This is a genomic window from Streptomyces sp. NPDC050617 (assembly GCF_040654795.1).
Taxonomy (GTDB): Bacteria; Actinomycetota; Actinomycetes; order Streptomycetales; family Streptomycetaceae; genus Streptomyces.
The window spans coordinates 115,018-168,799 of record NZ_JBFAIS010000020.1 but is presented as its reverse complement, the minus strand read 5'-3'; the positions used below and the strand labels follow the sequence as shown (position 1 = coordinate 168,799).

Below are 53,782 nucleotides of genomic sequence, written 5' to 3'. Positions count from 1 at the left end.
TCGCTACGACAAACTCTCCGTCCGCTACGGAGCGACAGTGCTGGTCGCAGCCCTCAACGAATGGCTATGACCAGCACTTTCACAACACGCCCTAGCGGGGGCAGGGCTTGTGGGCTCGTACGGGCGGGTCGGCTCGCGCCCGTACGGCCCCGGCAACTCGCGCTCTCACGGCCCCGGCAACTCGCGCCCGTACGGCGGGCCGTTCGGGTCAGAGCAGGTGGGCCGCGTCGGCCACGACCGGTATGACGGCGCGCGCCAGCCGACCCGCCGCGCCGTCCGGGGGCTCCAGGGCGAGGGCGGCGCGCGTCACGCGCGCCGTCTGCTCGTCGCTCGCCGACGTCGCCGTCAGCAGCGCGACGAAATGGTCCACGAGCCAGTCCCGCAACTCGCCCACCGGCGGCTGCTTCTCCTCGTCCAGCCAGATCAGGGAGGCCGCCTCGACGGCCGTTATCCACGTCCGCACCATCATCCGCAGCCGCGGGCCCGGCGCCGGGACCTGGAGGTGGGTGAGGATCTGGTCGGCGGCGGCCCGCCGCACCTCGTCGACGATCGCGCCCGTTCGGGACGTCTCCGCGACGCTCCCGCCCTGGAGCAGCGCGCTGAACCCCGCGTCGTGCTCGTCGACGAACGCGAGGTAGCGGTCCAGGGCGGCGGCCAGCCGGTGGGTGAGCGGGCCGGTCTGCGGTACGGCGAAGCACAGCTCCAGTTCGTCGGCCGCGCTGCGCAGCGCGGCCTCGTACAACTGCTGCTTGCCGCCCGGGAAGTAGCGGTAGACCAGCGGCCGGGAGACCTCGGCCGCGGCGGCGACGTCGTCCAACGAGATGTCCTCGGGGGCGCTGTGGGCGAAGAGCCCCAGCGCGGCCGTGATCAGCTGCGCGCGGCGCTCCTCGACGCTGAGCCTGCGGTACGAGCCGCGCGCGACCGTACCCCGCCGCGTACCGTCCGGTCTCGGGTCCAGTTCTTGGGAGGCGCGGCTGTTGCTCATACTCCGCAGCGTAACCGCCATGTCGGGAGGGCGGCCGGGGCGGTGGGGCCGCGGGTGCGGGCCGGGGTCCGGGTATGCGGGCGGGGCGGGACCCGGGGTCAGGCCAGCAGGCCCGAGCTGCGCCACAGCCGGCGGCCGAGGCCGCGCATGACGCCGATCTCGTCCAGGAAGTCGGTGAGCCGCTTCGCGCCCGCCTGCATCACGTCGCGGCGGTGGCCGCTCTCCTTCACCTGCCGGACGGCCTCGCGCCGGTCGAGCCCGACGTTGGTGTAGACCTCGGGGTTGACGAAGGCGATGGAGAAGATCCGGGCCGCCTCGCCGGAGCTGACGCGGGTCAAGTGGGCCTCCCAGCGCGGGCAGGAGACCATCTGGCGGCGCAGTTCCTCGCGCGCGTACCGGACGTGCCGGGCCTCCTCCACGACGTGGATGCGGGTGACGCCGCGGACGATGGTCTGCACGCGCTCGTCCGGGAACGTGAGCCGCTGCATGTAGTCGAGGATCTCCTCGCCGAGCAGCGTGCACGCGAACGAACCGGGCGTGGTGGAGACGGTCTTCAGGACGCGAGCCAGGTTGTGGTGGACGCGGGAGACCGGGTACGTGGGCGCGCCGCCCTTCTCGATCATGCGGGCGAACATCTTGGAGTGCCGGCACTCGTCGGCTATCTCGGTGAGCGCGTAGCGGACGTGGGCGCTGGTGACGGGCTTGTCGTAGATGTGCCGGACCAGCAGCTGCATCAGGATGATCTCGAACCAGATGCCGAGGGAGGCGAGCGACGCGGCCTCGTGGCGGGAGAGTTCGAGGCGCTGCTCCTGCGACATCCGGTGCCACATCGGGGTGTCGTAGAGGGAGAGCAGCTCCGGCGGCCAGTACCACTTGCCGTCCTCGACGGGGGCGTCCCAGTCGAGTTCGGTGTCCGGGTCGAAGGAGTGCTTGGCGGAGGAGGCGAGCAGCCGCTCGGCGACCTGCTCGCGGTCCTTGAGGAGGCCGAGCGCGTCCCGCAGGACGGCGACATCGTGCTCGGACGCCTCGGACGTCTCGGATGCGGTCTGTTGGGGAGCGGTGGTCATGGCTGAGGACACCTCATTGTCGGGTTACCCGCGGTCACCCTCTTATGAGACTGCTTGTCAGCAAGGCCGTCAATCCCTCTCGCGCAACTTGTTGACCCAGCGGTAACGGGCGTGTGAGCCTGCCAACGACCCTTGGTGCACGGGACGGGAGGCGTCGCATGCCGACACGGAAGCCGCTGCCACAGGAGTTCGGAGAGCGGAGCTGGGAGGTGCCCGCGAGCGGCGCGGCACGTTTCAGCTGGGAGGCGATGTACCCGGGGCAGCAGGACGGCGCCGGCCGCGAACGGCTCCTCGCCCTCTACCAGAAGGGCAAGGACAAGCAGTGGGACTCGGTCCGCCGCATCGACTGGGACCTGGAAGTGGACCCGTACGACCCGCTCGGCGTACCCGACGAGAACATGACCATCTACGGCAGCCCGTACTGGGACCGGATGAGCGAGGCCAACAGGGCTGACCTGCGACGCCACTTCGGCTCCTGGCAGTTCAGCCAGTTCCTCCACGGCGAGCAGGGCGCGATGGTGTGCGCGGCCCGCATCGTGGAGTCCGCCCCCGACCTGGACGCGAAGTTCTACTCCGCCACCCAGACCATGGACGAGGCGCGGCACGCGGAGGTCTACGGCCGGTTCCTGCACGACAAGGTCGGCATGGTCTACCCCATCAACGACAACCTCCAGGCGCTGCTGGGCGACACGCTGAAGGACTCCCGCTGGGACATGCCGTACCTGGGCATGCAGGTGCTGATCGAGGGGCTCGCGCTCGCCGCCTTCGGCATGCTCCGCGACACCACGGACAAGCCGCTGCCCCGGCAGATCCTCGCCTATGTGATGCAGGACGAGGCGCGGCACGTCGCCTTCGGGCGGATGGCGCTGCGCGACTACTACCGGCAGTTGACGGACGCCGAGCTGCGCGAGCGCGAGGAGTTCGTCATCGAGGGCTGCTATCTGATGCGCGACCGGCTGCGCGGGGAGGAGGTCCTCACCAACTTCGGAATCCCCGAGCGGGAGGCCGCCGAGCTGAGCGAGCAGTCGGAGTATCTCCAGCTCTTCCGGAAGCTCCTCTTCAGCCGCATCGTGCCGTGCGTCAAGGACATCGGCCTGTGGGGCGAGCGGCTCCAGCGCGCCTACGCCGACATGGGCGTCTTCGAGCTGGGCGACTCCAACCTGGACTTGCTGATGGCGCAGGACGAGGAGATCGCGGAGCAGCTGGACGCGCGGCGCTTCGAGGTGGAGGAGGCGGCGCGTACGGCGGAGGTGGCGGAGGCGATCGCGCGGGGCGCGGAAGGATAGAAGGAGAGGGAGGGAGAGGGGGATAGGGGGATAGGGGGCGGGGGATAGGGGGGCCGATCGGTGCGCAGAGGGTGACGTACCGTGCTCATGTACGGGGATGAGCACTGAGGGGGACGTACCGATGTCGACACCGCCGCCACCACCGCCGTCGTACGGGCCGGGGCCGCAGGAGCCGTACGGGCAGGGGCCATACGGGCCGGGGCAGCCAGGCCGGCAGCAGGGGCCGTACGGGCAGCAGCCGCCGCCTCCGCCGCCTGCGCCGGTGCCGCCGGTTCCGCCGGCGCCTCCGGTGGAGGGCGGGCCTGGGTACGGCCAGCCTGGGTACGGCCAGCCGCAGTACCCCCAATACCCGCAATCTCCCCAGTACCCGCAGCAGCCTCAACAGCCTCAACAGGCCCCGCAGTACGGGTATCCGCAGGGGTATCCCGGATACCCGGGCCAGCCGGGGCAACTCGGTCAACCCGGTCAGTTCGGCCAGCCCGGAGGCTGGGGGCAGCCGCCGATGCCGCCGCCGCGGCGCGGCATGGGACCGGGGAAGATCATCGCGATCGTCGCGGGGTCGCTGGTCGGGGTCACGGTCCTCGGCGGCGTGGCGACCGCGCTGATGTCGGGCGGCGGTTCGTCGTCCTCCGCTTCCTCCCCGACGGCGTCGTCCTCCCCGTCGTCCCCCTCGTCCTCGGAATCGCCGTCGGCACCGTCGGGGTCGGGGCCGGGCTCCGCCGAGTACCGGCTGACCGTCCCCAAGTCCCTGGCGGGCGGCGAGTACACCCTGGCCAAGGACCTGACCGGCTCGCTCGACGACAAGCTGGGCGACCGCAACTCCGGCCCCAACGAGCGCGGCATGCGCAACGCCGGGGGCCAGTACATGTCCGCGTCCGGCAAGACGCCGACCACCCTCGTCTTCTCGGGCATGTACGGGGACATCGCCGACCCGGACGTGGCCGTGGAGAGCATGCTCAAGGGGGTCGGCGAGGCGGACGGGACCGAGGTCACCACGCCCGCCCGGACCATCACCCCGCCCGGCGCGGACGAGCCGGTGCGCTGCCAGGTGATCAGCCTCAGCCGCGCCGGCGCGTCCGGGACCATGCCCGTCTGCGCGTGGAGCGACCACAGCACCGTGGCCACGGTCCTGGAGACGAGCGGGGCGGCGGACGGCGGCGCGCCGGACATGGAGACGCTGGCGAAGCGGGCGGCGGCCGTCCGGGACGAGGTCCGCGTCAAGGCGCCGTGAGCGCGTTGACGCGGCCCGCGCCCCGGTGGCCGTACGGGGCGGGCGAAGGGGCGGGTGTCAGGAGCCGAGCGGGAACCAGACGGCCCGTGACTTCTTCCACTCGGCGTGCGGCAGCTCCTTGGCCTCGGTGCCGTCGCCGTACAGGTCGGCGGAGCCGGCGTCCGTGATCACCTGTACCTTGGCGCCGGGTGCGGAGAGGTCGGGGACGTCGACCACGGCCTCCCAGCCGCCGGGGTCGGCGGTCGGCAGGTCGAGCCGCTTGACCGGCTGGTGCCCGGCGACGCCGTCCCAGGCGTAGAGCGCGTACGGCTCGCTGTTGTCCTCGGCGGCCCAGGAACCGGCGACGATCAGGTACTGACCGGCGGCGTTGCGGCGGATGTCGCGGACGCTCAGGCCGCCGAGGTCGAGGGTGACGGGTTCGCCGAAGGTCGCGTGCACGGCCTTCGCCCCCTTCTTGTCGGCCTTCGCGAGCTTGTCCATGTTGGTGACCGGTACGAGGAGCGCCTTGCCGCCCTTCTTCGGCGGCACCAGCGGGGCGCGGAAGCCGACGTAGGCGGTGCTGGAGCTGCCGGGCGCGAACTCCAGCCCCTCCACGTTGAAGCCGTCGATCTGCTTGGGCGCCTGGCCGTCGGCGGTGCCGTCGGCGAATCCGAAGCGGTCCCCGTGGTCCTGGTCCCACTTGACGAGGTCGTCGCGCAGCCCGTGGTACGAGCCGCCGAGCTTCAGCTCGGTGTCCGCGCCGGAGCCGGTGACGGTGGTGGTGAACAGCGTGGAGCGGTCCGGCTTCGGCTTGCCCTTCTTGCTGTTGCCCATGGACCCGGTCCAGTAGACGGTGTCGCCGACGCGGGTGGCGGCCTCGATGTCGATCTCCGATTCGACGCCGAGCTTCGAGCTGAAGTCCCAGGTCCTGACCGGCCCGCCGGAGGCGTCGCGGCGGTACAGCCGCAGGGTGTTGTTCTCGTCGTCCGCGACGACCATGTACCCGCCGCCGACGTCCACCGCGGCGGAGGAGTCGCTGGCCCCGGTGAGGTAGCGGGTGGTGGCGGCGTGGTCGTGCACCGCGCCGGAGGCGGCGTAGTGCAGGGTCGTGGTGGCGCTCTTCCCGCCCGCTCCCTCCACCTTCAGCGTGAGGTCGGCGTATCCCTGTCCGCGTGCTGTGACGGCCACCTGCCGGCTGCCGCCGCTGCCGGTGATCTGTACGTCCCCGGCCCTGGCGACCGAGTCGCGGGAACTGGCGGTGGCGCTGACCTTGAGCGCGTCGCTGCCGCTGCCGCTCTGGGCGACCGTGACCGTGACGGTGGGGTCGCCCGTGGCGCCGACCGCGCCGGACAGATAGCCGGTGGACAGCTTGATGCTCGGCTTTCCGGGCGCGGCCGCCGCGGAGGCGGGCAGCGTCAGGGCGGCGGACCCGGCGGCGAGCGCCAGGGCGATGCCGCAGCCGAGGAGCCGGTTGCGGCGCGGGGTGCGGGAGCGCTGGGCGGGGGAGTGCGGGGCGGGGGAGAGCACGGTGGGGGACTGCACGGTGGCGGACAACCTTTCACCTGAACGGACGCCGACACCGTGCCCGGCACCGGCTTGAGATCGAACCATGTGTCACGCGGATCTCAACTGGCAAGACCATCACGGGAATTGGTCATTGCGTAACCTGTGGTCCACCTCCGGGCCACCGCTGCGAGCGCCGCCGAATCCTCGGCGGTTCCGATGCCTCGCCTATTCGCTTCCGGGGGCGACGGCCACCGGAAAAGGCCGACGGATTTTGCGTACGGGGCCTGTTTCCCGGGACTGACGGCAGGTGCGTACGAACGGAACTCCGGGTTACCGTACAGGCGCGGCCGTCCGCCGGGCTCGTGGATGGTGAACGGCTGCTTGCGTAGCGTGATCTGAACGGGGGAATGATGTCTTTTGACGACGAATGGGCTCAACTCAAAGCCAATGCGCAGGCCGAGCAGGCCGTGGGTATGCGACTTGACGGCGCCGGAGGCGGTGGCGGCGGCGGAAAGGGAAAGCTCCATGTGACGCCGGCCCTGCTGCGCGGCCGTGCGGACAAGGCCGAGAACGAAGCGTCGAAGGAATTCAAGGACGCGCACAAGGACGTGCTGACCAAGACGGGGGAGATACCCGGATCCCTGAAGGGATTCTCCTGCGACGGTGCCTTCTCGGATTTCATCGACTCGTGGGAAAAGGGCGCGAAGTACGTGGCCGGGCAGATCGGCAAGGAGGGGCTGGGCGGGGCGCTGTGTTCGGCCGCGGACTCCTTCGAGACCGAGGACCACGAACGCAAGCGAAGTTTCGAGAAGAAGTACACGTACAAGCCCGGCGACGTCATCTAGGGGGCGGCATGTCAGTGAGTTATACGGACCTGAAGTCCGTGAACCTGGAGAAGCTCGCTTCGGCCGTCGAAGCCTGGTCGCACCTGCCCAAGCGCGTACACAAATCGGCGAGGACCTTCGACACGCAGGTGGCGAAGGGACTGGAGCAGTCGGACTGGGAGGGAGATACGGCGCAGGCCGCGTTCACCACCATCCGGGGGCTCGGGCACCAGCTCGACAACGCGGAGAACGAAGCCGGCAGCGTCCATAAATTCCTCGGCAACTGCCTCAAGTCGTTCCGCGCGGCGAAGAAAGGGCTGACCGACATCACGGAGGAGCTCGCGGGCCACGAGCACCTCTCGGTCAAGTCGAGCGACGGCGCCGTCTATGTGGACGCCGACAAGGTGAAACCGGACGAGCTCGCCGAACTCAAGAAGGCGTACCAGCCCACCATCGAGGCGTATAAGAACCGCACCCGGCAGGCTCTGGAGGACGCCGACAAGACCGATTCCACGCTGCGGTGGGCGCTGCGGGACATGAAGCACAGTTATGACATCGGGTTCCTCCCGACGGCCCCGGTCAGCCTCGCGGAGGCGCGGAGCATGCGGAAGGAGCGCGGGCAGCAGAGCGACAAGAAGATCTCGCTCAAGGAGCTGTCCGACAAAGAGATCCAGTCGAAGATCGACCACGCGGCGGACGGCAAGTTCGGCAATTCCACCATCAAGCCGGTCGCGGAATTCCTCAGCTACCGCGCGTGGCTCAACAGCGCCGACAGCGTCCAGAAGGGCGACTGGGCCGGCGCCAAGTCGTACTTCATCGACGGCACGCCGGCCTACGCGGCCGGCATGGAAGCCTCACTGATGGAGACTTCCGGCGGCGGCGGCCGACACCGCAAACCGACCCTCATGAACAAGGCGGGCTCGTTCGGCGGCAAGGTCTTCGGCGTCCCCGCCGGCATCGTCGCCACCGGCCTGGACTTCTACTACACCCCGGCCCAGCACGCCTCCGAACGCCCCGACGCCAAAATCATGGCCCCCAAGGACCCGGGCCGAGTCCACTGGAAGTAAGGCACACCCAATGGGACGACGAGGCGTACCGCGCCAAGGCCCGCACCCCGACCGACGCCCTGTCGCCAGGGCCCTGCTGGGCAATCACAGGACGCTCGTCGCGGGAGTGGCGGGAGCGGTCGGCGGTACCGCGGGCACCGTCAACGCCATCTCCGACGATGCCGGGGTCCTGAACATCCTGGCGCTCGCAGGAATCGGCGTACTGGGCTTGGCCCTCGCCATCGCGTACGTCATCGCCTACGCGCAACGCTCCCGCTGACGCTCGCCTCCCGCGCCACTCCCGTCCCACCCGCCGCCCGCCCGACTCCCGCGTCGGGCGGGCAGACGACCTGGTTGTGGCCGTCAGAACGCTTCAGGCGCATCCTGTTGAAGTGCGCAGAGTGGGAGCGCATGGGTTCTGGCCGGCGAGGAGGAACGCATGGAGAGCGCACCGAGCAGGACGGCGATGTTCGCGGCCGTGTCGCGTGGATTGTTCCGCCTGGAGACGGCTTCGCCGTGGGTACTGGACGATGTGCTGGCCCTGGTGCTTGTCGGCCCGGTATGGCGGGAACTGCGAGACCGGTTCGATCCGCTGTTCCCCGGCCCCGTCCGTCGCGAGTCCCGCGCGGCTGTCTGCACCCGCAGCCGGTACGCCGAGGACCGGCTGGCTGCCGGCGCCTTCACGCAGTACGTGATTCTCGGCGCGGGGCTCGACTCGTTCGCGTGGCGGCGACCGGATCTGCTCGGCTCGCTGACGGTATTCGAGGTTGACCATCCTGCTTCCCAGGCATGGAAGCTTGAGCGCGTCAGGGCGCTCGGCCTGCCGCTCAGCGACGCGCAGGTTTTCGTACCGGTCGATTTCGAGGCCGAACCGGTTCAGGATGCCCTGGGCGCGGCCGGGTTCGACTGGGCGCGGCCGGCGATGTTCTGCTGGACGGGCGTCGCTCCCTATCTGACGGCGCAGGCGATCGAGTCGACGTTGCGCACGATCGCGGCGGCCGCTCCCGGGTCCGAGGTGGTGTTCTCCTACCGGGCCGAGGACTGTGTGCTGGACGACATGGGGACGGAATTCGCCCGGATCTACACGCCGATCGCGGCTTCCGCCGGCGAGCCTCTTCAGCCCGGCTGGCCGGCGATCGAGGTCGAGAGGCTGATCAGCCGGTGCGGGCTGAAGGTCGTGGACCACCCCGCACACGCAGACCTCCACCAGCGGTACTTCGCCGGCCGTACCGATGGGCTGCGGCCCTATACCTTCGAGACCCTGGTGACCGCGCGGGTCACCTGAGCGAACACAGCCACGTTCGGGGTGACTGGACTCCCATATACAGTCTCCGCGCCAACTGCTGAGCCCCGGCGCACCAACCCCGAAGCCTCCACCCGCGATCCAGCGGATGGAGGCTCCGCGTTCGGCCAGAGCCGATGAGCGCTCGGCGCGGCCTGACACGGCTGTTCCTCAGCCCCTTACCCCCAGTTCGAACCAGGTCGCCTTTCCCCTGCCCGGACCGTGGTTACACACGCCCCACGCGTCAGCGCCCCGCGAGATCAGCATCATGCCGCGACCGTGCTCGGTCTCCACGGACGGCAACTGACAGACGGGCAGCCCCGGCGCTCCGTCGTGCACGAGGACGCGGAGGCGGTGCGGGTTGTTCCACTCCGCGAAGAGCGTCACGGGGATGGTGCAGCCGTTGGCCAGGCATGCGTTGACGGCGTTGGTGACGGCCTCGGACGTGAGAAGCAGTGCGGCGTCGGCGAGTGCGTCGAGGTCGCCGCCTGCCCCGGCGGCCCGGTGCTCCTGCGGGAGAGCGACCGTCCCGCCGATGTCGTGAGCGTCCGTCCCGCGGCGATGCGAATGCTGGTGGCGCGGATCAAGGCCGGGGCATTCCGCGGAGGCCGGGTGGGCTGAGGGTTCGTCGAGTTCGTTGCCCGTGAGGCAAGGTGATGTGGAGGCCGCCAATTGGCGGCCTCTTCGTATGTGGGAGGCAACCTCCGTCAGGTGACTCGTCACACACGCGAATCATTGGAACCAAGGTCACCGCCCCAGGCATCTTGGGGAGAAGTAAAGGGGAGCCGTACCGCGTTCAGTCCTGCCGTACTGAGACGCACAGAGGGAGTGGGACGTTCTCATGGCACGACTGACCGCCGGCCGGCGGCGCGTTGCGATGGCTGTTGCCGCGGCTGTGGTCGCCACCGCGGGGATCACCGGGACGGTAGCTGTGGTCACGCACAGCTCCGGGGGCGACAAGGGACAGCAGCAGGTGCGGCAGGAGGACCCGGCGGCCGAGCCCACGCCGCAGAAGAAGATTCCGCTCGACATCGTGCACGCCACCGAGAGCGGCGGCAAGGCCGTCAACATCACCATCGACGACGGGCCCGACCCCGTGTGGACGCCCAAGGTTCTCGAACTGCTCAAGCAGAACGGCGTGAAGGCCACGTTCTGCATGATCGGGCCGCAGGCCAAGGAACACCCGGAGCTCGTCAAGAAGGTCGTGGCGGCGGGGCATCGGCTCTGTGACCACACCATCGACCACAACACGGCCATGGACCACCGCTCCGTCGACTACCAGAAGCAGCAGATCCTCGACGCCCAGCAGATGATCGAGGGCGCGGCGGGCGGCGCGAAGGTGCAGTACTACCGGGCACCCGGTGGGGCCTTCACGCCCGACAGCCGGAAGATCGCGGCGGCGCACGGCATGCGGCCCCTCGGCTGGAACATCGACACCAAGGACTTCGAGCACCCGGGCGTGCAGGGGATCATCAACACCGTGAAGCAGGAGCTGTCGAACGGGCCCACCATCCTCTTCCACGACGGGGGCGGCGAGCGCAGCGAGACCGTGGCCGCGCTCGGCGAACTGCTGCCGTGGCTCAAGGAACAGGGGTACGGGTTCAGTTTTCCCCAGATTTACTAAGATCTGATCGTGGAGACCCACCGCATCCGGCCCTGCGCCGCCGACGACCTGCCCGTTCTTCAGGACATCGAACGGGCCGGCGGGCTCGCCTTCCATGACGTCGGTATGCCCGAGATCGCCGATGACGCGCCGCCCTCCCTCGCCGACCTCGCCCGATATCAAGAGGACGGGCGGGCCTGGGTTGTCCTCGACGCCGACGGTCGGCCCGGTGCCTACCTCATCGCCGATCTCGTCGACGGCGCCGCCCACATCGAGCAGGTGACGGTCCATCCGGACCTCGCCCGCCGCGGTGTCGGGCGCGCGCTGATCGAGCACCTCGCCGAGTGGGCGGCCGGGCGCGGGCTGCGGGCCCTGACTCTGACCACCTTCACCGAGGTGCCCTGGAACGCGCCGTACTACGAGAGGTGTGGTTTCCGGGCCCTCGCGGAGGACGAGCTGACGCCCGGTCTGCGCTCGATCCGGCGCCACGAGGCCGAGCTCGGGCTCGACCGGTGGCCCCGGATCTGCATGCGACGCGAGCTGTAGCGACCGGTCAGCACCCCGCCGCGAGCTGTAGCGAGCGGCTAGCGCACCGCCGCCCCCGACCTCGCCAGCCAGCGGCCCTCGTGCCGTGTCACCTCGATCGAACGGCCGAAACAGCCCGTCATCCGCTCCGCTGTCAGCACTTCCTCCACCGGGCCCCGCGCCTGCACCCGGCCCTCCCGGAGCAGCAGCGCGTGGCCGATGCTCGGCGACAGTTCCTCCAGGTGGTGGGTGACCGTGACCGTCGCCAGTTCGGGGCGGCTCGCGGCCAGACGGTGCATCGTGTCGATGAGGTCCTCGCGGGACGGCAGGTCGAGGGCGTTGAACGGCTCGTCCAGGAGGAGCAGCGCCGGGTCCGCCATCAGCGCGCGGGCGATGAGGATGCGGGCGCGCTGGCCGCCGGAGCAGACGCCGTACGGGCGGTCGGCCAGCTCCTTGCAGTCCAGCTCGGCCAGCAGTTCGTGGGCGCGCTCGCGCACCGCGTCGTCGTACTTGCCCCACAGCGGCTGCACGGTCCCCGTCGCGCCCGTCAGCACCACCGTGTGGCCGGTCGCGTCCGGCGGGACCTTCTGCGCGGAGGAGACCAGGCCGATCAGGGCCCGCAGCTCGCGCATGTCCACGCGGCCGAGCCGGTGGCCGAGGACCTCCACGGAACCCGTCGTGGGGTGCATGGTCGCGCCGATGAGCTTGAGGATCGTGGTCTTCCCGGCCCCGTTGGCGCCGAGGAGCGCCCAGTGCTCCCCGGACCGTACGGTCCAGTCGATCCCGTCGAGGATGATCTGGCCCGTGGTGTAGCGCCGGACGCCCACGCCGTCCAGGGCCGCCACCACCCGGCCGGTCTGCTCAACCTGTTTTCCACTCGTATCCGGCGTACTCACCGCACTGCCTCCTCGCGCTCCTCGCGCCTACACTGCCGTGCCACCGGAGGCTAGCTGCATCCTGCATCTTTTCGCGGGACCGTCCGATACGTGGACCCGCCCCCACCGGAGGGCCTCACCGCTTCAGGACCGCCTCCATCACCGCCTTCGCGATCGGCGCCGCGCTGCCGCCCCCGCTGATGTCGGCCCGGTTCGCGGCCGCGTCCTCGACCACGACCGCCACGGCCACCGCCGGCTCGTCCCCCTCGGCCTTCGCCCAGGAGATGAACCAGGCGTAGGGGGTGCCTTTGTTGTCCACGCCGTGCTGCGCGGTGCCCGTCTTGCCGCCGACGGTGACGCCGTCGATCGCCGCGTTGGTGCCGGTGCCCTTGGTGACGACGTTCACCATGAGCTTCTGGAGGGTGTCGGCGGTGCCGGTGCTCATCGCCCGGTGCAGTGTCTGCGGGCCGGTGGTGGCGACCGTGTCGCCGTCCTTCGCGGTGATCTTGTCCACCAGGTACGGCTCCTTGACCTCGCCCTCGGAGGCGACCGCCGCCGAGACCATCGCCATCTGGAGCGGGGTCGCGGCGGTGTCGTACTGGCCGATGGCGGAGAGCGCGACCTGCGAGTCGTTCATCTCGCTGTCGAAATTGCTCCGCACCACGGCCGACGGAATGCGCAGGCCGCCGTCGTTGAAGCCGAAGTTCCGGGCCGTCTCCGCCATCCCGTCGAGCCCGACGTCCACGCCGAGGTGGGCGAAGACGGTGTTGCAGGAGACCTCGAAGGCGCGGGTCAGCGTCGCGTTCTCGCACCCTTCCGCCTCGTTCGTCAGCCGGGTCGTCGTACCGGGCAGGGTGTACGGGCTCGGGGTGTCCGTCGCCGCGTCCGGGTCCTTCACCACGCCGTGCTCCAGGGCCGCGGCGGCGGTGACGACCTTGAAGGTGGAGCCGGGCGGATAGACCTGCTTGAGCGCCCGGTTCAGCATCGGCTGGGAGTCGGCCCCGTTGAGCAGCGACCAGTCGCGCGTCACCGCCGAGCCGGTGCCGGAGATCACGTTCGGGTCGTACGAGGGGGTGGAGGCGAGCGCGAGCACCTTGCCCGTGCCCGGTTCGATGGCCGCGACCGCGCCCCGCTTGCCGCCGAGGCCGTCGAACGCGGCCTGCTGCGCGGCCGCGTCGATCGTGGTGTGCACGCTGCCGCTGGGCTGCTGCCCGCGCGTGACCTCGTTCCAGAACGGGAGCGGCGCGAGGCGCGAGTCGGCGCCGGAGAGCACGTCGTCCTCGGCGTTCTCCAGGAGCGAGGTGCCGTACGTCTGCGAGGCGTAGCCGGTCACCGCCGCGTACAACGGGCCCTGCCGGTACGTGCGTTCGTAGCGCAGCTGCTGGCCGCTGTCCTTGGAGCCGGTCACCGGCTTCCCGCCGACGAGGATGTCGCCGCGCGGCTGGTTGTAACGGGCGATGGTCTGGCGCCGGTTGGCCTGGTTCTTGTCGTAGTCGTCGGCCTTGAAGACCTGGATGCGGCCGGCGTTGAGGAGCAGCGCCACCAGCAGGAGCAGGCAGAAGGCCGCGGCGCGCCGGATGTAGCGGATCACCGTTCGTCCTCCTCGGGGCCGTACGGATCGTCCAGGCCGTTGAATTCGTCCCGCGGCCCCGCGCCCGGCGCGGACGGTGCGACGACGCCCGTCGCCGCCGCCGTCGGGTGCGGTCGGCGCGCGCTGTCGCTGATCTTCATCAGCAGCGCGATGATGATCCAGTTGGTGACGACCGACGAGCCGCCCTGCGCGAGGAACGGCATCGCCATGCCGGTCAGCGGGATCAGGTCCATCACGCCGCCCGCGATCACGAAGACCTGGAGCGCGAGGATGGAGGCCAGGCCGATGGCGAGCAGCCGGCCGAAGGGGTCGCGCAGCGCCAGCCCGGCGCGGTAGCCGCGGGCCACCAGGAACGCGTACAGCAGGAACACCACGGTCAGGCCCGTGAGCCCCAACTCCTCGCCGACGGTGGCCAGGATGAAGTCCGACTTCATCGCGAAGCCGATCAGATACGAGTGGCCCAGGCCCAGGCCCGTACCGAGGATGCCGCCCGCGCCGAAGGCGAAGAGCGACTGGGCGAGCTGGGAGGCGCCCTTGCCCGCGTCGATGGAGGCGAAGGGGTGCAGCCAGTCCTCCACGCGGCTGTGCACATGCGGCTCCAGGGAGCCGACGGCCACCGCGCCGACCGCGCACAGCAGCAGGCCGACCGCGATCCAGCCGGTGCGGCCGGTGGCCACGTACAGCATCACGACGAAGAGGCCGAAGAAGAGCAGCGAGGTGCCCAGGTCCCGCTCCAGCACCAGCACGCCGACGCTGACCAGCCAGATCGCGACGACGGGGCCGAGCACCCGGCCGGTGGGCAGCTGGAGGCGGCGGATCTTGCGGCCGGTGTAGGCGAGGGCGTGCCGGTTGGCCGAGAGGTACGCGGCGAAGAAGACCGCGAGCAGGATCTTGGCGAACTCGCCGGGCTGGATGGAGAACGCGCCTATCCGGATCCAGATCTTGGCGCCGTTGATGGCCGGGAAGCCGATCGGCACGACCATCAGGACGAGCGCGGCGACGACGAAGATATAGGCGTAGCGCTGGAGCAGCCGGTGGTCGCGGAGGAAGAGGACGACCGCGATGAACAGGGCGACGCCCAGCGTGGACCAGATGAGCTGGGTGGGCGCGGCCTGGTTCTTCGGGGTCTCCAGGTCGAGCCGGTAGATGAGGACCAGGCCGATGCCGTTGAGCAGGACGGCGATGGGCAGCAGCAGCGGATCGGCGTACGGGGTGCGCAGCCGGACCACGAGATGCGCGAGGAGGGCGAGGACGCCGAGGCCCGCGCCGTAGCTCACGGCGTCCTTGGGGACCGTGTCCTCGGCGGCCAGCCCTGTGGCGACGTAGCCGTAGACCGAGACCAGCACGGCCCCGACGAGGAGGAACAGTTCCGTGCCCCGCCGTTTGGGGAGCCGGAGGAGGGGAGGGGGAGCGTCTGCCGGCGTTGCGCTCATGGGCTGCAACCTAGCAAGTTATGCGACTTATGTCCCTTATGGATGTTGTTAATCAGCCCGCATGTTCCCTTGTTCCCTGATCGGCGGCGGGCGTGGGCACAGGGGTGGGCGCCGGGGCGGCAGGAGACGGCGACGCCAGCCCCGTGGCCACCGCCCGGTTGAACGCCCGTACCCGCTCCGTCTCCGCGTGGCGCGGCCACACCACGCACAGCGTCGACGGCGGCAGCCCCGTGACCGGCACGAAGACGATGTCCCGCCGCCCGTAGTACGCCGCCGTCGGCGCGCAGAAGACCATCGCGCCCCGCTCCGCCGCGACCGCGAGCAGCGCCTCCTGGTTCGTCCGCACCAGCGGGCCGCGCGGGATCGGGAGGCCGCCGGGGGTGACCGGGGGCGCCATGAACTCCAGCCAGTACGCGGGCGCGGGCCCCGCCACGCCTATCAGCGGGCCGCCCGCCAGCTCCTCCGCGCCGATGGACGCCCGGCGCGCGAACGGGTGGCGCACGGACACGGCCAGCGTCTGCGGCTGCGAGGGGAACACCGCGCCGACGACCAGATCCGGTTCCGCCACCGGCATCAGCACGATCGCCGCGTCCACCGCGCCCCGCCGCACCGCCCCGAACGGATCGCCCAGGTCCACCTCCACGATCTCCACCTCGCAGTCGGGGTGCAGCGCGCGGAACGCCCGTACGGCCTCCGTGACCTGCTCGTCCACGTTGCCCTGGAAGCCGACGCGCACGACGCCCGCGAGGCCCCGCGCCGCGGCGCGGGCGCTCTCGACGGCGCCGTGCAGCGTGTCGTACGCCGGGCGCAGCTCCGCCAGGAAGCGGGCGCCGAGCGGGGTCAGCGCCACCCGGCGGCTGGTGCGGTCCAGCAGCCGCGCCCCGATCCGGGCCTCCAGCGACCGCAGCAGCTGGCTGACCCGGCCCTGGGACACGTACAGCCGCTCCGCCGCGCGCCCGAAGTGCAGCTCCTCGCTCAGCGCGAGGAAACACTCCAGCTCCCGCATCTCCAGTCCGCCCACGCCCCGCCGCCCCGTCCGTCGCATCGGTCCTGTCGGTCCTGTCGGTCGCATCGGCCCCGTCGGTCCTGCCGATCCCGTCGGCCCCGTCAGTACTGCCGGTCCCGTCGGTCCCATCGGTCCCGCCAGTCCCGCCGGTCGCATCGATTAGCCCGCCTCATCCAAGGATGAGACCTTCACTGTTGTTCCCGCCGCCGCACGGGAAAAGGCTTGGGACATGTCACGCACCACCGAAGAACTCCCCGCCGCCCCGGCCACGGCCACCCGCCGCGGCTGGCTCGCGGTCTTCGCCGTCGCCGTCGCCACCTTCGCGGACGTCACGAGCGAGATGCTGCCCATCGGCCTGCTCACCCCCATCGGCGCGTCGATGCACGTCACGGACGGAGTGGCCGGCCTGGTCGTGACCGTGCCCGGCATCGTGGCCGCCGTCTCGGCCCCCGCCGTCACCCTCGGCTGCGCCCGCGTCGACCGGCGGCTGCTGCTGTGCGCGCTCATCGCGCTGCTGCTCGCCGCCAACGCGGTCTCCGCCCTCGCCCCGAACTTCGCCGTACTGCTCGCCGCCCGCGTCCTGGTCGGCGTCAGCATCGGCGGCGTCTGGTCGATCGTGGCGAGCCTCGTCGTACGGCTGGTGCCGGAGCGGAACGCGGGCACCGCCACCTCGCTCGCGTTCAGCGGCATCGCCGTCGCCTCCGTGCTCGGCGTCCCGGCCGGCACCCAGCTCGGCGAAATCGCCGACTGGCGCGCCGGGTTCACCGCCATGGCCGCTCTCTCGGCGGTGGTGCTGGCAGCGCTCTGGCTGACCATGACCCCGCTCCCGGTGACCCGGCCCGCCCGCCTGGACGACGTGCCCGCGCTGCTGCGCGACACCCGGGTGCGCGGCGCCATCGTCGTCACGCTCCTGCTCGTGACCGGCCACTTCGCGGCCTACACCTATATCCGGCCGGTGCTCGAAGACGTCGCCGGCATCACTCCGACCCTCATCAGCGGGCTCCTCCTCGGGTACGGGCTGGCCGGGGTCGCCAGTAACTTCCTGGCCGGCGCCAGGGCGATCCGCGCCCCGCGCCGGACGCTGCTGGCCCTCACCGGGCTGCTGGCCGCGTCGATCCTGCTCGCGCCCGTGCTCGGCCGTACGGTGCCGGGGGCGATCGTCCTCGTCGTGGCGTGGGGCCTCGGCTACGGCGGGGTCTCCGTCACCGTCCAGACCTGGCTGCTGGCCCTCGCCCCGCACGCCCGCGAATCGGCGTCGTCCCTCTTCGTCGCCGCCTTCAACGCGGCCATCGCGCTGGGCGCGCTCGTCGGCGGCCGGGTGCTCGACGCCTTCTCGCTCACCGCCGTGCTGTGGTGCGGCGGCGCACTCGCGGCCCTCGCCCTCCTGGCGATGAGCCTGTCCGCCGGGGCGCGAAGGGGGCGGGACCGGGCAGTATTGCGCGCATGATGAACATTCGTACGCGTGTCAGCGCCTGGCTGACCCGTCGCTTTCTGGCAAATGTCCGCAAGGGTGGTTTTGATCTGTCCAAGGCGGGGCTCCTCCCCGAGTCCACGTTGATGCCGCTGCGCCGTACCGGCATGGACCCGGTGCCCGAGCTGGGCGCAATGCGGGAAAAGTCCCCGATCGCGAAGCTCTCCGTGCCGCTCAGCATGAATGTGTGGCTGGTCACGGGGTACGACGAGGCGCGCACGGTGCTCGGCCGGACCAACGGCTTCAGCAACGACTTCTCCAACCTCGTCGGCAACGCCGGTGTCACCGAGAACCACAACCCCGGCGGGCTCGGCTTCAGCGACCCGCCCGTCCACTCCCGGCTGCGCCGCCTGCTGACCCCCGAATTCACCATGCGGCGGCTCAGCAGGCTCACCCCGCGCATCCACGACCTCGTCGAGGAGCGGCTCGACGAGATGGAGGCGCTGGGGAAGGACGGCGACCCCGTCGACCTCGTCCAGGCGTTCGCCATGCCGATCCCCTCGCTGGTCATCTGCGAACTGCTCGGCGTCCCGTACGAGGACCGCGAGGAGTTCCAGCGGCTCGGCACCACCCGCTTCGACCTCTTCGCCGGGGCCGACGCCTCGCTCGGCGCGATATCCGAGTCGCTCTCCTACCTGCGCGACATCGTCAAGAAGCAGCGCGAGAACCCCGGCGACGGCCTGCTCGGCATGCTGGTCAAGGAGCACGGCGACGACATCGACGACGAGGAGCTCGCGGGCCTCGCCGACGGCGTGCTGACCGGCGGCCTGGAGACCACCGCCAGCATGCTCGCCCTCGGCACCCTCGTCTTCCTCCAGAACGAGGAGCACCTCGTCGCCCTCCGCGACGAGGACGCGGCCGTCGACCCCTTCGTGGAGGAGCTGCTGCGGTACCTGACGGTGGTTCAGGTGGCCTTCCCGCGCTTCGCCCGCGAGGACATGGAGATCGCGGGCGAGCAGATATCCGCCGGGGACGTCGTGCTCTGCTCCCTGAGCGGCGCCGACCGGGACTCCTCCCTCGGCTCCCACATGGACACCTTCGACCCCACCCGCCCCGCCGCCTCCTCGCACCTCGCCTTCGGCCACGGCATCCACCGCTGCATCGGCGCCGAGCTGGCCCGCATGGAGCTGCGCGCCGCCTATCCGGCGCTGCTGCGCCGGTTCCCGGGCCTGCGGCTGGCCGTACCGGCGGAGGAACTCTCCTTCCGCAAGTACTCGGCCGTCTTCGGGATGGACTCGCTGCCGGTGTACCTGCGCTGACGGGCGGCTGCGCCGCGTGGGGGCGGGCCGCCGTACGGGTCGTGCGGTGTCGAGGGCCTCGGAGCCGGGAGGGAGCGCCGAGGCCGCCGGAGGCGGCGTGGGGGGCCGGGTGGTGTCGCCGCCCGGCGGCGACGGTACGGAACCGCTGCCGCGGGCGTACGGCTACGGCCTTGGGCTGCGCTGCGGGCTCGGCGCCCGGCTACGTTCAGGGCTCGGCCGCGGCCGCAGGGCCGGTCTGCGGGCTGGGCGCCCGGCTATGGTTGCGGCGCTGGGCAAGGGGCGGAGGGTTCTGCTGCGGCTCTCAGCGCTCGCTGTAGCCCCGGCAGCTGATGCGGCCTCAGGGCGCGACTGTCGCCTCGGCGCTGGGCCAAGGCCGGAGGGTTCCGCTCCGGCCCCGACGCCCGCTACGCCCGTAACGCCCCAACACCCGCTGCGGCCCAGCACCCGGCGCCACGGCCTCAGAGCTCCGAAACGGCCCCCGCGGCTTTCGGGCCGTCCTTCTCGGCTGCCCCGACTGCCCCCACTGCCCCGGCTGTCCCGGTCGCGCCAGCCAGCTCCGCGGTCCCGGCCATCTCCGCCGTCCCGGTTCCTCCGGCCGTCTCGGCTGTCCCGACCATCTCCGCTGGCCCGGTTCCCCCGGCCACCCCGGCCACCCCGGCCGCCCCGGCCGGATTGGCCGGATCGGGTTCCGCGACGAGGAACGGTGTCAGCAGTCCCGCCACGGTCTCCTCGGCGAGCCGTACGGCCTCCTTGGCGTCGATGTCCTGTACCGCGTACCCCTTGCGCCCGGCGGCCGTGGTGGCGGTCAGCGTCAGTACGCCCGCCCGGCGCTGGAACAGCGACCGGCGTACGTTCCAGCCGATGATGCCCTCGCGGGCGAGCGCCACCCGCCGGCGGGCCCCGGCGCCCTCTCCGTGCCCGATGACCAGGTAGTCGTCGGACAGCGCGTGGCCGAGGGAGCGGTAGCGGTCGCGGGCGAGCAGCGCGCCGGCCGGCAGCAGGAGCGCCGAGGCGAGCCAGGCCAGGAGCGGGACGTCGCCGTCCCACCACAGCGCGCCGAGCACCAGGACGGCCAGGGCGCACGGCCAGAGGGCCCGGACGTACCGGCGGCGGAGCGCCGCCGCGCCGTGCGGCACCAGCGGGCCGGTCAGCGCGTCCGGGGCGCGGAGCACGGCGCCGGCCGCCCGTACGACCTCGTCGCGCGGCCCCGGCGGCACGAGCATCGCGTTGTGCTGCGGGCCGCGCACCCCGGTGGCTATCGCGAGGCAGTGCGCCCCGCCGAGCAGCCGCACCGGCAGGGACGCGCCGACCTCCACGCCGTGCACCCGCCGTTCCTCCAGGGTGATGGCGCGGGTGGTGAGGAGTCCGTGCGTGGTCTCCAGGCTGCCGCCGCGACGGCGGTGGAGGGAGAAGTTCCAGTACTTCATCACGGACTGGGACACGTTGAGGAGCGTCCCCAGGACCAGCACGGCCAGCACCGCCTCGATGACCGGACCCGGGCCGTGACCGCCGCCGATTCCGCTGACCACGCTGTCGACGGGGCCCATGTGGCGTACGTCGAGGCCGGCTTCCATCAGTACGCACACGAGGACGACGAGGACGACGAAGCCCGAGTACGAGAACGGGCTGAAGCGCAGCCAGCCGGGGCGCATCCGGGCCAGCGGCGGTTCGGCCGGTGCCGCCGGGCCGGCCATTTCGGCGGGAGCCGGTGCGGGACGGTCGGCGTCTGTCCGTACCGGCTCCGCGTGGCGGTCGACGGACCGCGCCGCGCCCAGCAGCTGCTCCCGCAGCAGCGTCGCCTCCTCCCGCGTCAGCGCGTCGAGCTTCAGCTCGTCCTCGTCCGACTCGGCGGTGTGCCCGGTGCCCACGGTGACGCGGGTGAGGCCGAGGACGCGGTGCGCCACGTGCGCGGTGAGATCGACCGCTCGCACCCGGTCCATGGGGACGGAGCTGACCTGGCGGCGCAGCAATCCCTTGCGCAGCTCGACGAGTTCGGGGGATATGCGGTAGGTGGTGGTGTACCAGCGGAGCAGCGCGAGGATGACGGTCAGCACGCCGGCGCCGAGGGCGTAGACGTGGCGGTGGCCGGAGCCCGACCCGGCGACGAGGGCGACGATCAGCGCCGGGGCGGTCTTGCCCAGTTCCTGGACCGGGTGGACGAACAGCATGCGCGGGCTCAGCCGCTTCCAGGGGGCGTCGGCGGACCGCCCGGCGGGGCCGCCCGTACCGCCCGTACCGCCCGTACCGCCCGTACCGTCCGTGTCGCCCGCCTCGTGCCCGCCGCCCGCCTCGTGCCCGCCGCCCGCCTCGTGCATGTCGCTCACGTCACTCACATCACTCACGTCACTCACATCACTCACGTCGCTCACATCACTCACGTCGCGTCCCCGCGAGAAGCCTGCGCCGCGGCCGTGATGTCGGCGACGAGCCGCTGCCCGGTGGCGTGGTCGAGACCGTGGATCTTGATCGGGCCGGCGGCCGACGCCGTGGTGGCGGTGACGTTGGTCAGGTTGAACAGCCGCTCCAGCGGCCCGCGTTCGCTGTCGACGGTCTGCACTCGCGACATGGGCGCGATCCGGCGCTCCTCCACGAACCAGCCGGTCTGGGTGTAGATCGCCTCGGGCGTCGTCTCCCAGCGGTGCACGCGGTAGCGCCAGGGCGGCATCACCGCGACGTGCACCGCCCCGAGCGCGGCGGTGAGGATCAGCCCCCACTGGTGCCACTCCACCGGTCCGTCGTCCCGCAGCAGCATCCACACCGTCTGGGCCGCCGCGAACGCCAGCCAGCCGAGCAGGGAGTGGACCGTCCAGTACCAGACGACCCTGCGTTCCAGCCGGTGCTCCGGCGCCCTCAGCCGGAGGGCGCCGTCGCCGACGGCCGCCGCCTTGTCCGTTGAAGTAGTCACGGGGTCAGGGTGTCACGAGAATTATCGTCTTATGTGAGGTACGTGGGGGCGGGTGCGCGGACCCGCCGCTTCCGCCGCAGCGCGACCGCCGCCCCGAGCGTCCCCAGCGCGGCGGCCATCATCATGGCGCTGACCCAGACCGGGGACCGGTAGCCGAGGCCCGCGTCGATGGCGAGGCCGCCGAACCACGGGCCGGCCGTGTTGCCGATGTTGAAGGCCGCGGTCGTGAAGCCGCCCGCGAGGGTGGGCGCGTGGTCGGCCAGATAGAAGGCGCGGGAGGTCAGTACGGGCGCGATGCCGAAGGCGAGGAGACCCTGGAGGAAGACCAGCGCGACCGCCGCCGCCGGGCTCTCGGCCGTCAGGGCGAGCACCGCCCAGCCGCCGGCCAGCGCCGTCATGCCGCAGGCCAGGACCGTGTACGGCCGCGCGTCCGCGATCCGGCCGCCGACCGCGATCCCGGCCACCGCGCCCGCCCCGAACAGCACCAGCATCATCGGCACCCGGCCCGCGCCGAGCCCGGTGACGCCCGTGAGCAGCGGCGCCAGGTAGGTGAAGGTGCAGAACGTGGCCCCCTGGACCAGGGCGTTCATGCCGTACGCGACGAGCAACTCGCCCCCGAGCAGGGACCGCAGCTCGGTGCGGAGGCTCGTACGGACCGGCTCGGCGGGGGCCGGCGGCACCGTCAGCGCGACGGCGACGACGGCGAGCGCCGACGCCGCGGCCACCGCCCAGAACGCCGACCGCCACCCCCACTGCTGGCCGAGCAGCGCCCCGCCCGGCACGCCCGCGACGCAGGCGAGGGTGACGCCGCCGAGCACGACGGACATCGCGCGCCCCTTGGCGTCGGGGGCGGCCAGGCTGACGGCGGCTCCGGTGGCCACCGCCCAGAAGCCCGCGTTGGCGAACGCGCTGACGACGCGCGTCAGCAGGAGCACGCCGTAGCTCGGCGTGAGCGCGCCGACGACATGCGCCGCGGCGAACACGACGAGGCACGCGATCAGCGCGCCCCGCCGGGGCCGGCGCTGGGCGGCCACGGCCAGCAGCGGCGCACCGACGATCATTCCGATGGCGAAGGCCGAGGTCAGCAACCCGGCCTGGGAGATGGACACATGGAGGTCGGTGGCGACGTCCGGGACGAGGCCGGACAGCATGAACTCCGACGTGCTCTGGGCGAAGACGGCCAGCCCGAGTACGTAGACGACGAATGGCATGAGGGAACTTCCCGAGTGCGTAAGCGAGATCGACCGCAGGGCAGATGCGTACGCGGGGGCCGGCGGCGGGGGAGCGCGACGCGGAAGGCGTCGGTCCGGTCCCGCCCGGGCCGGCGGCCCGCGCTGCGGTGATCCGGCGGGAAGTGCCGCGCGCCGAGGGGCTGAACGGCCCGGCGGCCCGTTACGGGCGCGGGCTCAGGATCAGCTCAGCGGGGCGGCGGCGACCGCCGGAACACCGGCGGTCAGGCTCTGTCGGACTCGGGGCTCGTCATGGCGGGGGAGGTTAGCAGGGCGGGAGCGGACGGTTCCACGCCTTTTCGCGCCGGGCGCGGGCGCCGGTCCGCGGGGTCCGCGGCGGTCCGGGCTCCGGGCCGTCCGGGCGCGCGCCGCCGGGGCGCTGAAATCCCATCTCTGTTTTCTCCCCCGTCATTTCGGCTCCGCACCGCGTTAGCGGCGATGCCCTGGCAAAGGCTCCGCCTATTCATTGCGGGACGTCAAGGGGCGCGTCATCGCGGATGTGCGTGTCAGTGAAGTGTCAGCGAAGTGTCCGAGGTTTGTCAGAGCGTCGGCATAGGGCTTTCTCGTGAATGATGTCGCTCTGCCGGTGAATCGGACGTAGTGGGTCCAAAGCGACTTGGCGGCATCGCTCGCTAATGCTCCCGGCGTGCATCGCGCCGGGAGGGGTTTTGCATTTTCTTTGCTTTTTCCGTTCCTCTGCCCGGTGGCGCGAGTGCGCCTGGGATGTATCGACTTGGGTGCCTTGACCTGTGGAAACGACGATTGACCTCAGGCATGGGTGTATGTACGGTGCAGTGGCGATTCGGGGGCGATCTGGTCGTACTGACTGATTAGGCGTGGCCTAAGCGGTCCAGTCGGCGCGCGGGGCAGGGATGGTTTGGACCTGTCGTGCGCTGCCGTGGTGGGCGCCCCATTGATTGAAGCGTAAAGTAATGGGGGCTGGTTTGTGCGCTGCGGTTCGATTCTCTGTGCTGGGCCTGATGAGTATTTCCGACGGGGAAAGCACCGTCGCCCTTCCACCCTCTAAACCGACCACGCTGCTCGCCGCAATGCTGTTGAGGCCCGGAGCCGTGGTCTCCACGGAGTTCCTGCAGCGCGCCGTCTGGGGCGAGACGCCGCCCGCCACCGCCAAGGCCACCCTGCACACGTACGTCATGCGGCTGCGCCGCCTCTTCGCGAAGTTCGGCATCTCCAACGACGCCATCGAGACCATGCCCGGCGGGTACCGGCTCCCGGTCGACGGCTCCACCCTCGACCTCGCGCGCTTCCGCGAGCTGCTGCGCGCCTCCGAGCGCGCCGAGGCGCCCGAGGAGGAGTCCCGGCTGCTCGGCGAGGCCCTCGCCCTCTGGGAGGGCCCGCCGATCTCGAACGTGCAGTCCGAGGTCTTGCACCGGGACGAGGTGCCCGCCCTCCGCGAGGAGTGGCTGCGCGCGGCCGAACGCCGCTTCGACGTCGAGCTCTCGCTGGGCAGGTGTCGCCAGGCGCTCCCCGAACTCCGTTCGGTGGCCCGCGCCCACCCCGGTCACGAGCGGTTCTGGGAACGGCTGATCGAGGCCCTCTACCGCACCGGACGGCAGTCCGACGCCCTCGCCGAGTACCGCACCGTCAAGGAGTACCTGAGCACGGAGCTCGGCGTGGACCCCGGACCGTCGCTCCGCAGGCTGGAGATGACCATCCTGCGCGGCGAGTCCATGGGCCCCGACGCGCCCGACGCCCCCGCCCCGTCCGAGGCGGCGCGCGGCGCGGCCCCGGCCCCCGGCCCGTACGACCCCGGCCTCGCGCTCCCCGCCGACCTGCCCGACTTCACCGGCCGCGAGCGCGAGAGCGCCGAGCTGGTCGAGCAGCTCACCGCCGACCGCGGCGGCCCGGCCCTCGCCGTCATCTCCGGCCCGCCCGGCATCGGCAAGACCGCCCTCGCGGTGCACATCGCCCAGCAGGTGCGCGACGCCTTCCCCGACGGCCAGTACTTCGTGCGCGTCGGCCCCGAGGACCCCGACGGCGGGGACGCGGCGGGCGCGCCGCGCCCGCTGCCCGCGTCCGCCGCGAACGGCGGCGACGGCGAGCGGCGCACCCTCGTCGTCCTCGACGACGTCTCCAGCATGGAACAGATCCAGGCGGCCCTGCCCACCGCCAAGGGCAGCGCGGCCGTCATCACCAGCCGGATGAGCCTGGCCGGCCTCGCCGCGAGCCGCGGCGCCGGCGTCTACCGGCTCGGCGCGCTGGCCCCCGGCGAATCGCGCGCCCTGCTCTCCTCGGTCCTCGGCCACCGCCGGGTCGCCGCCGAACAGGGCCCGACGGACGAGCTGGCCGAGCTGTGCGGCCACTTCCCCCTCTCCCTGCGCATCGCCGCCACCCGGCTGCTGCTCCGCCCGCGCCACCAGATCGCCGACGACGTGGCGTGGCTGCGCGACGACCCGGTGGGGCGGCTCTCCGTCGTCGGCACCCCCGACATGTCGCTGGCCCAGACCTTCGGCACCTTCCTCGGCCGGCTCAGCCTCCCGGCGATCCGGGCCTGCCAGACCCTCGGCAACAGCCCGCAGCAGCTCCTGTCCCTGGACGAGTGCGCCGCCGCGCTGCGGCTCTCGCTGGTCGACGCCTCGGCGGTGCTGGACCAGCTGATCGACGCGAGCCTGCTGGAGGGCGACGCGCCGGGCCAGTACCGGATGCCCGCGCTGCTACGGGCCTTCGTACGGCGTGACGCGGGCGTGGCGCTCTCCAACTGAGCCGGCCGGCCGCGCCCGGTCCGTCCCCCCGGGCCGCGCCGGGCCGGCCGAACCGCGACCGATCGAACCGCGACCGACAGAGCTCCGACCGACAGAACTCCGACCGACAGAACTCCGGGAAGCGCCCCCGCGCTCGCCGGGCTTCCCGGACCTTCCACAACTCAACCTCCTCGACGCCGCCGGACCGGCCCCGCCGGACCGACGCCGAGCACACGGCTGCCCGCTCACCCGCGGCCGTCCGACCACGCGCGGTCCGTCTGCGGCCGGGCGCCCCCACCTGACAAGGGTTCCGAGAATGACCACTGAGATCACCGAGACCACAGCGACCACGGCAAACACAGCGAATGCCGCGTACGAGAAGCTCGCCGGCACCCGCCCCCGCATCGGCCGGGACGTCCTCTTCACCGAGACGAGCGAGGGCGTGCTCTTCCACAACGCCCACGGCGGCTTCCACCTCGCCGCGAAGTCCGCCTACCGGTTCGCCTCGCTGATCGTCCCCCACCTCAACGGCCGGCACCGGGTCGGCGACCTGTGCGCCGGGCTCCCCGAGGACCGCCGCACCATGGTGACCGACCTCGTCGGGACGCTGTACGACCGCGGCTTCGCCCGCCCCGTGCCCGAGGACGAGGCGGCCGGGCCCGCGCTCCCGGCCGAGGTGACCGAGGAGTTCGCTCCGCAGATCAACTACATCGACCACTTCGAGGACGGCGCGGCCGAGCGCTTCGCCCGGTTCCGCGCCGGCCGCGTCGCGGTCCTCGGCGACGGCCCCGTAGCCCGCTGGTGCGCCCTGTCCATCGTGCGCAACGGCGGCGCCCGCGTCGATGTGGCGCCCGGACCCGACGGGGCCGACGACGACGCGGCGCCGGGCGGCCTCGGCGCCGTACGGGCCGAGGCCGAGCGGCTCACCGGGCGCGGCGCGCCCGTCGAGCTGGGCCGGCTGCCCGAGGGCGGCGGCGAGCCGCTGGGCTGGGCCGACCTCGGCGCGTACGACGTCGTCGTCTGCACCGGCCCCGACGCCCCCCGCCAGATCCACCGGCTCCTCACGGAGGGCATCCCGGCCGGCCGCAGCGTGCTCCCGCTGACGGTCCTCGGCGACCGCGCCGTCGCCGGCCCCTCGATGTCCGCCGGCCGGCCCGGCTGCTGGGCCTGTGCCATGCTCCGGCTCGCCGCCAACGAGGAGGGCACGACCGCCGCCGCCGACGTCTGGAGCCGGGTGAGCCTCCCCGGCGCCCGCGCGTCCGACGCCGCCCTCGGCCAGAACCCGGCGGCCCAGCTCGGCAACCTCCTCGGCTACGAGGTGTTCCGGATGACCGCCCAGGCCCCGCCCGCCGAGACCGAGGGCCGGATCATCGTCCAGGAGCTCGACTCCATGGACACCCTCACCGAGCGCGTACTCCCGCACCCCGACTGCTCGTTCTGCCGCGAAGCCGACGGCCGCCCCGCCGCGCCCGCCGTCGCCGGGACGCTGCCCGAAGCCCCGCACGTCGCCACCGCCCCGACCGCCGACGACGCCGAGGCCGTGCTGGAGCAGCTGAACGCCGAGAGCGAGCTGGTCGGCGCCGCCGCCGGGGTCTTCACCCGGTTCGCCGACGACGACCTGACACAGACGCCGCTGAAGGCCGGGCGGCTCGTGCTCGGCACCGGCGGCGGGCGGCGGCGCACCGTCGCGGCCTTCGACGTGCACCACGCCGCCGGGGCCCGGCTGCGGGCCCTGCGCACCGCCGTCACCGTCTACGTGGACCACGCGGTGCCGCTGCCCGGCGTGCTGCGCGGCACGGCGCTCGCCGACGCCCGCGCCGTGCTGCCCACCGTCGCCCCCGCCTCCCTCTCCACCGCGAGCGGCCTGCCCGTCGCGGCCGACTCCGTCGAGGAGTGGGTGACGGCCACGTCGCTCTCCTGCGGCGAGCGGGCCCTCGTGCCGGCGGCGGCGGTCCGTACGTTCGGGGCGCACAACGCCGCCCGCGCGTACGTGCCGACCAGCGCGGGCGCCGGGGCGGGCGGCTCGCTGCCCGAGGCGCTGCACCACGCGCTGATGTCCGCGCTCGCCTACGACGCGCTCGAAGCGACCGCGCGGGGCGCGCGGAACGTCACCGAAATCCCGCTGACCGCGCTGGAGGACGACGCCGAACTCCGCTTCCTCGTGCGGTCCGCCGCCAACCTGGAGACCGGGATCGAGCTGCTCGACCTCGGAGAGTCCGCCGAGTCCGGCGCGTACGTGCTCCTCGCGCGGGCCGCCGGGGGCCGCTGGGCGATCGGCGCGGACATCACCTGGCAGGGCGCGGCGATGACCGCGCTGCGCGACCTCGCGGGCCGCGTCCAGCTGACGCGGGAGGACCCCGAGGGCGCGGCGCCGGACACCGGGGACGCGCTGCTCGCCGCGTTCGAACCGGCCGCCGTGGCCGTCTCCGGCACGGCCGCGCCGGACCTGACCGCCGCCACCACGCCCGAGGCGGTGCTCGACCGGCTGCGTGCCGCCGGCCGCGACGTGCTCGTCGTGCCGACCGCCTCCGACGACCTGCTGCTCGGCGGCATGCACGCCGTACGCGCCCTGCTGACCGGCCGGAAGACCGCATGACCGGCCTCATGGAAGGCTCCCGCACCACGGCTGTCGCGGAGTCCCCGGAGCTATTGAAGACGGCCGAGCCCTGGGCCGCGGCCGCCGAACAGGCCCTGCGCGCACGGCTCGCGGGCCGTACGGACCGCGAGCTGACGATCGCCGTGCTGCCGCTCGGCGTCCGGGACGAGCTGTCCGCCGCGCCGCCCGCCGCCCTGGGGGCGGGGGACCGGCCCGTCGTCCCCGTCTACGTGTACGGGCACACCGCCGTCCTCGGCCCCGTACCGCCCCCCGGCGCTCAGAGCCGGCCGTGCGGCCACTGCCTCGCCCGGCGCTGGCAGGCCGTGCGCCACAAGCCGCTGCGCGACGCGCTCGAACTCGGCGGCCCGACCCGCGCCGCCGGGGAGCCGCCGCACCTGACGCCGTTCGCGCTCGACGCGCTGGCCGCGCTCATCGCCTCCCAGGCCGCCGGGTCCACCCCCGGCGAGGGCGGCTATCCGCTGGTCCACCGGCTGAACCTGGAGAACCTGCGCGTCCGCTCCTTCCCGCTGGTGCCCGACCCGCAGTGCCCGGCCTGCGACCGGCGGCCGGCCGACGCGCCCGCGCCGGTCGCCCTCGACCCGTCGCCGAAGACCGCCCCCGGCTCGTTCCGGGTACGGAACCTCGACGACCTCGACATCCCGCTGACGGCGTTCGCCAACCCCGTCTGCGGCATGCTCGGCGCAGGCGTCGCGCGGGAACTCGACGCCCCGACCACGGCCTCCACGGTCGGCAACTTCGGGCTGCGGACCGGCCATTACCTGCACGAGACGTTCTGGGGCGGGCACTCCTACCGCTACGGCGACAGCGTCCGCATCGGCGTGCTGGAGGGGCTGGAGCGGTACGCGGGCATGCGCTCCCGCGCCAAGGCCACCAGCGTCGTCGCCTCCCTCGCCGAGCTGCGCGAGGGGCCCGACCGGGTCCTGGACCCGCGCGAGTGCGGGGTCTACCCGGACGCGTTCTACGCCGCGCAGTCGCGCGTACGGCCGTTCAGCGAGGACGCTCGCATCCCCTGGGTGTGGGGCCACTCGCTCCGCGACGAACGGCCCGTGCTCGTACCGGAGATCCTGACGTACTACCACTCGGCCCCGCTGGAACAGCGGTTCGTCCAGGAGTGCTCCAACGGCTGCGCCTCCGGCGGCTCGCTGTCCGAGGCCCTCTACTACGGGCTGATGGAGCTGGTGGAGCGCGACGCGTTCCTGCTGACCTGGTACGGGCGGCCCGCGCTGCCCGAACTCGACCCGCACAGCAGCCGGGACGCCGCCACCCGCGAGATGGTCGACCGGCTCGCGATGTACGGCTACGAAGCACGGTTCTTCGACGCCCGGATGACCCTGCCCGTCCCCGTCGTCATCGCGACCGCCACGCGCGTGGACGGCGGCGAGGGCGCCCTGTGCTTCGGCGCGGGCGCGAGCCTCGACCCCGAAGCGGCGCTGCGGGCCGGACTGGCGGAGATCGCCACCGACTCGCTGCACCTGCGCCGCCGCACGGAGTGGAACCGCGCCGAACTCAAGGCCATGGCAGCCGACTTCGGCAAGGTACGCGCCCTGCACGACCACCCGCTGGTGTACGGGCTCCCGGAGATGGCCCGGCACGCCGCGTTCCTGCTGGGCGAGGCGGGCGCGGACCGCGCACCGCTCCGCCCGCTCGACGAGGCGTACCGCGACCCGGACCGCGCCCTGCGCCCCTCCGACGACCTGAGCCAGGACGTGCGCGGCTGCGTCGCCGCGCTGGCCGCCGAGGGGTTCGACACCATCGCCGTCGACCAGACGCTGCCGGAGCAGCGGGCCATCGGCCTCCACACGGTCAGCGTGATCGTGCCCGGCCTGCTGCCCATCGACTTCGGCTGGGACCGGCAGCGGGCCCCGCACCTGCCCCGGATGCGCACCGGGCTGCGCCGGGCCGGCCTCGCCGACCGCGACCTGGAACCCGCCGACCTCAACCCCGCGCCGCACCCCTTCCCCTGAAGCCCCGAGCGCCGGCCCACGGACCGGCGCCCCACCAGACCTCCGTGAACCGGCGCCCAGGCGGGCCGGGCCCGCGGCTCGAAAGGACCTGTGAGATGGGTACGACAGCCCACGACTACCTCAGCGCGGTGATGCAGCGCAGCCGGGTCGGCATGCCCCCGATCGGCTACGTGCCGAACTGGGCCGACAAGCCCCGGCTGGGCAAGTTCTACCCCGACGCCGAGAGCTTCCCGCTGCCCCAGGGCGACGACCCCGAGGCCGCGACCCTCGACGCCGGACTGCTGCCGCCCCCGGCCGACGCCGCCCCCTTCGACCTGGCGGCGCTCGGCGGGATGCTCCGCGACTCGTACGGGCTGCTGTCGCGGCGGCTCGGCATCCACGCCAACGACGACCTCGCGTCCCTGCCGTTCTACGCGGGCGCCAACTGGGCGCGCGGCACTGCCTCCGGCGGCGGGCTCTACCCCGTCAGCGTCTACTGGGTCAACGGCCCCAGCGGACCGCTGACGCCCGGCGTGCACTACTACGACACCGCGCAGCACGCGCTGCGCCGCCTCCTCACCGGCGACGTCACCCCGGACGTACGCGCCGCCCTCGACCTGCCCGAACTGCCCGAGGACATCGACCAGTTCCTCGTGCTCGGCATCAAGTTCTGGCAGAACGCCTTCAAATACAACAGCTTCAGCTACCACGCCACCACGATGGACATCGGGACCATCACCCAGAGCTGGCGGATGTGGGCCCGCGCCCGCGGGCTGAGCGTCGAGCCCGCGTTCTGGTTCGACGAGGAGCGGCTGAACCGGCTGCTCGGCGCCGACCCCGCCGACGAGGGGTTCTTCGCGGTGATCCCGCTCCGCTGGGACGCCGAGGCGAGCGGCGCGCCCGGCCGCCCGGCGAAGGCGCCCGCCGACGGCCCCCGCGTGCGCTACGCGGAGCAGGAGAAGTCCCGTGAGCTGCGGACGTTCGAGACCCTGGAGGCCATGCACGCGGCCACCCGGCTCGGCGCGACGGACCGGCCGGACCGCACGGCCCTCGCCGCCGCCCGCCCCTTCCCGCCGCGCGCCGGGGAGCCCGTCGCGCTGCCCGAGCCCGCGCCGCTCGACGCCACCGTGCGCGGCGCGCTGCGCGCCCGCCGCAGCAGCTTCGGCCGCTTCGCCGCCGAACAGCCCCTCAGCGAAGCCCAGTTGAGCGCCGTGCTGCACGCCGCGGTGGCCGGGGCCGCGCTGCCCTGCGACGTCGGCCCGGAGGGCGAGGCACTGTCCCTCGTCAAGATGTACGCCTTCGTCAACCACGTCGAGGGCATCGAGCCCGGCGTCTACGAATACGCGCCCGATGGCAACGCCCTGCGCCGGGTGGCGGCCGGACCGCAGGGCACCTTCCTCCAGCAGAACTACTTCCTGTCCAACTACAACGTGGAGCAGGCCGGCGTCGTCCTGGTGCCCACGGTCCGCGCCTCCGCCGTCCTGGACGCCGTCGGGGGCCGCGGATACCGGCTGGTCAACGCCGTCGTCGGGGCCATGGCGCAGGCGACGTACTCGGCGTGCGGCGCCCTGGGCGTCGGCTGCGGCGCGGCGCTGGGCTTCGACAACATCTCGTACATCGACCGGATGGGCCTGGCCGGCACGGACGAGGTGCCGCTGCTGATCACCCTGATCGGCAACGAACGGTCCGACGGGGCCGACTTCCGCTACGAGATCGCCTGAGCCGCGCGGGATGCCGGACGGGACGACGCAGGAGCTCCCGTACGCGACGCCGTACGGGACGACAGAGCACGAGATACGGGGACATGCGATGACTACTGACTCCCGGCCGGCAGCGGCCGGAACCGCGCCGTCCTGGGCGCTCGGCGAGCGATTCATGGTCCGCGTCGCCGGACTCCCGGTCGAGTCCGTGCGCGCGCTGCGCACACCGGACACCCGCCGCTGGGCGGACGAGGTGTGCGCCGCCGAGGCGCGGCTGGCGGAGCGCTCGGGCGACATCAGCGACCGGCTGTACGAGGTGATCAGCGCCAACACGGACGACGGCCTCCGGCGCGCCCTCGTCAACATCCGCAGGCAGGTGTTCAACAACAAACTGCCCCGCGATACGGCCGCCGCCCTCGCCGCCGCCGAGACGGTCGGCGGCGAGACCGGCGCCCGGCTCGCCGAGTGGCTGCGCGACCGGCAGGCCCTGGCCGGCCTCGTCGGCGGCGGCCCCGCGATCCTCGCGACCGAACTCGCCGAAGGCCGCGGGAAGCTGCGCGAGCTGGCCGTCGAGCCCCGGCTGCGGCAGGGCCTCGTCCTGGCCTCGCCGTCGCTCGACCGCTACCTCGGCACGTACCTGGGCGCGGGCGCCGCCGCGCTCACCAAGCGGCAGCGCAGGATCGAGCGCTCGCTGCTGGAGTACGTGTACCGGACCGCGTGCAAGACCAGCCCGTTCTCCACCTTCACCGGACTGGCCCTGGGCGAGTTCCGCGACGGCGACGGCTCCGGGGCCTTCGGCGGGGAGATCGACGCGGAGTGGAGCGATCACCCCCGGCTCAACGTCGCGGTGATCGGCCGCCTCGCCGACCTCGTCATCGACAACGACGGCTACCGCGCCGACCTGCCCGTCACCCTGGTCACCGGCTGGCGGATGGAGGCCGACCGCATCCGCTACGTGCGCCGCAAGGTCACCGCCGGGGACGACGAGGCGACCGTCAGCTTCGACGCCGTCAAGGAGAGCCTGTTCTTCCTCAAGCAGGGCGGCACCCTGGAGCGGCTGTTCGCCCTGTTCGGGCAGCGCCCCACCATCCGCTACGGGGACCTGGTCACCGAGCTGAGCGCGGACGGCGAGGCGACGCCCGCCGACTACGACCGCTTCCTCTCCGTCCTGCTGCGGCTCGGCCTCCTCCAGGTGCCCGGCCTGAGCGTGACCAACCACAGCCCCGACCCGCTCGGCGGCTTCCGCGACGCGGTCCGCGACCTGGGCACGGACTGGGGACGGCGGCTGGCGGACCGGCTCGACGGCCCCGCAGGACTCCTCGACCGCTACCCGCGCGCCGAACTCGACGAGCGCAGGCGGCTGCTGGCCTCGTTGCGCGAGGAGCTCGGAGCGGTCCAGGAGGAGCTGGGCGCGAGCGCTCCGGCCCTGCCGCAGACCCTCGTCTACGAGGACTCGCGCGCAGCGGCCGAACCGCTGGTGTGGGAGCGTCAGGGGTGGGAGAAGACGGTCGGGGAGTCGCTGCGGACGCTGAGCCGCGTGCTGCCGGTCTTCGACGTCACCCTGCCGCAGCGGCTGCTGCTCAAGGCGTTCTTCCTGGCCCGCTTCGGCCCCGGCGGACGCTGCGACGACGTGCTGAAGCTCGTCTACGACTTCCACGAGGACATCTTCGACCAGTACGCGCGGATCAGCGCGCAGCGCCGCCCGTTCGACGACGCGGGCGACTACGTCGAGCTGGACAACTGGCTCGACTCGCCCGGCATCACCGCGGTCGACCGTGGGCGCCGCGAACTGATCGCCCGCATGCGGCAGTTGTGGGAGGCGCGCGAGGAGGGCGCCGAGGAACTGGTGCTGGACGACGCCTCCCTCGCTGCTGTGGCCGCCGAGCTGGCCCCGGCCGGGGCCGGGTTCCAGCCGCTGAGCCACTTCCTCCAGCCCGCGCGCCGCGACGGCGAGGACCTGGCCGTGCTCAACCGCTCCTGGGGCGGCATCGGCTTCCCCTTCTCGCGCTTCACGCACTGCTTCGAAGACGAGCCCGGTGACGCGGCGGGCGGCGGCCTGACCGGCCGGGTCCGCCGCGACCTGCGCGCCGCCCACCCGCGCGGCGCGGTCTTCGCCGAGGTCACCGGCGGCCACGCCACGACCAACCTGAACCTGCACGGGCGGCTCACCGACTACGAGGTGGTCTGCCCCGGCGAGACCAGCTCCGCGCCGCCCGCCGAACAGCTCCCGCTCGACGACCTGTACGTCGTGCACGACGCCGCCGAGGACCGGCTCGTCCTGCGCTCCGAACGGCTGGACCGCGAGGTCGTCCCCGTCTACCTCGGCTACCTCGTCGCGATGGCCCTGCCGGACGTGCCGCGCGCCCTGCTCCTGCTGTCGCCCGCCTCCGTGCCCGCCGTCGACTTCTGGGGCGGCGTACCGGAGGAAGAGGCTCAGGAAGGAGCCGCCGAGGTGGCCACGCGGCCCCGCGTCCGCTACGGCAGCGTCGTGGTCAGCCGCCGCAGCTGGTCGGCGTCGGCCGCGTCCCTCCCCGCCCGTACGCCCGAGACCTCCGATGCCGAGTGGTATCTGTCCTGGCAGCGGTGGCGGCAGCGGCACGGCGTGCCCGCGCAGGTCTTCGCGACCGTACGGGCCCCCGCCGCCGAGGAAGGTGAGGAGGGCCCCGGCCCGCTCGCCAACGACAAGCCGCAGTACGTCGACTTCGACAGCTACCTCTCGCTGACGGTCTTCGAGACCCGGCTGAAGGACGCCGGGGCCCGCGTCGTGCTGCGCGAGGCGCTGCCCGGCGAGGAGGACGCCCGCGTGACGTCGCCGGACGGCCGGCACGTAGCGGAAATGGTGGTGGAGACCCGCACCTCGCCGCGGCGACCGGCCGCGGAACCCGCCCCCCGAGAGACGGAACGAGTCAAGGACCAGGTGAGCTGACGTGACCGAGAGCGTAGAGACCCAGATTCCCGGCGGGCGGCCCATTCCCGGGACGGAAGCCGGCGAGTGGCAGGCGCTGCACATCTTCTACACCGGCTCCACCCGGCCGATCCTCACCCAGGCGATCCGCCCGCTGCTCGACCGGCTGACCGAGGAAGGGCTGGTCAGCGGCTACTTCTTCCTCAACTACTGGTTGGAGGGCCCGCACATCCGGGTCCGCTTCAAGCCGGTGTCGAAGGCCGCCGAGGCCGAGGTGCGGGCCCGCGCGGAGGAGGCCGTGGGCGCGTTCCTGCGGGAGCGGCCCGCGCTGTACGAGGTGAAGTCCGACTTCTACCGCGAGCTGTACAACTCCCTCTTCGACCTGGAGTTCAGCGACGAGGATCGGAAGCCCTACCTCGGCGAGGACGGCCGGATGCGGCTGCGCCCGATCAACACGTTCAGCTGGGAGCCGTACGCGCCGGAGTACGGCAAGTACGGCGGCCCGGCCGGCGTCGAGCTGGCGGAGTGGCACTTCAAGCACTCGGCGGACCTCGTCATGGACGCCATGCGGACCACTAACGTCCATGTGCGCACGGTGCTCTTCGGCTTCGCCTCGCAGCTGATGATGGTGATGACCACGGGGTTCCTGCGCGAGCGGGACGCCATGGCCGACTACCTGTGGCGCTACCACCAGTTCTGGTACCGGTCGTTCTCCGGCACCGACCTGATCTCCGGCGGCGTGTACGACCGTACGTACGAGTCCGTGGCCGAGAGCGTGCGGGGCCGGTTCGACACGGTCCGCGGCGCGTACGACGCCGGGGCCACGGACCGGCTGCCGGGCTTCATGCGCACCTGGGCCGAGCACTGCGCCGAGCTGCGGGAGAAGGCGGTCGCGCTGGCGGTCAACGGCGACCTGACGTTCCGCGCCTGGGGCGGGGAGCGGCAGGAGACGGTCACCGACCCGGACCAGGCCCTCCAGATCCTGCTGTCGCCGTATATGCACATGACCAACAACCGGCTGCACGTCACCATCCGCGATGAGGCGTATCTGTCCTACGTCCTCGCCCGGTCGCTGCGGGACACCGCGCCGCAGCCGGAGTTCGGGCCGCCGCACGGCTCCGGGTCGCCGCGGGACTTCGGGGCGCCGCAGGACTCCGAGCCGCCGCGGGACACCGCCGAGGCGGCCTCCTGATGACCGCGCGCCCCTCGGAGTCCGCGCCGCCGCTGCTGGAGCTGCGGCCGGCCCGGCATCCGGAGATCGTGGTCGGGCCGGGGCTGGCGCGCGGCCCGCGCGTGCTGCACCTGATCAAGGACCGGCGGGTGAACCGGAGTTACGAGGTCGGGGCCAAGGAGCACTTCGTCATCTCCCGGCTGGACGGCGAGACCACGCTCGCCGAGATCGGCGCGCAGTACGCGGGCCGGTTCGGGCGCCGGTTGGGGGAGCCGGGGTGGCGGCAGCTGCTCGGGCTGCTCTCCGCCCGGCGCCTGCTCGTCGGCAACCCGCCGCCCGAGCCCGCCCCCGAACCGGAGCCGGAGGCGAAGCCTGCCGGGCCCAAGCGGAGGCGGGGATACCGGCCGATGGGCACCGACCTCGTGTTCGGCGACCCCTCGGCGCTGCTGGGCCGGATGTACCGGCGGCTGCGATACCTGTACGCGCCGTACGTGCTGATCCCGCTGCTCGCCGTGGTCATCGCGATGGAGGCGGTGCTCGCCGCCCGCGTACCCGAGCTGCTCCACCAGGCGCACACGCTGTGGCGCCACCCGGACCTCGCGATGATCGTGGTCGGGCTGCTCTGGCTCAGCTCGGGGCTGCACGAGCTGGCACACGGCCTGACGTCGTATCACTTCGGCGGCGGGGCATCGGAGGTGGGCCTGCGCTGGCGGCCCCCGATGGCCTACCTCTACTGCAAGACCGAGGACACGATGCTCTTCGGCCCGCGCCGCCACCGCATCGCGACGGCGGCGGCGGGGGTGGTGGCGAACCTGGTGTTCCTGCTGCCGTTCTTCCCGCTGTGGATGTGGTTCCCGCCCGACGACGTCACCCGCGACAGCCTCGCCGCGCTGCTCCTCTTCGGCAGCCTGCGCGGACTGGTGAACTACCTCCCCGTGCCGAACCTGGACGGCTACGTGATGCTCAGCCACGCCCTGAACGTCACCGACCTGTCCACCGAGAGCTACCGCTACGCGCGGCTGCTCGGCAGGCGGCTGCTGGGGCGCGGCGACGAGACGGGCCCGTACCCGAGGCGGATGCGGATCATCCACGTCTGCTACGCCGTCGGCTCCGTACTCCTCGCGGCGGCGCTCACGGCGGGGGTGCTGTGGCTGATCGTCCTGTGGACCCCCGAGCCGTACGGCCGCTACATCGCGGGCGGGCTGCTCGCCCTGGTCCTCGTGGGCGCGCTGGGCCGCGCGGTCGGCGCGCGGGTGCTGGCGGGGCGCGCCCGCCGGGCCGCCCAGGCTTCGGCCGGCTGATGCGGGGCGGCGCGGACGTGTGCGACATGCGGGAACGGATGAGGCCAGGGGGTACTCTGTTGCGCCAGGAACTTTGCATCACAAAGTGGAGTGCTCGTGAGCGACGACGACCCCAGCGCACCTCGGGAGTCGGCATCCGCCGTGGAGGGACCGGACGGCGGTGGTTCGCTGTCGCAGGCGGCCTCGGCGGAAGGGACGGACAGCGGCAGCCCGCTGTCCCCGGCGGCCTCCCCGGAGGGGCTGGAGGGCGGCGACTCGCTGTCCCCGGCCGCCTCCCTGGCGCTGATCGAGAGCGAACGGGGCCGCCTGCTCCGCCGCAGAGGCGTGAACCCCGCCCCGATCTTCGCCAGTTGGGGCATCGCCTGGCTCATCGGCTTCGGCCTGTGCTACCTCGCCGCCCCCGGCGGCCCCTCCGCGCCGCTGCCCATGTGGGCGGCGGCCACCGTCCTGGTGGCGCTCTGCCTCGCCGCGATGGTGGTGCCCGTGGTGCAAGGGGTACGGGCCGGGCGCGGGGTGCGCGGCCCGTCCCGTACGACCGGCGCGATGTACGGGGCCTGCTGGGCCCTCGCCTTCCTGGCGCTCGCCACCGTCAACCTCACCCTGGCCCGCGGCGGGCTCGACGCCGACCTCACCACCCTGCTGTGGACCGGCTCCTCGCTGACCGTCACGGGTGTGCTCTACCTGGCCGGCGGCATGCTCTGGCAGGACCGCGCGCAGTACCTGCTGGGCGTCTGGCTGCTGGTCAGCGCCGTGGTCGGGGTGCTCGCCGGGGTGCCGGGGAACTTCCTCGTGCTGTCCCTGGCGGGCGGCGGCGGACTCCTCGTCCTCGCCCTGTACTACGCGCTGCGCCGCCCATCCGGCGGTGCCCGGCCATGAACGAGGGCTGGCCCGAACTCGACCCGGTGATCCACGCACAGGCCCGGCTGCGCGTCATGGTCACGCTCTCCGGCCTGGCCGACGGCGACCGGCTGACCTTCCCCCGCCTCCAGGAACTGCTGGAGATGACCGCGGGCAACCTCTCCACCCATCTCCGCAAGCTCGAAGACGCCGGCTACACGCACGTCGAGAAGACCCACCGGCGGCGCACCCCGGTCACGTACGTCTCGCTGACCCAGCGGGGCCGCCGGGCCTTCGAGGACTACACGGCGCGCCTCGAAGCGCTGCTGACGAACCGCCCGGAGGGCGGCGCCGGTTCCGACACCGGCTCTGACGCCTGAAAACACTGGCCCCGCGAACCACTGACTCACCACACCACACCGAAAAGGAGGGAGTTCCATGAAGGAGGACTCCGGCCCCGCCGCCGGACCCGCGATAGCCGTCGAGGGACTGCACAAGTCGTACGGCAACGTCCACGCGGTCAACGGCGTCTCTTTCACCGTCGAGCGAGGGGAGTTCTTCGGCGTCCTCGGACCGAACGGCGCCGGCAAGACCACCCTGATCGAGATCATGGAGGGCCTCCGCAGCGCCGACTCCGGCTCGGTGTCGGTCCTCGGCCGCTCGCCCTGGCCGCGCGACACGTCGCTGCTGCCGCGCATCGGCGTGCAGACGCAGGCGTCCGCGTTCTTCGTCCGGCTCACCGCCGCCGAGCACCTGGAGACGGTCGCCGCGCTGTACGGCCGCGACCGCAAGCGCGCCCGCGAGACGCTGGAGATGGTCGGGCTCACCGAGAAGGCCAAGACCCTCGTAGACGACCTCTCCGGCGGCCAGCGCCAGCGGCTCGCCATCGCCTCCGCGCTCACCCACGAGCCCGAACTGATCTTCCTGGACGAGCCGACCGCCGCCCTCGACCCGCAGGCGCGCCGCAACCTGTGGGAGGTGCTGCGGGAGATCAGGACCGAGGGGCGGACCATCATCTGCACCACCCACCACATGGAGGAGGCCGAGTCGCTCTGCGACCGCGTCGCCTTCGTGCGCGCGGGGGAGGTGATCGCCCTGGACACCCCGGCCAACCTCGTACGCGGCCTCAACGCGCCCACCCGCGTCGTGATCCCCACTGCCCAGCTCACCCCCGAGCAGGCCAAGGGCCTGGACGGGGCGGACGAGGTGGCCACGGAGGGCCTCTCGACCGTCATCACGACCCGCGCCGTCGGCCGGGTGCTCGCCGCCGTCGGCGGCCTCACCGAACTCCAGGACGTCCAGACCCGGACGGCGACCCTGGAGGACGTCTACCTCGAACTGACCGGGACGGAGTACCAGGCATGAGCGGCTACACGGCGCTGACCCAGGCGCACTACCGGGCGTTCGTCCGCGACAAGACGTCCCTCTTCTTCACCTTCGCGTTCCCGCTGATCTTCATCGTGGTGTTCGGGCTGCTCTTCGGCGGCCAGTCCGTGCCCGGCGGCCGGCACGTCATCGACTTCATGGCGCCCGGCGTGATGGCCTGGGGCGTGGGCAACGGCGCGCTGTTCGGCGTCGCCTACACGCTGATGCACTGGCGGCGCAGCGATGTGCTGAGGCTCGTCCGGCTGACGCCGACCAGCATCTTCACCGTGATGGCGTCCCGCTTCGTGGTGGTGCTCGGCATCGGCGTCGTCCAGGCCGCCCTGTTCATCGCCATCGCGACGCTGCCGGTCTTCGGCCTGACGGTCACGGCCCAGGGCGTCGTCCTGGCGCTGCCGGTCCTGCTGCTGGGCATCCTCGCGTTCTTCAGCATCGGGCTCATCGTCGGCACGTACGCCAACTCGCCGGACGCGGTGGCCGCCATCGCCAACTGCGTGATGATCCCCATGGCGTTCCTGTCCGGCTCCTTCTTCCCGATGAGCTCCTCGCCGGGCTGGCTCCAGGGCTTCTCCCGCATCCTCCCGCTGCGCTACATGAACGAGGGCGTCACCAACGTCCTCTCCGGCACCAAGGGCGCCTCGTCCCTCCTCGTGCCGTGTGCGGGGCTGCTGGTGTTCGCGGCGGTCTTCGCGCTGCTGGCGGCGAAGACGTTCAAGTGGAGCAAGGAATCATGACGGTGGCCGAGGCAGGGACGGAACCGCCGGCGGGCCCCGCCGCCGTGGCGGCCGAGCTCCGCGCGATGCTGGCACGGCGGTCGCGGGGGACCGCTGGGGCCGGCGCGTCCGATGTGACTGACGGTCCGGTCGTCGTGCCGATCGGCACGGCCGACGCGCTGGACCCGAGCCGCGACCCCTTCGCCGCCGACCGCGCCCGAGCGACGGTGCACGTGACGCCGCAGGCCGTCCTCGTCGGCCCGTGGGGTGCGGACGGGGATGGGGCCCCCGGCTGCGGTCACTGCCTGGCCATGCGCTGGCAGCGGCTGCGGCCCAAGTACGAGCGCGAGGCCCTGGAATTCGGCGCGCCCCCGCACGCCGACGGCGCCTGGCCGGTGCTCACGCAGTACCTGGTGGACGCGGTGTGGCTGGCGCATGCGGCGACGGCGAATGCACCGACGCGCGGTGGGGGCCCACGGGTCACGCGGGTCGATCTCCGCACCCTGGAGACACGCACGTTCCCCCTCCTCCCCGACCCGCTCTGCCCCAGCTGCGCGGACCACGGCACCCGTGACGACAGCCCGCGCGACCTGGCCCTGACCTCCCGTACGAAGCCGTCCCCGGCCGCGTACCGGCTGCGCCGCCCCGAGTCGTACGGGCTGCCCGCCGACGCGCTGGCCAACCCGGTCTGCGGGGTCCTCGGCACCGGCACCGCCATGAACGTCATGTCGCCGACGACCGCCCCCGTCTCCGGCCGCGTCATGATGCGCGGCCACGCCGGGCTGACCGACCTGACGTGGAGCGGGCAGGCCAACTCGTACGGCGAGAGCCGGAACTTGGCGTTCCTGGAGGGGCTGGAACGGTACGCGGGCACCCGCCGCCGGCACCGCGAGGACGTGCTCGTAGAGGCGTACGAGACGGTCGCGGACCGTGCGCTGGACCCGCGCGACGTGGGGATGTACGGCCCGCGCACGTACGAGCACGACCCCATGCTCACCCCCTTCGACCCCGCCCGCCCCATCCCGTGGGTGTGGGGGTATTCGCTGCGCGACGAACGCCCCCTCCTCGTACCGTCCCGGCTCGCCTACTACAGCTCCGGCGCCGAGGGCGACAACTTCGTCTTCGAGTGCTCCAACGGCTGCGCGAGCGGCGGCAGTCTGGAGGAGGCCGTCCTCTTCGGGATGCTCGAACTCATCGAGCGGGACGCGTTCCTGCTCGGCTGGTACGGCGGCGCGGAGCTCCCCGGCATCGACATCTCGCACACCGCCGACACCGAGCTGCGCACCATGGTGGACCGCGCGGACCTGCACGGATACGACGTAAGGGTCTTCGACAACCGCGTCGATCTGCGCATTCCCGTGGCCACGGCGGTGGCGGTGCGGCGCGACGGCGGGGACGGCGCGCTGTCCTTCGCGGCCGGAGCCAGCATGGACCCGGCGACGGCCGTGCGCGCCGCCGTCTCGGAGACGCTGACCTACATCCCGGAACTCCCGCTGCGCGTCAGCACGCGCCGTGAGGAGACCGTCGCCATGACCCGCGATTACCACAAGGTGCTCCAACTGCGGGACCACGCCGCGCTGTTTGCGCTCCCGGAGATGGCCGAGCACGCCCAGCGCTACCTGCGGCCGATGACCGCGCGGCCGGAGGAGGAGGTCTACCGCTCCTGGCGCGAGGAGGGCCCGCGCTCGATGGAGCTGCTGGACGATGTGCGGTACTGCCGGGACGAGCTGGTACGCGCCGGGTTCGACGTGATCGTCGTGGACCAGACGTCGCCGGAGCAGGAGGCGCTGGGGCTGCGCACGGTGTGCGTGATCGTTCCGGGGCTGCTGCCCATCGACTTCGGCTGGTCGCGGCAGCGCGCGCTGCACATGCCGAGGACGCGGACGGCGTTCCGGCGGGCGGGCTGGCGCGCGGACGACCTCACGGAGGCGGAACTGCACAAGGTGCCGCACCCGTTCCCGTGACCGTTCCCGTGCCGGGGCCCGCTGCCGTACGCACGACAGCGGGCCGCCGGAGAACCCGGCGGCCCGCTGGGACCTGCTGAAGCCGACGCGCCGAAGCGGTCAGGCGCAGCAGCTGGTGCAGCTGGTGGTGCTGGACGTCGTGCTGCAGCTGGTGCAGCTGGTCGAGTCGAACAGCGTCTCGGTGACGTCGACGTGGTCCTGGATCTCGAAGGTCTCGGACTCCAGCGTCAGCATCTCTTCGGCAAGGGAAGCCAGCTCGGACTGCGCGGCCATGATCACTCACTCTCCTGGGGAAGGGCCTCCCGGCAGCCGGGGGCCACGGCGATTCGGGCACGCACCGTGCCCGCACACCGTTATCCCCGGCTCCGCTGGCAAACGCCCCGGCGTCCCGCTGACACACTTCTGACACCTCTCGGGGCGCGACCGCAGCGTCCGCCCCGAGAAAGGGAGCACCGTGCAAGAAACCTCCGCGCAAGGCGCATCTGTATCCGCCCCCGTCCTGCCGACGACGCTCCGCGAGACGGCGGCGGACACTCTGGCCCCGGTCCTGAAGCTGTACCTGGACCTGCACGCCCACCCGGAACTGTCGGGCCAGGAGGAACGTACGGCCGCACGGTTCGCGGCCGCGCTCACCGCAGCGGGCTGTACGACCACGACGGGCGTGGGCGGCCACGGAGTGGTAGGCGTCCTGCGCAACGGCCCCGGCCCCACGGTCCTCCTCCGCACCGAACTCGACGCCCTGCCCGTCGAGGAGGACACCGGCCTGCCGTACGCGAGCGAGGTCCGGGCGACGGACCCGGACGGCGCCGAGGTGCCGGTGATGCACGCGTGCGGCCACGACGCGCACGCGGCGGCGCTGACCGGCGCGGCGCTGGTACTGGCCGGGATGCGCGCGGCGTGGTCCGGCACCGTCGTGATCGTCGGGCAGCCGGCGGAGGAGACGCTGCGCGGGGCGCGCGCGATGCTCGCGGACGGCCTGTACTCCCGCTTCCCGAAGCCGGACGTGGTGCTGGCCCAGCACGTGGCCCCGTTCCCGGCGGGCCTGGTGGCGCACGGCACGGGTCCGATGACGGCGGCGTCGGCCACGGTCGAGGCCACGGTGCACGGGCGCGGGGGACACGCGGGGATGCCGCATCTGGCCGTCAACGCCGCGGAGATCGCCGCGCTGGCGGTGGCCCGTATGAAGGCCCGTACGCCCTCCGGCACCGTGCTGACGGTCGGCGCCCTGCACGCCGGAACCCGCGCCAACGTCGTACCGGACCGTGCCGCGCTCGGCATCACCGTGCGGGCGGCGGACGACGCGGCGGTGACGGCGGCCGTGGAGCTGGTGCGCGAGTCGCTGCGCGCCGAGAGCGAGGCGGCCGGCAGTCCCCGCCCCCCGGAGGCCGAGGTGACGGCCCGCGCCCCCGGCAACGTGAACGACGCGCGGTACGGGGCCGTGGTCCGCGCCGCCCACGAGGCGGCGCTGGGCGCGGGCCGGGTCGTGGTGTGGCCGTCGTCGACGGCGTCGGAGGACTTCCCCTGGTACGGGCCCGCGGGCGCGGAGGAGGGCCTGTACGAGGGCCCGGCGGTGCCGACGGTGTACTGGATGACGGGCGGGGTCGGGGCGGAGCAGTGGTCGGCGGCGGCAGGCTCCGCCGAGGCGCCGCCGGGCGAGAAACTGGCCGCCCTGCCGCCCAATCACTCCCCGAGGTTCGCGCCGGAGGCGGTGGCGACGCTGCGGGGAGCGGTGCACGCGATGGCGGCGGGGGCGCTGGCGTGCCTGGGACCGGGCGCCGCGTAGCCGCCCGCACAGCCAGGTGTCGGAAGCCAGGTGTCAGAAGGGTGTCAGCGGTACGCCGCCCCGTATGCCAGCGGGGCCGGGGATAACGGTGTGCGGGCACGGTGCGTGCCCGAGTTGCCGTGGCCCCCGGCTGTCGGGAGGCCCTTTCCCAGGAGAGTGAGTGATCATGGCGATGCAGTCCGATCTGGCTTCCCTTGCCGAAGAGATGCTGGCGCTGGAGTCCGAGACCTTCGAGATCAACGACTACGCGGACGTGAGCGAGACGCTGCTCGGCGGCAGCTCGACGAGCTGTGACAGCAGCAGCTGCTCGTCCTCTACGACCAGCACGACCAGCACCTGCGCGTGACACCGACGCGGCGGTAGTGGCCGCGAGGCATCGGCTTGTCCGATGCCCTGCGGCCATCACCGCCGAAGGACGCGCTGACGCGCCGACGCGCGTATTCGAAGGCAAACGTGGCTAGGAAAGGAACGAACAACGCCATGCGGCACGGTATTTCACTTCTCCCCGACTGTCGTCCCGACCGGCGTTCGGCGGTGGAGTACTACCGGGATGCCCTGGCGCTGACCCGGTTCGCGGACCAGGCCGGACTCGACTACGTCAAGATGACGGAGCACTACATAGGCGAGTACGGCGGTTACTGCCCGAGCCCGCTGACCTTCCTTTCCACGGTCGCCGCGCAGACCGAGCGCATACGGCTGATGACGGGCGCGGTGCTGCCCGCTTTCCATCACCCGATTCAAATCGCCGCGCATGCCGCGATGGTCGACGCGATCAGCAACGGCCGGCTCGACCTCGGCTTCGGAAGGGCTTGGCTGCCCTACGAGTTCGAGGCGTTCGGCGTCCCCATGGACGAGAGCCGCGCCCGCTACGAGGCGACGATCAACGCGGTACTCCGGCTGTGGACGGAGGAGAAGGTCACCGAGGACACCCCCTTCTTCTCCTTCACCGACGCGACTTCCCTGCCACGCGTCGTACAGGACCCGCACCCGCCCGTCTGGGGCGCCGCCGTCCGCTCCCCGGAAAGCTTCACCTGGCTGGGCGAGCACGGCTTCGGCGTCATGCTGGCGCTGGCCCCCCTCAAGCAGGACGTGGGCCTGAGCAAGTACGTCATCGACCTGTACCGCAACGCGTTCACCGCGAAGCACGGCGCCGACCGCGAACTCCCCGGAATAGCCCTGAGCACCCCGCTCTACGTAGCGGAAACGGACGAAGAGGCATACCGAATAGCGGAGCCCCTCTACCGCGAGTACATGTCGGTATGGTCCGAGGCGGCCTCGTCCTGGGAGACGACGAAGTCGGGCTCGTACGTGGGCTACGACAGCATGGGCAAACACGCCAAGAACCTGCGCGATTTCGACGTCCGCAAGCACGGCACGGCCGTGATCGGCTCGCCGGAGACGGTGGTCGAGCGCATCCACGAATTCCGCGAGGCGTACGGCGTGGACACCCTGCTGTGGCAGGTGGATTTCGGCGGCCAGAACCTCGACCAGATGATGTCGAGTTTGAAGCTGTACGTCGAAAAGGTGATCCCGAACCTGTAAGGGGAGGGGTGACCGAGCAAACAAATAAAAAGCGCAAAAGAAAATCCCCCCACAAACCCCCACAAGAACAAGGAGACAGGAGATTCTCATGAAGCTCAACACGACCGTTGCCAGGACGGGTGCCTCCCTGCTTCTCGCCGCCGCCGCCGTAACGGGCGCGGCAGGCGCCGCCTTCGCGGCCCCGGCCGCCCAGACGACCGCCGTCACGGCGGCCCCGTCGAAGGCCACCCCTCCGGACTGCAAGGTCCTGAAGAGCATCTTCGACGTCCTGGCCACCAGCAATGACCCGGCCAAGGTCAAGCCCCAGCTCGACCGCTGGATCGGCCTCCTCGACGCCGCCGCCAAGGACGTCCCGGCGGACCACCAGGCCGAGTACAAGAAGTACGTCGCCCACATCAAGGACATCCGCAAGGGCCTCGACGCCAAGGACCCGAGCAAGGCCATGAAGGAAATCCACGACATCGCCGTCCCGCTCGACAAGCAGCTGGGCGACTGCGAGAAGTAACCTTCTCCACCTTGCAATGCGGCCCCCGGCGCCAAGTAAAGGTGCCGGGGGCCGCATGTCGCTGCTGCCGACGGTCAGATCTTGATGACGGTGACGCGTCCGCCGCACAGCGCGGTGAGATCCTCGGGGTCGGAAGTGAGGACCGTGACGGGGCCGGGGGCGGCCAGGGCTGTGGCGCTGAGTATGGCGTCGATGGCGTACTTGTGGCCGTGGAGGCCGGCGGTGGACAGGAGCTCGGTGGCGTGCCGGGCGATCGACTCGGTGAGCGGTTCCACGATCAGGCGCGAGAGCGTCCACTCCAGGGCCGGGCGGTTGATCCTCGGGTGCACCACTTCCACGAGCGTGGCCGCTGACGTGATCACGCGCAGGTCGTCAGTGCGAGCCAGGGCAAGCCACCCGGTCACCGTTCGGTCGCGGAGGACCGCCTTGGCCAGCCCTTCGCTGTCGAGGACAAGAGTGCCTCCGGGCGCGGCGGGAGGACGGGTCATGCGGCGTTCGCTCCACGCTCACTCTGCTCGGCACGTGCTTGATGGAGCTGGTCACGAAGGGACTGGATCTCCTCGTCCGAGATGGCACCGTGCTCGGCTTCGGCGACCTGGATGAGTTCGTTGAGATTGTCGCGTTCGATCTGGCGGGCCACAGCCGCCGCCACGTAGGCGGAGAGGCCGGAAGGACCGCTGCGGGCCTTGGCGGCTTCAGCGATGTCGCGCGGCATAGTGATCGAATACTTACCGGTAGGCTCGCTCATGCCACCAATCCTACCGTGGACCCTCCTCTGTTCGCGGGTCGGCGGATCAGCATGATGAGCGCACATACGACGCTCTTCCCCCTCGGGGGAGGGGGAAGGCGCGACTGTCAGTTGTCCCGGCACTCCGGGTGCCCCCAGCTACGAGTCCCCTTGGCGACCTGAGTCCCCGCTTCGTAGGACCGTCCGCAACCGCCGCACTGCCCGGCGAACTTGGCCTTGATGGTCCTGCTGCCCCCCGACCGAGGCCGGCTGGCAGCCTTCTTAGCGGTCTTCTGCCCCTGAGCGGAGGCGGGACGCGGCACCGGAAACTCCTGAGCTCCCTGCGAGGTACCGGCGGCGACCTGACTCTCGGCGACATCACTGGCGGCCTGGTCGGCGATGGCGTTCAGATGGTCACCGTCGGCACGGTGCGCGGGCACGTAAACGAATTCGACCGCACGGCCGCCGAGCAGCGAGTCGATACGCTCCACAAGCTCCCGGTTGGCGACGGGCTTCTTCGAGGCGGTCATCCACCCATTGCGCTTCCAGCCGGGGAGCCATTTGGTCACGGCATTCATCGCGTACTGGGAATCCATCCGGACCTCAATCCGGACAGCCGGGTCCGTAGCCTCCAGCAATTCGGCGAGGGCCGTCAATTCAGCGACATTATTGGTCGCCGTACCCAGCGGCCCCGCTTCCCAACGCTGCGGACGCCCCTCGGCATCAGCAGAGACCCAGCCCCAGGCGGCTCGGCCCGGATTTCCTTTGGACGCCCCGTCACAGGCGGCGATGATGTGCTCGGCAGACATTCCTGAATCATGCCAGCGCCTGACGCCCTTCGGCGAATCACTCATCCCGTGACGGCAAGCACCCCGGTCGAGGAGGCCAGGAGGCTCCGCCGGCCTGAGCGTGATGCCGACAGGACCCTCCCAGAACGAGGAAGGCGGGCAAGCGACGCGTGCCTGGAGTGTGCCGGCGCGACGCGCGTTGCGCACTGATACTGCCCGCGAGAGCGTCCGGCAAGAGAGCAGTGACGAGGGCAAGCGCCTACAGGCTGTCGAAGTCTCCGGCGGCTATGCCGGTCTTGAAGGCGTGCCACTCGGCGGGGGTGAAGCAGAGGTGGGGGCCGGAGGGGTTCTTTGAGTCGCGGACGGCTACGGCGCCGCCGGGGAGGGGGGCGAGTTCGAAGCATTGGCCGTTGCTCGCGGTGAAGCTGCTCTTCTGCCAGGTGAGAGCGCCGGGGCTGATCGCGTACAGCTCTGCCTTCTCCATCAGGCCAGACCTCCTTGCTTTTGGCGCTTACGTCGCTGCTTTCGTCGGGAGAGAACGCCGCACCCATGAGGTTGCGGAAGAGCCGGTGCAGGTGTCGCAGCTGTAGTCGATTACGAGCCAGCCGGGGTGCTTCTGAAGGCGGGTTCCTACAGGTTGTCGAAGTCTCCGGCGGCTATGCCGGCCTTGAAGGCGTGCCACTCGCCGGGGGTGAAGCAGAGGTGGGGCCCGGAGGGGTTCTTCGAGTCGCGTACGGCCACGGCGCCGCCGGGGAGGGAGGCGAGTTCGAAGCATTCACCGTTGTTGGCGGTGAAGGTGCTCTTCTGCCAGGTGAGGGTGTCGGGGCTGATCGCGTACAACTCTGCCTTCTTCATCGAGTCAGGCTTCCTTGCTCTCGGTGTGAGTGATGATGTCGCGGCTCTCGTCCGGAGAGAGCGCCGCATCCGTGAGTCTGTGGAAAAGCCGGTGCAGGCGTTGCAGCTGTAGTCGATTACGGGCCTGCTGGGGTGGTTTCGAGGGCGAGCACTACAGGTTGTCGAAGTCTCCGGCGGCTATGCCGGTCTTGAAGGCGTGCCACTCGGCGGGGGTGAAGCAGAGGTGGGGGCCGGAGGGGTTCTTTGAGTCGCGGACGGCTACGGCGCCGCCGGGGAGGGGGGCGAGTTCGAAGCATTCGCCGTTGCTCGCGGTGAAGGTGCTCTTCTGCCATGCGAGCGCGGACGGATCAATCGAGTACAGGTCTGCCTTCTCCATCAATCTTCCTTGTTTTTGATACGGGTGATCAGGTCGCGACTCTTGTCCGGATCGAGTGCTGCGCCGGCCAGGTTGTTGAAGAGCCGGTGCAGGCGCCGCAGGTCCCGAGGGTCGTCCAACGTCAAGCTACCAGCGACCGATTCGCCGAAGGCCACGTCGGGAACGTCATCGTCGGTGAACTGAAAGATCCGGAACGCGGCGATCTGGGCGCCCTCCTCCCCTCGCTCGTACGGGATCACCTTCAGCTCGGCACTCGGGTGTTCCGACAGTTCCAGTAGGTACTGGAGCTGTTCTTGATGTGCTTGGCTTCCACCAACCTCGAACTTCAGCGCGGCTTGGGTGATCACGTAGTGACAGGTCAGCGCATCGTCGGTCTCCAGAAGCCGCTGCCGCTGGCGCAGCTCGCGTACTTCAACGAGGGCATCGATCTGGTCGGGGCCCAGCGAAGCGAACCCGGCTGCGATCACCGTGCGTGCGTAGCGTTCAGTCTGCAACAGGCCGGGAATCATGCCCACTTGATACTCGTGGACGACCGAGGCTGCGGCTTCGAAGCTGAGGAAGCGCTCGTAGCCGGTGGTGATGACCTCGCTGTACCGAGCCCACCAGGGCTGGCGGCGCTCCCGGGTGGTGGCATGCAGTTCTGCAAGATCGTCGCGCTCGTGCGCGGGGACCTTGTAGAGGTCCATGAGTTTGGCGAAGTGCTGCTGGGAACAGTTGCGTTTCCCCAGCTCGATGCGGCTGAGCAAGGAGACGTCGCAGCCGATGTCTGAAGCTACTTCCGCGAGAGTGAGGCGGTTGACCTCGTCGCGGAGGCGACGCAACGCGCGTCCGAGCGTGACGCGGGACATCAGCAGTGTGCTGTTGCTGACGGTGTGGCGTCGTTGAGGATTCCGAACCGCGTGGTGGAGGCTGCCGGAACGGAGATCCCCGCGGTCACCGTACGGGCAGGCCAGTGCGTACGCGTGTGGGGCACGTGGCGCGGGGTGCGCAGCGTGAGTGGTGAGCGGCGCCCATCCGGTGGCGGCGCGGTCGTCCTGGTGCTGGACGACGGGCCGGCGCTACGGGTGCCCGCTGCCGAGACGTTGACCGTACGAAACGGCTCGGCCCCCTCGCGGGTTGGCGAGGGGGCCGTATCGGGGTGATCAGCCGTTGGACGCCTTCCGGCCACGAAGGGCGGCAGGGGCGGCAGGATCAACCCCCGTCAGCTCCACGCTCGCGTCCCACAGCCCGGCTGCCGTCTCGGCGTCCGTCATATGCGGCTGTGGCCGCTCGATCCGAGGTTCCCCGCGCAGGCCGAACACCCGAGGCCCCCACATCTGGCCGCCGACCGCCTCCGGGTCGAGCGCGGCGCGCACCGCGGGCCAGGCCCCGGCCTCCTTCCCCTGCAACATCACTCCGGCAGGGAGCCCGAGGAGCCGGCGGGAGAGGGGGTTGACGTGGACGCCGGGGCGGGAGGGGGTGAGGGAGTCGAGAGCCCCGCCGGGGTGGGCGACCAGGCTCAGGCAATCGCTTCCCGCGGCGCGCAGTCGCCGGTCCAGTTCGAAGGCGAAGCTCATCTGCGCGAGCTTGGAGCGCCCGTAGGTCTGCTTCGGGTCGTACGAGCGCGCGCACTGAAGGTCGTCCAGGTCGAGCCTTTCCGACCGGGCCGCGAAACTCCCCATGGTGATGAGACGCGCGGCGGGGGCCGCCTTCAGGAGCGGGCCCAGCCAGTGGGCGAGTGCGAAGTGCCCGAGGTGGTTGGTGGCGAACATCTGCTCGTGACCGGCGGCGTTCTCGCGCCGGGGTGGATTGTCGAGTGCGATGCCGGCGTTGAAAACGGCGATATCCAGCCGGTCCAGCTCCAGCCCGTCCACGGATGCCTTCAGCGAGGACAGATCCGCGAGATCGAGCGGCATGTGCAGCACCCGAGCCTGTGGCACCCGGACGGCGATGGCGGCACGGGCCGCGGCAGCCTTCGCCGCATTGCGGCTGCCCAGGACGACCGTTGCTCCCGCCTCGGCGAGCTGCTCGGCGATGAAGTACCCGATGCCGGCGTTGCCGCCGGTCACGAGGGCATTCAGGTGCGCGGCGCGTGTGGGCCGGTGAACGTTCCAGGCCATGAGGTTCCTTTACGGGGGAGGCGGTGTCGGAGGCTTCAGAGCCCGGGCCAGCCGCGCTTGAGGTGTTCGAAGGCGGAGGCGAGGGCGGCCCGAGGCTGAGGGCAGCTGGAGGCGAGGTCGGGCGTCTCCAGGACGTAGCGAGCCAGAATCCGCAAGGAGTCATCTACCTCCGCCCGCCCCGCCGCCTCGGCCAGCAACTCGGCGAGGCTGTCCGTACAGGCGACCCAGACCCGACGGGCGTAGGCGCACAGCGCGGGAGTGCCCATCACCAGGTCCATCCGCCGCTGGTACTCCTCGGGCAGCTCCTCGGCGAAGGGCGCCCGCCCGGCGAAGAACGCATGGAGAGCGTCCAGAACGGAACTCCCCTCCGCCCGCTCCCGCACCGCGACCGCCAGCGAGGCCGCCCGCTCCCCGCTGTCATCGAGAATCAGCGCTTCCTTCCCCGCCGGAAAGTGCGCGAACACCGTCGTGACCGCCGTGTCGGCCGCCGCCGCGATCTCCGCGACCGTCACCTTGTCGTACCCGCGCTCAAGGAAGAGCTCCAACGCGGCATCGGACAGCGCCTTCCGCGTTGCCGCCTTCTTGCGCTCCCGCCTGCCCGGCACCGGTCCGGCCGCCCCATGAGTCATCGCCATGACCTCACTCTAGCCGCAATGATTACGAAACCCTAATGACTTCGATTTCCTAGTCAGTGCGATGCGCGGTGTCACTGCCGGTGGGAGCGCCCGTTTCCGCGAGGGGGCAGCCGCTTCGACAACCTGTCCGCCAGCCGGTCGACCGCCCACCCGGCGCGCAGAGTCAGGGGGCTGGAGACCGGCGTGGGAGCGAACCGCGGCCGCGCCCGCCATAGGGCGCCAAGGTCCTCATGGGGCGCGTCGCCGGCCAGCCGGTCGGCGAGCAGCGTGCCCAGGTACGGCGCCTGGGCGAGGCCGTGACCGTTGTAGCCGGCGGCGTAGAACACATTTCTCGCCGCTTCTCCGGCGACCGGCAGCCACGGCGGCGTCATCGCGACCCACCCGCCCCACGCCCGACGCGGCGCGATATCACGAAGCGACGGGAACCGGTCGTGGAAGCCACGGACGAGATCCGCTACGACCGCACGGTCCGGCTCACGGTCACGTACCGTTCCCCGCCCCAGCTTCAATTGACGGACACCGAAGACGATCGTGCCGCGCGCGGTAGGGCGGTAATTCTCCAGGAGATTGTGCTGGGTGATGATGCCGGCGCGACTCGTCCAGCCGATCGCCTCAAGACGCTCATGTCCTATCGGCGCGGTCTCGACCTCATGGGCCCATACCGGCGACACCATCCGCTTCGGGGAGATGAGGAGGTCGCGGGAGTACGCGTTGGTGGCGAGCACCACCCGCTCGGCACGGAGGCGCCCCCTCGGCACCGTGACCGTGACCCCATTGCTGTCGGGATATACCCCTCCCGCCGGGGTCTCCTCGAACACCCTCGTGCTCGACGCGAGAAGCGCCCCGCGGAGACCGAGCGCGAACTTCCCGGGGTCCAAATGCCCACCGGCGCGCTCCAGATAGCCGCCCCGGAACCCTTCCGGAAGGCCGAGTTCGCGGCCGCCGCCGAACTCGACGTCCGCTCCCGCCTTGCGCAGAATCCGCGCGTTGCGCTCCGCCTTACGAAGCTGGCCCGCGGATATGGCGGCCCCGACGTTGCCCGTCGCCTCGTACTCGCAGTCGATCCCCAGCCGCTCGATCATCCCCTCGGTGAAGCGCGCCGCCCCCTCGCCGAAGCGGACGATGTCGCGGAAGCGGCGTGGATGGAGCGTGCTCAAAAGCTGGGGGTCACCCGCCGGCGCACTCGACAATTGACCGGCATTCCGTGAACTCGCCCCGCAGCCGCAGAAACCGGACTCCAGCAGAACGACGTCAGCGCCTCGCTCGGCCAGCCGCAGCGCCGTCGCCATGCCGGTGTACCCGCCCCCGATGACCGCCACATCACACGTGAGTTGACCCTTGAGCGCCGGAAGGCGGTCGGCGGGCGGGGTGGCATCCCAGCCATGCGCCGAGTACGAGATTCCATTGTCGGTCATTTCTGAACTCCTGAAGGGGTGTGGTGAGCGTGGCCGGGACCGGCGCGAAAGAGTCGCCGGCTCGGTGAATGGGCGGGGCGGTGAATTGGCGGGGCGGTGAATTGGCGAGCCGGTCGGTGCACCGGCGCGTCGGCGACGGTGTCATGTCACGTCAGAGCGGCTACGAGACTCGCCACCGTCACGGTGTTGAAGAAGAACGCGATGACCGAGTTCGTGGCGACGGTCCGCCGCATCTCCCGTGAGGTCACCGTCACGTCCGTCGCGCCGAAAGTCGTCATGAGCGACACCGCGAAGTAGACGTAATCGGCCCAGGCCGCCGGTTCCTCGCCGGGAAAGTCCAGGGCCCGTTCGTTCTCCACGAGGTTGTCGGCGTGGAAGGCGACCGCGAAGGAAACGAATACGCAGATCCAGGCGTCCGCGACCAGGGCGAGGGCCACCACGACTCGTACGACCACGGGCAGAGCCGTTCCCAAATGGCCGGGGCGCCAGACCAGCGCTACGACGAGGGCGGCCGCCGCGACGAAGATCGACGCGCCCGGTCCGGGGGCGGTGCCGAGGACGTAGCGCTGGATCAGCGTGCCGCGGGACGTGCGGTGAGCCCACCTGCGAATCGCCGCGGGGGAGACAGCCGAAAAGGTGATCAGTGTGACGGTGAGGTAAGCGGAAAGGTAGGCGAATATGGCGAAGACGCAGACATCCGAGATCGAGAGGAATTCCG

General features: G+C 71.7%; 50 protein-coding genes (1 of these 50 cut by a window edge). 27 read left to right on the top strand and 23 right to left on the bottom strand.

All coding sequences use genetic code 11. The annotated features are described in order from the left end of the window. Nucleotides 1–208 precede the first annotated feature (208 nt). Both AB0I49_RS25385 and AB0I49_RS25380 read right to left on the bottom strand, forming a co-directional pair. A complete protein-coding gene (locus AB0I49_RS25385; RefSeq protein ID WP_363229366.1) occupies nt 209–985 on the bottom strand; it encodes a TetR/AcrR family transcriptional regulator in 777 nt (258 codons plus the stop codon). Between the two features lie 98 nt (nt 986–1,083). After that, nucleotides 1,084–2,052 carry a diiron oxygenase gene (locus AB0I49_RS25380; protein ID WP_363229365.1) on the bottom strand — a complete coding sequence of 323 codons (969 nt, stop codon included), beginning with the start codon at nt 2,050–2,052 and terminating at the stop codon, nt 1,084–1,086. A 158-nt stretch (nt 2,053–2,210) separates the two neighbouring features. Between AB0I49_RS25380 and AB0I49_RS25375 the strand changes: the two genes are divergently transcribed. Next, the gene (locus AB0I49_RS25375; protein WP_363229364.1) at nt 2,211–3,338 is read left to right on the top strand and encodes a ferritin-like domain-containing protein; all 1,128 of its coding nucleotides are present in this window, start codon (nt 2,211–2,213) and stop codon (nt 3,336–3,338) included. Nucleotides 3,339–3,840: 502 nt separating this feature from the next. Then, nucleotides 3,841–4,569, top strand: a complete 729-nt coding sequence (locus AB0I49_RS25370; RefSeq protein ID WP_363229363.1) for a hypothetical protein — start codon at nt 3,841–3,843, stop codon at nt 4,567–4,569. Nucleotides 4,570–4,626: 57 nt separating this feature from the next. Here AB0I49_RS25370 and AB0I49_RS25365 read toward each other — a convergent pair whose 3' ends face one another. Further along, nucleotides 4,627–6,000: a hypothetical protein gene (locus tag AB0I49_RS25365; protein WP_363229375.1), complete on the bottom strand. Its 1,374-nt coding sequence runs from the start codon at nt 5,998–6,000 to the stop codon at nt 4,627–4,629. Between the two features lie 464 nt (nt 6,001–6,464). Here AB0I49_RS25365 and AB0I49_RS25360 point away from each other — a divergent pair, with 464 nt between their 5' ends. From AB0I49_RS25360 to AB0I49_RS25345, 4 genes are all read left to right on the top strand, one after another. Then, nucleotides 6,465–6,899: a hypothetical protein gene (locus AB0I49_RS25360; protein WP_363229362.1), complete on the top strand. Its 435-nt coding sequence runs from the start codon at nt 6,465–6,467 to the stop codon at nt 6,897–6,899. Nucleotides 6,900–6,907: 8 nt separating this feature from the next. Then, nucleotides 6,908–7,945, top strand: a complete 1,038-nt coding sequence (locus tag AB0I49_RS25355) for a hypothetical protein (protein WP_363229361.1) — start codon at nt 6,908–6,910, stop codon at nt 7,943–7,945. A gap of 10 nt (nt 7,946–7,955) precedes the next feature. Continuing rightward, entirely contained in the window at nt 7,956–8,204 is a 249-nt protein-coding gene (locus AB0I49_RS25350) for a hypothetical protein (protein WP_363229360.1), read from the top strand. Between the two features lie 159 nt (nt 8,205–8,363). After that, nucleotides 8,364–9,209: a class I SAM-dependent methyltransferase gene (locus AB0I49_RS25345; protein WP_363229359.1), complete on the top strand. Its 846-nt coding sequence runs from the start codon at nt 8,364–8,366 to the stop codon at nt 9,207–9,209. Between the two features lie 168 nt (nt 9,210–9,377). Here AB0I49_RS25345 and AB0I49_RS25340 read toward each other — a convergent pair whose 3' ends face one another. Next, a complete protein-coding gene (locus tag AB0I49_RS25340) occupies nt 9,378–9,743 on the bottom strand; it encodes an ATP-binding protein (RefSeq protein WP_363229374.1) in 366 nt (121 codons plus the stop codon). Between AB0I49_RS25340 and AB0I49_RS25335 the strand changes: the two genes are divergently transcribed. From AB0I49_RS25335 to AB0I49_RS25325, 3 genes are all read left to right on the top strand, one after another. Then, entirely contained in the window at nt 9,711–9,827 is a 117-nt protein-coding gene (locus AB0I49_RS25335) for a hypothetical protein (protein WP_363229373.1), read from the top strand. The two genes, AB0I49_RS25340 and AB0I49_RS25335, sit on opposite strands and share 33 nt — an antisense overlap. 220 nt (nt 9,828–10,047) lie before the next feature. Further along, nucleotides 10,048–10,830 (top strand): polysaccharide deacetylase family protein, encoded by a 783-nt coding sequence (locus AB0I49_RS25330; RefSeq protein WP_363229358.1) that lies wholly within the window; start codon nt 10,048–10,050, stop codon nt 10,828–10,830. Between the two features lie 9 nt (nt 10,831–10,839). Further along, nucleotides 10,840–11,355, top strand: coding sequence for a GNAT family N-acetyltransferase (locus AB0I49_RS25325; protein WP_363229357.1), 516 nt, complete (start codon nt 10,840–10,842; stop codon nt 11,353–11,355). Between the two features lie 38 nt (nt 11,356–11,393). Here the strand turns inward: AB0I49_RS25325 and AB0I49_RS25320 are convergent, their stop codons facing one another. From AB0I49_RS25320 to AB0I49_RS25305, 4 genes are all read right to left on the bottom strand, one after another. After that, the gene (locus AB0I49_RS25320; protein ID WP_363229372.1) at nt 11,394–12,182 is read right to left on the bottom strand and encodes an ATP-binding cassette domain-containing protein; all 789 of its coding nucleotides are present in this window, start codon (nt 12,180–12,182) and stop codon (nt 11,394–11,396) included. Nucleotides 12,183–12,345: 163 nt separating this feature from the next. Then, nucleotides 12,346–13,800 carry a penicillin-binding transpeptidase domain-containing protein gene (locus AB0I49_RS25315; protein ID WP_363229356.1) on the bottom strand — a complete coding sequence of 485 codons (1,455 nt, stop codon included), beginning with the start codon at nt 13,798–13,800 and terminating at the stop codon, nt 12,346–12,348. Then, complete coding sequence (locus AB0I49_RS25310; protein ID WP_363229355.1) at nt 13,797–15,233, bottom strand: FtsW/RodA/SpoVE family cell cycle protein; 1,437 nt, start codon at nt 15,231–15,233, stop codon at nt 13,797–13,799. The genes AB0I49_RS25315 and AB0I49_RS25310 overlap by 4 nt, the downstream gene beginning before the upstream one ends. A gap of 52 nt (nt 15,234–15,285) precedes the next feature. Next, a complete protein-coding gene (locus tag AB0I49_RS25305) occupies nt 15,286–16,278 on the bottom strand; it encodes a LysR family transcriptional regulator (protein WP_363229354.1) in 993 nt (330 codons plus the stop codon). Between the two features lie 190 nt (nt 16,279–16,468). On the opposite strand from AB0I49_RS25305, the gene AB0I49_RS25300 reads away from it, so the two are divergent. Together AB0I49_RS25300 and AB0I49_RS25295 are read left to right on the top strand one after the other, a co-directional pair. Continuing rightward, nucleotides 16,469–17,686: an MFS transporter gene (locus AB0I49_RS25300; protein WP_363229353.1), complete on the top strand. Its 1,218-nt coding sequence runs from the start codon at nt 16,469–16,471 to the stop codon at nt 17,684–17,686. Then, nucleotides 17,683–18,969: a cytochrome P450 gene (locus AB0I49_RS25295; protein WP_363229352.1), complete on the top strand. Its 1,287-nt coding sequence runs from the start codon at nt 17,683–17,685 to the stop codon at nt 18,967–18,969. Before AB0I49_RS25300 ends, AB0I49_RS25295 begins: the two co-directional genes overlap by 4 nt. Before the next feature lie 458 nt (nt 18,970–19,427). Here the strand turns inward: AB0I49_RS25295 and AB0I49_RS25290 are convergent, their stop codons facing one another. The 3 genes from AB0I49_RS25290 to AB0I49_RS25280 are packed head-to-tail and all read right to left on the bottom strand — an operon-like array spanning nt 19,428 to nt 23,085. After that, nucleotides 19,428–21,311, bottom strand: a complete 1,884-nt coding sequence (locus AB0I49_RS25290; RefSeq protein WP_363229351.1) for a PH domain-containing protein — start codon at nt 21,309–21,311, stop codon at nt 19,428–19,430. A 32-nt stretch (nt 21,312–21,343) separates the two neighbouring features. Beyond that, nucleotides 21,344–21,874 (bottom strand): PH domain-containing protein, encoded by a 531-nt coding sequence (locus AB0I49_RS25285; RefSeq protein WP_363229350.1) that lies wholly within the window; start codon nt 21,872–21,874, stop codon nt 21,344–21,346. Between the two features lie 29 nt (nt 21,875–21,903). Beyond that, nucleotides 21,904–23,085 carry a Cmx/CmrA family chloramphenicol efflux MFS transporter gene (locus AB0I49_RS25280; RefSeq protein WP_363229349.1) on the bottom strand — a complete coding sequence of 394 codons (1,182 nt, stop codon included), beginning with the start codon at nt 23,083–23,085 and terminating at the stop codon, nt 21,904–21,906. A gap of 998 nt (nt 23,086–24,083) precedes the next feature. Here AB0I49_RS25280 and AB0I49_RS25275 point away from each other — a divergent pair. The 12 genes from AB0I49_RS25275 to AB0I49_RS25220 all read left to right on the top strand — a co-directional run bounded on the left by AB0I49_RS25275 (nt 24,084) and on the right by AB0I49_RS25220 (nt 42,339). Further along, nucleotides 24,084–25,826, top strand: a complete 1,743-nt coding sequence (locus AB0I49_RS25275) for a BTAD domain-containing putative transcriptional regulator (RefSeq protein ID WP_363229348.1) — start codon at nt 24,084–24,086, stop codon at nt 25,824–25,826. A gap of 295 nt (nt 25,827–26,121) precedes the next feature. Then, nucleotides 26,122–28,401, top strand: coding sequence for a TOMM precursor leader peptide-binding protein (locus AB0I49_RS25270; protein WP_363229347.1), 2,280 nt, complete (start codon nt 26,122–26,124; stop codon nt 28,399–28,401). Then, on the top strand, nt 28,398–30,386 hold the full coding sequence (locus AB0I49_RS25265) for a TOMM precursor leader peptide-binding protein (RefSeq protein ID WP_363229346.1): 1,989 nt from the start codon (nt 28,398–28,400) through the stop codon (nt 30,384–30,386). The genes AB0I49_RS25270 and AB0I49_RS25265 overlap by 4 nt, the downstream gene beginning before the upstream one ends. A gap of 95 nt (nt 30,387–30,481) precedes the next feature. After that, nucleotides 30,482–32,086: a SagB family peptide dehydrogenase gene (locus AB0I49_RS25260; protein WP_363229345.1), complete on the top strand. Its 1,605-nt coding sequence runs from the start codon at nt 30,482–30,484 to the stop codon at nt 32,084–32,086. 88 nt (nt 32,087–32,174) lie between these two features. Continuing rightward, nucleotides 32,175–34,991: a lantibiotic dehydratase gene (locus AB0I49_RS25255; protein WP_363229344.1), complete on the top strand. Its 2,817-nt coding sequence runs from the start codon at nt 32,175–32,177 to the stop codon at nt 34,989–34,991. Between the two features lies 1 nt (nt 34,992). Continuing rightward, a complete protein-coding gene (locus AB0I49_RS25250) occupies nt 34,993–36,162 on the top strand; it encodes a lantibiotic dehydratase C-terminal domain-containing protein (protein ID WP_363229343.1) in 1,170 nt (389 codons plus the stop codon). Continuing rightward, the gene (locus tag AB0I49_RS25245) at nt 36,162–37,442 is read left to right on the top strand and encodes a M50 family metallopeptidase (RefSeq protein ID WP_363229342.1); all 1,281 of its coding nucleotides are present in this window, start codon (nt 36,162–36,164) and stop codon (nt 37,440–37,442) included. Before AB0I49_RS25250 ends, AB0I49_RS25245 begins: the two co-directional genes overlap by 1 nt. A 96-nt stretch (nt 37,443–37,538) precedes the next feature. After that, nucleotides 37,539–38,318, top strand: coding sequence for a hypothetical protein (locus tag AB0I49_RS25240; protein ID WP_363229341.1), 780 nt, complete (start codon nt 37,539–37,541; stop codon nt 38,316–38,318). After that, nucleotides 38,315–38,659, top strand: a complete 345-nt coding sequence (locus tag AB0I49_RS25235) for a transcriptional regulator (RefSeq protein WP_363229340.1) — start codon at nt 38,315–38,317, stop codon at nt 38,657–38,659. The genes AB0I49_RS25240 and AB0I49_RS25235 overlap by 4 nt, the downstream gene beginning before the upstream one ends. 58 nt (nt 38,660–38,717) lie before the next feature. Continuing rightward, entirely contained in the window at nt 38,718–39,644 is a 927-nt protein-coding gene (locus AB0I49_RS25230; RefSeq protein ID WP_363229339.1) for an ABC transporter ATP-binding protein, read from the top strand. Beyond that, nucleotides 39,641–40,396 (top strand): ABC transporter permease, encoded by a 756-nt coding sequence (locus tag AB0I49_RS25225; protein ID WP_363229338.1) that lies wholly within the window; start codon nt 39,641–39,643, stop codon nt 40,394–40,396. Before AB0I49_RS25230 ends, AB0I49_RS25225 begins: the two co-directional genes overlap by 4 nt. Before the next feature lie 2 nt (nt 40,397–40,398). Next, nucleotides 40,399–42,339 carry a TOMM precursor leader peptide-binding protein gene (locus AB0I49_RS25220; protein ID WP_363229337.1) on the top strand — a complete coding sequence of 647 codons (1,941 nt, stop codon included), beginning with the start codon at nt 40,399–40,401 and terminating at the stop codon, nt 42,337–42,339. 99 nt (nt 42,340–42,438) lie between these two features. On the opposite strand, the gene AB0I49_RS25215 is transcribed toward AB0I49_RS25220, so the two are convergent. Continuing rightward, a complete protein-coding gene (locus AB0I49_RS25215) occupies nt 42,439–42,612 on the bottom strand; it encodes a thiazolylpeptide-type bacteriocin (protein WP_030879025.1) in 174 nt (57 codons plus the stop codon). Nucleotides 42,613–42,793: 181 nt separating this feature from the next. Between AB0I49_RS25215 and AB0I49_RS25210 the strand changes: the two genes are divergently transcribed. From AB0I49_RS25210 to AB0I49_RS25195, 4 genes are all read left to right on the top strand, one after another. Further along, nucleotides 42,794–44,122, top strand: a complete 1,329-nt coding sequence (locus tag AB0I49_RS25210; protein ID WP_363229336.1) for an amidohydrolase — start codon at nt 42,794–42,796, stop codon at nt 44,120–44,122. Nucleotides 44,123–44,288: 166 nt separating this feature from the next. Further along, on the top strand, nt 44,289–44,468 hold the full coding sequence (locus tag AB0I49_RS25205) for a thiazolylpeptide-type bacteriocin (RefSeq protein WP_363132721.1): 180 nt from the start codon (nt 44,289–44,291) through the stop codon (nt 44,466–44,468). Between the two features lie 134 nt (nt 44,469–44,602). Further along, nucleotides 44,603–45,664: an LLM class flavin-dependent oxidoreductase gene (locus AB0I49_RS25200; RefSeq protein WP_363229335.1), complete on the top strand. Its 1,062-nt coding sequence runs from the start codon at nt 44,603–44,605 to the stop codon at nt 45,662–45,664. An 88-nt stretch (nt 45,665–45,752) separates the two neighbouring features. After that, complete coding sequence (locus AB0I49_RS25195) at nt 45,753–46,169, top strand: hypothetical protein (protein ID WP_363229334.1); 417 nt, start codon at nt 45,753–45,755, stop codon at nt 46,167–46,169. A gap of 74 nt (nt 46,170–46,243) precedes the next feature. On the opposite strand, the gene AB0I49_RS25190 is transcribed toward AB0I49_RS25195, so the two are convergent. From AB0I49_RS25190 to AB0I49_RS25140, 11 genes are all read right to left on the bottom strand, one after another. Beyond that, complete coding sequence (locus AB0I49_RS25190; protein WP_363229333.1) at nt 46,244–46,657, bottom strand: DNA-binding protein; 414 nt, start codon at nt 46,655–46,657, stop codon at nt 46,244–46,246. Continuing rightward, nucleotides 46,654–46,917: a CopG family transcriptional regulator gene (locus AB0I49_RS25185; RefSeq protein WP_363229332.1), complete on the bottom strand. Its 264-nt coding sequence runs from the start codon at nt 46,915–46,917 to the stop codon at nt 46,654–46,656. Before AB0I49_RS25185 ends, AB0I49_RS25190 begins: the two co-directional genes overlap by 4 nt. Before the next feature lie 107 nt (nt 46,918–47,024). Further along, nucleotides 47,025–47,705 (bottom strand): ribonuclease H, encoded by a 681-nt coding sequence (locus AB0I49_RS25180; protein ID WP_363229331.1) that lies wholly within the window; start codon nt 47,703–47,705, stop codon nt 47,025–47,027. A 238-nt stretch (nt 47,706–47,943) separates the two neighbouring features. Continuing rightward, a complete protein-coding gene (locus AB0I49_RS25175; protein WP_363229330.1) occupies nt 47,944–48,168 on the bottom strand; it encodes a DUF397 domain-containing protein in 225 nt (74 codons plus the stop codon). A gap of 146 nt (nt 48,169–48,314) precedes the next feature. After that, nucleotides 48,315–48,539, bottom strand: a complete 225-nt coding sequence (locus tag AB0I49_RS25170; RefSeq protein ID WP_363229329.1) for a DUF397 domain-containing protein — start codon at nt 48,537–48,539, stop codon at nt 48,315–48,317. A 151-nt stretch (nt 48,540–48,690) separates the two neighbouring features. Further along, nucleotides 48,691–48,915: a DUF397 domain-containing protein gene (locus AB0I49_RS25165; RefSeq protein WP_363229328.1), complete on the bottom strand. Its 225-nt coding sequence runs from the start codon at nt 48,913–48,915 to the stop codon at nt 48,691–48,693. Then, nucleotides 48,915–49,763, bottom strand: coding sequence for a helix-turn-helix transcriptional regulator (locus AB0I49_RS25160; protein ID WP_363229327.1), 849 nt, complete (start codon nt 49,761–49,763; stop codon nt 48,915–48,917). Before AB0I49_RS25160 ends, AB0I49_RS25165 begins: the two co-directional genes overlap by 1 nt. Before the next feature lie 294 nt (nt 49,764–50,057). Next, nucleotides 50,058–51,014 (bottom strand): SDR family NAD(P)-dependent oxidoreductase, encoded by a 957-nt coding sequence (locus tag AB0I49_RS25155; RefSeq protein WP_363229326.1) that lies wholly within the window; start codon nt 51,012–51,014, stop codon nt 50,058–50,060. A gap of 35 nt (nt 51,015–51,049) precedes the next feature. After that, nucleotides 51,050–51,649 carry a TetR family transcriptional regulator gene (locus AB0I49_RS25150; RefSeq protein WP_363229325.1) on the bottom strand — a complete coding sequence of 200 codons (600 nt, stop codon included), beginning with the start codon at nt 51,647–51,649 and terminating at the stop codon, nt 51,050–51,052. A 71-nt stretch (nt 51,650–51,720) separates the two neighbouring features. Then, nucleotides 51,721–53,064 carry an FAD-binding oxidoreductase gene (locus AB0I49_RS25145; RefSeq protein ID WP_363229324.1) on the bottom strand — a complete coding sequence of 448 codons (1,344 nt, stop codon included), beginning with the start codon at nt 53,062–53,064 and terminating at the stop codon, nt 51,721–51,723. Between the two features lie 146 nt (nt 53,065–53,210). Further along, nucleotides 53,211–53,782 carry the 3' portion of a DUF1345 domain-containing protein gene (locus AB0I49_RS25140; protein ID WP_363229323.1) on the bottom strand. The gene runs 67 nt beyond the window's last position, so only the last 572 of its 639 coding nucleotides appear in the window; the start codon falls outside the window, past its right edge; it ends in the stop codon at nt 53,211–53,213.

Bases quoted from the DNA above. Each gene is read 5' to 3' on its own strand.
- AB0I49_RS25160 (WP_363229327.1), bottom strand. From the start codon at position 49,763: ATGTCCCGCGTCACGCTCGGACGCGCGTTGCGTCGCCTCCGCGACGAG.
- AB0I49_RS25280 (WP_363229349.1), bottom strand. From the start codon at position 23,085: ATGCCATTCGTCGTCTACGTACTCGGGCTGGCCGTCTTCGCCCAGAGC.
- AB0I49_RS25375 (WP_363229364.1), top strand. From the start codon at position 2,211: ATGCCGACACGGAAGCCGCTGCCACAGGAGTTCGGAGAGCGGAGCTGG.
- AB0I49_RS25225 (WP_363229338.1), top strand. From the start codon at position 39,641: ATGAGCGGCTACACGGCGCTGACCCAGGCGCACTACCGGGCGTTCGTC.
- AB0I49_RS25380 (WP_363229365.1), bottom strand. From the start codon at position 2,052: ATGACCACCGCTCCCCAACAGACCGCATCCGAGACGTCCGAGGCGTCC.
- AB0I49_RS25310 (WP_363229355.1), bottom strand. From the start codon at position 15,233: ATGAGCGCAACGCCGGCAGACGCTCCCCCTCCCCTCCTCCGGCTCCCC.
- AB0I49_RS25245 (WP_363229342.1), top strand. From the start codon at position 36,162: ATGACCGCGCGCCCCTCGGAGTCCGCGCCGCCGCTGCTGGAGCTGCGG.
- AB0I49_RS25370 (WP_363229363.1), top strand. From the start codon at position 3,841: ATGCCGCCGCCGCGGCGCGGCATGGGACCGGGGAAGATCATCGCGATC.
- AB0I49_RS25345 (WP_363229359.1), top strand. From the start codon at position 8,364: ATGGAGAGCGCACCGAGCAGGACGGCGATGTTCGCGGCCGTGTCGCGT.
- AB0I49_RS25215 (WP_030879025.1), bottom strand. From the start codon at position 42,612: ATGGCCGCGCAGTCCGAGCTGGCTTCCCTTGCCGAAGAGATGCTGACG.
- AB0I49_RS25275 (WP_363229348.1), top strand. From the start codon at position 24,084: ATGAGTATTTCCGACGGGGAAAGCACCGTCGCCCTTCCACCCTCTAAA.
- AB0I49_RS25190 (WP_363229333.1), bottom strand. From the start codon at position 46,657: ATGACCCGTCCTCCCGCCGCGCCCGGAGGCACTCTTGTCCTCGACAGC.
- AB0I49_RS25175 (WP_363229330.1), bottom strand. From the start codon at position 48,168: ATGGAGAAGGCAGAGCTGTACGCGATCAGCCCCGGCGCTCTCACCTGG.
- AB0I49_RS25255 (WP_363229344.1), top strand. From the start codon at position 32,175: ATGACTACTGACTCCCGGCCGGCAGCGGCCGGAACCGCGCCGTCCTGG.
- AB0I49_RS25235 (WP_363229340.1), top strand. From the start codon at position 38,315: ATGAACGAGGGCTGGCCCGAACTCGACCCGGTGATCCACGCACAGGCC.
- AB0I49_RS25200 (WP_363229335.1), top strand. From the start codon at position 44,603: ATGCGGCACGGTATTTCACTTCTCCCCGACTGTCGTCCCGACCGGCGT.
- AB0I49_RS25355 (WP_363229361.1), top strand. From the start codon at position 6,908: ATGTCAGTGAGTTATACGGACCTGAAGTCCGTGAACCTGGAGAAGCTC.
- AB0I49_RS25350 (WP_363229360.1), top strand. From the start codon at position 7,956: ATGGGACGACGAGGCGTACCGCGCCAAGGCCCGCACCCCGACCGACGC.
- AB0I49_RS25300 (WP_363229353.1), top strand. From the start codon at position 16,469: ATGTCACGCACCACCGAAGAACTCCCCGCCGCCCCGGCCACGGCCACC.
- AB0I49_RS25295 (WP_363229352.1), top strand. From the start codon at position 17,683: ATGATGAACATTCGTACGCGTGTCAGCGCCTGGCTGACCCGTCGCTTT.
- AB0I49_RS25150 (WP_363229325.1), bottom strand. From the start codon at position 51,649: ATGGCGATGACTCATGGGGCGGCCGGACCGGTGCCGGGCAGGCGGGAG.
- AB0I49_RS25180 (WP_363229331.1), bottom strand. From the start codon at position 47,705: ATGTCTGCCGAGCACATCATCGCCGCCTGTGACGGGGCGTCCAAAGGA.
- AB0I49_RS25360 (WP_363229362.1), top strand. From the start codon at position 6,465: ATGTCTTTTGACGACGAATGGGCTCAACTCAAAGCCAATGCGCAGGCC.
- AB0I49_RS25265 (WP_363229346.1), top strand. From the start codon at position 28,398: ATGACCGGCCTCATGGAAGGCTCCCGCACCACGGCTGTCGCGGAGTCC.
- AB0I49_RS25205 (WP_363132721.1), top strand. From the start codon at position 44,289: ATGGCGATGCAGTCCGATCTGGCTTCCCTTGCCGAAGAGATGCTGGCG.
- AB0I49_RS25145 (WP_363229324.1), bottom strand. From the start codon at position 53,064: ATGACCGACAATGGAATCTCGTACTCGGCGCATGGCTGGGATGCCACC.
- AB0I49_RS25270 (WP_363229347.1), top strand. From the start codon at position 26,122: ATGACCACTGAGATCACCGAGACCACAGCGACCACGGCAAACACAGCG.
- AB0I49_RS25385 (WP_363229366.1), bottom strand. From the start codon at position 985: ATGAGCAACAGCCGCGCCTCCCAAGAACTGGACCCGAGACCGGACGGT.
- AB0I49_RS25185 (WP_363229332.1), bottom strand. From the start codon at position 46,917: ATGAGCGAGCCTACCGGTAAGTATTCGATCACTATGCCGCGCGACATC.
- AB0I49_RS25170 (WP_363229329.1), bottom strand. From the start codon at position 48,539: ATGAAGAAGGCAGAGTTGTACGCGATCAGCCCCGACACCCTCACCTGG.
- AB0I49_RS25260 (WP_363229345.1), top strand. From the start codon at position 30,482: ATGGGTACGACAGCCCACGACTACCTCAGCGCGGTGATGCAGCGCAGC.
- AB0I49_RS25305 (WP_363229354.1), bottom strand. From the start codon at position 16,278: ATGCGACGGACGGGGCGGCGGGGCGTGGGCGGACTGGAGATGCGGGAG.
- AB0I49_RS25165 (WP_363229328.1), bottom strand. From the start codon at position 48,915: ATGGAGAAGGCAGACCTGTACTCGATTGATCCGTCCGCGCTCGCATGG.
- AB0I49_RS25330 (WP_363229358.1), top strand. From the start codon at position 10,048: ATGGCACGACTGACCGCCGGCCGGCGGCGCGTTGCGATGGCTGTTGCC.
- AB0I49_RS25195 (WP_363229334.1), top strand. From the start codon at position 45,753: ATGAAGCTCAACACGACCGTTGCCAGGACGGGTGCCTCCCTGCTTCTC.
- AB0I49_RS25230 (WP_363229339.1), top strand. From the start codon at position 38,718: ATGAAGGAGGACTCCGGCCCCGCCGCCGGACCCGCGATAGCCGTCGAG.
- AB0I49_RS25155 (WP_363229326.1), bottom strand. From the start codon at position 51,014: ATGGCCTGGAACGTTCACCGGCCCACACGCGCCGCGCACCTGAATGCC.